Below are 57,671 nucleotides of genomic sequence, written 5' to 3' on the forward strand. Positions count from 1 at the left end.
CCCTGTTGAATACAGAAATCATCTTCTTGATGCCGCCTAACTTTTTTTAAAATGTCCTTTACAAAGGGTACGGATTATTTCTCTACCTTCCTTTTCTTATCTCTATTTGAGATATTTTTATATTTCCACACTTTCTTTCCCTTTTGCAACATAACTCATATCTCCAACTGACTCGACTGTATATGTTCCATCTTGATATAAAATCTTCGTCACACTAGCATTTTCCACTCCAAGTTTTGTTTTATTACTATCTAACATCTCTATTAAGGTAGTAATCAACAGCCCATGAACGACAACTAAAACGTTACCGCCGCCATCTTTAGCTGCTTCTTCACTAATTTTATCTATCTCTGCTTTTATACGAGTAGAAAATAATTCCCAATCTTCCGCCTGTTTCGTAGGATCTGCTGCTCTAATAAGATCAATAACTTCTTGAATAGAAAACTTCATGAGTTCTTCTGGTGATGCAACGCCCGCAGCTTTTCCAACCACATCCCACATATTTTCAAGCTTTTCACCCTCAAAAATACCGAAATTTAATTCTCTTAAATTTTTCCTTTGCTCAAGTTTCAATTTTGATTGCTCACTATATTTTAATACTAAATTAGCAGTTTCAATCGCGCGGCCGCTATCACTACTATACGCACTTGTAAAATGAATATCTTTTAATCCCGTTCCTAAATTAGAGGCAACTTCTACACCTTTTTCTACTAACGGAGAGTCTGCCCAACCTTGCGCGCGATGGTTTGTATTTAATATTGTTTTACCGTGTCTTGTAACATATAACGTAACTACATTCTCATTGCTATTTGTTTCTCGATTCTTCATTCAATTCTCTCCCTTTACATTTCTATATCAATTTTACCACCTTAATTATTCATTGAGCAAAATATATGTAAGTAGCTTCGCTTAATAAAAAACGCTACCTTTCTGTATATCCATACAAAAAGATAGCATCTTTTATGATTACATTTCTTAACCGATACTCCTACTCAGCAAAAGCACTCGAATATTGCACAATTCCTTTTACACCTTCAAGAGCATTTTCTCTTAATTCCATCGCCATAAACACTTCATCTGGCACTTCAAATGGTGCTTTTATATTCCACTCACTTGCTTTCTTAAAACCAAATTTCGGATAGTACTCTGGATGTCCTAATACTACAACTGATCCGTATCCGAGTTCTTTCGCTTTTTCTAGCGCAGCTACAATAAGTTTCCCGCCAATGCCTTTTTTCTGATGGCCCGTAGCAACTGAAACTGGGGCAAGCGCTAATGAATCTACAGAAGCTCCATCCTTTTCTATCTTAATTTTCGATAACATAATATGCCCGACTATTTCCTCGTCTACCGCAACGATAGATAACTCAGGAACAAACGCGTCACATTCTCTAATACGCTTTACAAGTTCATGTTCTGTTTTATCGCTAAATTCTTCATGTAAAAATGCTTGCTGTACAACTTCTTCTGTTTTTCTATACTCATTTTGTTGCTCTTGTCTAATCTTTACCATTTTAACTTATCCTCTATTCTTTCTTATTTCTTTTTGGATTTTACGAAGCGCTTTTTTCGACCCACGCTCAATATCATGCTGCATTTTTCTTTCTTTATAATCGACAAATAGTATATTTAAATCGTATCCCTCTGGGTATAATTCCTTTGCTGCTACTTCTAATGTAATACGTTTTACATTTACTTCAACAAATTCACCGTTATAATAGACAACGACGTTATAGAAATTATCTATTTCCTTATAGATAATACCAAAATCATCATAATCCAATAAATTTACGCGATCCCCAATTTTGTACTCATAATTATTTTCTCTTTTTTCTTGCACAAATTTCGGTTTTCTAATTTTACTTTCATTCACTTTTTCTAAAGCGTATTCTTTATTTCCCATGTACTCTTTCGCTCTTTTCAGTACATGTTCTCTTACGTTCATTTTATTTGCAATCGAAAGTGCATTACTTTCACCTGATTTACCGATCACTAATTTATAAAGTGGTTCTAACGTTTCACTATTAAATTGCATTGCTGCGTTCATAAAATCATCGTGCATTTCTGAGAATCGCTTAATTTCACCGTAATGTGTACTCGCAACTGTAATACATCCCGCAAGATAAAACTCCTCTAAAATAGAAATTGCAAGTGCTGCCCCTTCATTCGGCTCGGTTCCGCTTCCTATTTCATCAAACAATAGAAGCGTATTATTATTTGACACCCTCATAATCTCAGATAAATTTTTCATATGTGATGAAAATGTACTGAGTGCATTTTCGATACTTTGATTATCACCAATATCTACAAATACATTGTCAAAAATAGCAATTTCCGTTTCTTTATCTCCAGCAATATGAAGGCCTGACATTGTCGCTAATGTTAGTAGTCCAATTGTTTTTAATACAATTGTCTTCCCGCCCGCATTCGGTCCTGTAATAATTAAACTTCGGTAGTTTTGACCGATTTCAAAGTGTAACGGTACTACGTTCCCACTTAAAAGCGGATGCTTACAATTTACTAAATGAATGTAGCCATGATCATTTAACTTCGGCTCTATTCCATCGATTGATTTACTAAACTTCGCTTTCGCAAATACCATATCGTATTGACTAATTAATTCCATATTAATTTTTATATGATAAATGTTTTCTGCTACCATTCCTGATAAAGTTGCTAAAATTTGATACTCTTCCATCGCTTCTTCTGCTTTCAAACTTGCGAGTTCCACATTTAACTTTGTAACCGTATGCGGTTCTATAAATACAGTAGAGCCTTTTGCCGAGGCTTCAACTACACTTCCCGCAACTTGATTTTTATAAGAAGATTTAATTGGAATTGTATACCTATCATCCTTCTTACTAATGAAGAACTCCTGAATATACTTCTTATTTGCACTATTATTTAAAAACTTCGTTAAACGTTCTTTTATTTTCCCATCTACTGAATCAATGTTATTTCGAATTCGTTTTAACTCTTTACTAGCGGCAGAATCAATACTATTTCCTTTAATTGAAAAGTTAATTTCCTCTTCAATACTTTTATATTCAGTCATTGAATTTGCATAAGAAGCTAATACTGGCGCAAAAAATTCTTTATCTAACATAAACTTTTTAATCTTTCTACATCCACGTAAAAAGTCTGAAACACTTACTAATTCTTCTGGATCTAAAATCAACCCTTTTTCTAATTTTTGAATTGTACTAGCAATATTTGAAATCCCAAAGAAAGGAACATGCCCTTCTGCATCTAATATAGCTCGCGCTTCAGTTGTTTCATTCAAACGATTTCTCACTACTTTAATACTCGTACTTGGTTCTAATTTATTTAATAATTCCTTACCTAATCCACTTACACAATAAGATTTCACTATATCCTTTAATTCGTTATACTGTAACTTTTCAAAAGTCATCGTATTCATTTTGTTTCTCCTCACTATGATTGATTTCTATCATAAATGAAGATACCTACTCATTAGATTCCAATGAGTTCTACATTATTCAGTTACCATTTTTAAACATTAAAAATATACACAAAAAAGCTGCGGGGATACCGCAGCTTTTACATTTACAAGGCATGAGTAATAACATATGGGGAAATAAACCATAAAAAAACGGATGGCAATCCCCTTATTACACGCTTTATAAAGTATTGTAGGTATCTTCATAGGTATCGAAATAAATCCATGACAAAATTAGGGGTATGGTATACATAAAAATCCCCTGTTCTTATCTGATTTATTTCATTCAATTTTTCCTATTTAGTACCTACCGCACTCACAAAAAGCACCTCTCATTATTTTATATTATGGTCATTGAAATCTAATTTACTGAAATCATCATACTATATGTATAGCAAGAAGTAAAGGTGTCATACTTTAGTCGTACGCACATATGCAGATGTTTCCTCTTGCGATATTAGATACAATATATATAAATCGTTTAACGGAGGGGTTTCTATGACAGACTTTCAAAAACAATTTTTCGCACGATTACATATAGAAGAAAAAGACAAAGTTTCATTTGAAGATTTACCTAACATTATGTACGCGATGGCACAAACTGTCCCATTTGAAAACTTAAATGTTCTCGAAAAGAATTTTAAGGAAATATCAAAAGAAAATCTAAAAGAAAAAATTTTAGTAAACAATCGTGGTGGTCTTTGTTATGAACTCAATCCTACTATGTATCACTTCCTTAAAGACGCTGGATTTGATGTTCATCTCGTTTCAGGAACAGTTTATAACGCTGCAAACTCCATATGGGCTGTTGATTCTGGCCATATCGCAACCGTTTTAACACATCATAATGAACTTTACTTAATTGAAGTAGGATTCGGATCATACTTACCTCTTGCACCTGTTCCTTTCTCAGGTGAAGTCATTCACTCCGTTACAGGAGATTATCGTATTTGTAAAGAAATGACCGAAAAAGGAAACTACATGTTAGAGATGCGTAAAAACAATGAATTTTTGGATCAATCTTCTACTGATGATTGGACGTTAGGCTATGCATTTTATATAGAAGAAGTGGATGAAGAAAAAGCAAATGCAGCACAAAAAATTATCGTTGAACATGAGTGTTCACCATTTAACAAAGTACCTCTTATTGTAAAACTAACTGAAGATGGGCATGCCTCTTTAACGAAGGATAGTCTCACAATAGCGAAAAACGGTAAAAAAACGAAAGAGAAAGTTACAGATGGGCAATATAAAAACCTTTTACATTCAAAATTCGGAATTACATTATAATTTGTTTAGCCTTGCCTTTTAGCAAGGCTTTTTAATTTTCAGCAGGGATTTTTTGCAATTTGTTGTATTTCATAGTTATATAGAAATATAACTACATATTTAGAAAGGAAATGATTATGACAGAACTTAAAGATCGACTACAAGTAGATGATAAAGAAAAATGGGATTTAACGGATATTTACGATACCATTGAAGATTGGGAAAGTGATTTTCATAAAATTGAAGTATTAACGAAAGAACTACACGAGTTTAATGGAAATATTCACGATGGCAATAGTTTATTAGCCTATTTAACAAAGAGTGAAGAAATTTCTAGCATAATATCTTTAATGTTCGCTTATGCACGATTACAATCTGATCTTGATACACGCGATACTGACGCCCAATCTCTTGTCGATAAAGTATCACAATTACACGTGAAAGTAAGTGCGGCTAAATCTTTCTTTTCCCCATTCTTACTTAGCGTAGATGAAAACACATTACACACTTACATAGAAGAAGCTGAAGGCTTACAATATTATAAAGAAGATTTATTTGAATTATACCGTTATAAAAAACACGTATTGAATAAGGACCAAGAAGAGATTTTATCACAAATGGGCGAAGCACTTTCCTCTCCGCAACATACATATGGCATGCTAAATAATGCAGATATACTATTTGGTGAAGTGACTACTAATGATGGAGAAAAAGTTACTTTAACACGAGGAATGTATGCAAAGTTAATAGAAGATGAGAAACGCGAAAAACGTAAAGAAGCCTATAAAGCTTATTACAAACCATACGTTCAATTAAAGAATTCTATCGCTTCTACTTTATCTGCAGCTATTAAAAATAATGTTACTGTTTCTAAGCTAAGAAAATATCCATCAGCGTTAGAGAAATCATTATTTGGCGACATGGTTCCGAAAGAAGTATATGAAAATTTAATTGAAACAACAAAAAAAACATACAATCTTTACATACATATAATGAACTTCGAAAAGAGAAATTAAATGTCGATGAACTAAGACAATATGACTTAAGTGTCGATTTAGTACAAGGTGTAAAACAAGATATTCCATATGATAACGCGTTTGACATCATGATTGAATCACTAGCTCCTTTAGGTGAAGAATATATTGAAACATTAAAAAGCTTTAAAGATAAACGTTATATTGACGTAAGAGAAACGCCAGGAAAACGTTCCGGTGCTTATAACTTTGGTGTATACGGCGTTCATCCATTCATTCTTTTAAATCATCACGATGATTTAAATAGCCTTTTCACCCTTACTCACGAATGTGGGCATGGCATGCATACGCACTACTCACACGGATATCAACCAAGAATTTCTGCACACTATACTATTTTCGTCGCAGAAGTCGCTTCTACAGTAAATGAAGTGCTATTAATTCATCATTTATTAAAAGAAGCAAAAGATGCAAACGTACGTAACCATTTAGTAAACCATTTCATTGAGAAATTTAAAGGCACTTTCTTTACACAAATCATGTTCGCTGAATTTGAAAAAATCACGCATGAAATGGCACAGCAAGGTAAACCATTAAATGCCCAAACCTTTAGCGAGGTTTACGAAAACTTGTTTAGAGAATATAATGGCGACTCCCTCGTATTTGACGAAGAAGTAAAATACGGATGGGCTAGAATACCGCATTTCTATCGTCCATTTTACGTGTACAAATATGCAACTGGATTCGCTTCTGCAATCCAAATTGCCGATAAGTTATTGAGCGGCGATCCAAATGCTCAAAAACATTATATTGAATTCCTTAAAGGCGGAAGTTCCGACTACCCATTAAACTTATTGAAAAAAGCTGGTGTTGATTTAACTACGCCAGAACCTATTGAAAGTGCATTACATCGTTTTAGTGAACTTGTTGAAGAATTTTCAGCATTATAAAAAGCATGCAGAGTATATACTCTGCATGCTTTTTTCATTTCGGTTACTTTATACTAAATGTTGCTGCGTTACGCAATGAATCATGCCACCATACGCAAATAGCTCATTTATATAAATGCCGATAATTCTTCTTCCAGGAAACTGTCCTTCAATGATTTGGAGCCCTAACTTGTCATGTTCATCACCGTATATAGGAACTAATACGACTTCATTTCCGATATAAAAATTCAAATATGAACCCTTACATTCTGCTTCTTTTACCACTTTTCTTGTCACTGGTACTGGTATGAGCTGAAATGGCTTTCCATCTAAATTTCTTGCCTGTCGTAATTCTTGATAATGCTTTTCGTACGCATCTAAAAGGTAGGGCTCCCCTTCTCCGAAAGGATCATATTCATAAAGAATTGTATTTTCATTTACAAAACGTGCTACGCCATCAATATGGTAATCCGTATCTTCATCATAATTATCCTCACCGCGAATGCCAGTTATCCATATAAAATTCGTTACCCCCAAATACTTCGTTAACTCTATTTCAATCTCTTCCTGACTTAGTGTAGGATTTCGGTTTTCATTTATAATAGAAGTTTTTGCCGCCATTAAAGTTCCATTTCCGTTTATCTCTATTCCCCCGCCCTCTAGACAAACACTAGATTTAACTTTTGGAATGCTATACATTTCACTTATTTTCGCCGGAATAACAGCATCCTTTTTATACGGATATTTCTCCCCCCAGCCATTAAATATCCAGTGTGTTAAGCAGAGATTGCCTTTCTTATCCTTTACAAAGATCGGTCCATTATCTCGTATCCACACATCATCCGTTTCTTCAATTAAAAAATCAATTTTATCCATATCCACTTTCGCTTCCGTTAACTTCGATTGGACATGTACTTTTTCTTTCTCATCATATACAACAATATGCACAGTTTCTCCGTAATGAAGCTCCTTTACCATCGTTACCCAAATATCATCTAACTTAGCTCTGTATCCTTCACCTCTATGAGTTCTATCATGAGGCCATTGGAGCCATGTCCCCTCATGTTCCTCCCACTCAGCAGGCATATAAAATAAACTTTTTTTCATACATGTTCACCCCTTCTTCCAATGTAAGTTCAGTCTAAACTTTGACATCGTGTTAAGGTCAACAGGAATATATTCATTTACTTTTAAAAACTTTATAAGGTGATTCTTCACTTCTCCTTGTGATACACTATTTCTCCTTGTAAAACCGTCACCAAAACTTTCGCATTCGGAATCTTATCGACACTCATTTTAGTAATATCGTCATCTAGTAATACCATATCAGCCGATTTCCCTACTTCAATCGAACCCGTGATGTTATCAAGGCCTAATGCTTTAGCTGGCTTAATTGTATAGGCATCAATAGCTGCGTATACATCAGACAAGCCCTTGTCATCAATGCTTAATGCATTCGAAATCGTCACAAGTGGATTCAGTTCGTTTACATCCCAATCACTACTAAGTGATACATTCGCACCAGTTTTCCAAATTCGTCCTAACGGCATAATTCGTTTCATTTGCTGATCTGTAAAATACGTACTTGCCCAGCTTTGTTTAGGATCTTCTGCAAAATCATGCCCTACTTGGAAATCAGCGCTAATACCTAATTTAGCAAAACGATTTATATCACTATCTTCTACCATTTCCACGTGCGTAAGCGTATATGGCTGTTTTGCACCTTCTTTTTTCGCCGCTTCAATCGCATTTAAACTCTCTCTTACTCCGCCATCTCCAATTGTGTGAATGAGTGCACCGTAACCAATTTTGTTAAGCTCAGTTAACCACCATTTCATCTTTTCTTCTGGAATATAGTTCAAGCCATACGGGGTTCCTTTAAACCACTCAAATTTATATTTTTCTAGAGTTTTAGCTGTACTGTTAATGCTAATTCCATCACTATACATTTTCACTTGATTAATAAGCATTCGAGATGATACATCATCACGCTTAATTTTTTTGAAATACTCCATTTGTTCTGCTTCATTTAAATTCGGATATACCCATGGACGAAGTACTACTCGCGTTGTTAACCTTTTTTCATCATTTACTTTATTCCAAACATCTAACCAGCCTCGTTTCCAATACAGACGACCATCACCAACTGTAGTTATACCATTCTTCGCAACTTCATCTAAACCGTCTAACAAACCGTCGTAATTCTTTTCAAAAAGTTTTGGTTGAGAATTCCATGCTTTTTCCATCACAATATCTCCAGCTGTATCATAAAGAATACCAAAAGCTTCTCTTGTCTCTGGATCCCGAATGATTCTTCCACCCTGCGGATCTTTCGTATCTTTATTTATCCCAGCTAACTCGAGTGCTTTTGAGTTAACCCATACAGAATGAGAGGTTCTTTCCATAATTAATACTGGATTATTAGGAAATAACTCATCAAGAACTTGTAATGGCGTTTGTTGTTCTACTTTTTCGTCCATATCTTTTAATAGCTCTTCCAAACTAAATCCTGTTCCACTTACCCATTCGCCATCTTTCACATCTTTTTTACAATCCTTTAAATACGAGCGTTGTTTTTGCAGCGAAGCATCTGGTGAGACACTACAATTCCCTGCTGCTGGTGATTTCGCTTCAAAAATATGATTATGGTTGTCCACAAAACCAGGAAGAATAAAACGTCCTTGTAAATCCACCACTGTCGTATCTTCATTTATAAATCTTTCTACATCTTTGTTTGAACCAACAAATGTAATTTTTCCTTCTTTAACGGCTACAGCCTCTACAATGTCTTGTTTGCCATTTGAAGTATAGATTGTCCCATTTTTAAACACTACATTTTTAGGTAACTCCTTAGGTAAAACAAAACTACCATTCTCACCTTCTCCTGCTCCAGGAGTACACGCTGATACCCATGTCATACTTAGAATCAGACAAATCATCATGATTGTTCTTTTCATATTCTTTCTCCTTTTTATTATGATAAATTACTTACATAAATAGAATAAGGATTGACATAATGTTAATGTCAATCCTTATCTTCAGTCTATTTTCATCACTAAAAAACAAATTTGTGTCACATACTCCTCCACTAAACAATCACATTCAGACCCCTTGATGTAAACCTCATATGGTGAATCCTCTATTACATAACCATTTCTTTCAATCCATTGCTCTAACGCTATATAAGCGTAACCTATATAGTCGTAACTTCCATAATGCATAGTAGTAACAATTTGATGCGGATTTAATTTTTTTATTTCATATTCTTGTACTACATCATTCTCATGCACAACCGGAATTCTTAATTCAATATCGCTCTGATTTGGGATATACTCTTCATCATAAAAGACTGTAGAGGGCGAACCGACTATTTGAAAGTTATTCTTTTGTACTTTTTCATATAAGTCATAAAAATAATCATCCATATCATCTATATTTATTTGCAGTCTTTGAACAATTACTGTTATTTCATTTCTCATTCCCACTAATATATCGTAATTTCTATGGCGAGCGATATTCAGGCCATTATTCACATTTACCATTTCATTCATTTCTGAAATAACCTGTAAATTTTGTTTTACTTCATGAGACAACTCTATAATTTGTGCTTGCATATGTTTCACAAACGAGTCGTGATCTGATGACTGGAGAATGATTTTTATTTTCGGAAGAGGGAACTTATACTCCCTTAACTTTTTTATTTTCAATGCAATTTCTAACTGCCCTTGCTCATAAAATCTATAACCATTTACTGGATTCACATATGCCGGTTTCAATATTTCCTCTTTATCATAATGCCTTAGCATCCGTGTACTCATTTTACAAATCCGAGAAAATTCAGTAATCGTATACATATACATACCCCTTGAATACATTTTCTTTTGTAAACTTTATTATTAAAACCAATCTAAAAACTTTCTAATTGAAGAACCTTCATTCTGATTGTTTAATCTTTTCATTTTTGAAGGTAACAAATGACTCGGACAATACCACGTTAAACAATTCATTGCGCCTCCCATAGTCGAGATTTCTCCTACATGAATTTGAATAACTTGTTTCTCTGTATGTTGTTGAATATATCGTAAAACTTCTTTATCTTTAGCTAGCCCAAACTTAGGGACGTAAAGAGCATCACATGTTTCTAACATATTTATATATAATCCTTTTGCCGATGCTATTTCTTGATCATATTGCCCTTTCTCTGTATATGAGGAAGGAACAACGATAAATTCAGCTTCTGGCATTTGCTCTTGAATTATCTCTTGAACATGATATCTAAATTCATCATCCCCTAAAAAATCACTAATAAACATCGTATGCTCACCAATAAATTTAACCATTCCATCCGCGTGTGCCAGTACATCTCCCTCTTCAGCAGGAATAATTATAACTCGGCTCACATCTAAATCCCACTCTAATTGCTCAATAATTTCCTCTTCTGTCCAATCATCATTATCATCAAATATGCGTTCTGTTAATATAACGGTATCTTTTTTATTCCAAATCAGATTACCACCATCTAATATTAATGGGGATTTCACATATTCAAAGTCATTCTTTTTCAACCATTTGCTAAACTGTTGATCTAAATACCGCCCTTGATCATCTGGCAAATAATTTGGTCGATATTTAAATTTAACAAGATGATTCGTTACAACTGGCGCTACATCTCTTAGCCAAATATCATCATACTCAAAAAAGCTTGTATGAAAGTCTTGTTCTTCAACAGATAAAGAAATAAATTGATCTGTAGCTCCCTTTTTTTCATTTAAATTTTCATTAAAATAAATAAGTTCTTCATAAAACGGTTCATAATATTCATTTGATTCATCTGGTATCGCAGTAAAAATAATTCCTTTTTGTTTTTGTTCCATTTTCTTTCCCTCGCTTTTTTATAATAATGAAGTAGCCAGCTCTTCCTCAACATTTCTTGAATGGATGATAATATTATATATTTATATAAAAAATATAAAACCGTCGTTGAGCTGTAATTTGACTCGTGACACGATTTTAAAAAATTTTTTATAACAACATTCTAAAATTAATAGTTGTACACAATTAACGATTACATGATTTTTCAACCTGATTCATATCCATGACTTCTAACAGACCGTTTTGATTGTATAAATTCAATAAATTCGTTTCTACGCCTATACAAATCCCTTCTAACGGAAGGTCATTTGGATCTTGACCAAAAGGATCTTCAATTTCAACTCCTATCGCTTCAATACCAATAAACGCAAAACTGATAAACATAGTTGCAAGCACTGTAACCCAGCCAAGACTATCAACAAGACCAATCGGTAAAGTCCCGCAAAATATGAGCAATAAGATTTTTATATGCGCAAAATAGGCAAAAGGAATAGGTGTCGTTTTGATACGATCACATCCCCCCACAGCCGTAAGCATATTATTCAAATCCGTTTCCATATTAATTATTGCATTGGGATGAATTTGACCCGTTTTCAAACCTTTTGATAATATAGTTTTTAACATAAGAACGATACTAATCGGTAAATGCATAGACTGCTCCAACATTTCCTTCTCCTTCTCAGAACAAACATTTAATAATTCTTTTATTTCAGATAAATCTTTTTCGTCTCTCAAATGTCCTTTCGCTATCTTCGGAAAAGCAATTAATAAATGTAAAAATTTCAGTTGTTCCTGATCCACCTTTTTCCCCTCGGAATCCCAATAACATAAAAAACTAACTGCTAAATTTCTACTACAAGCACCAATTGTGCCAAACAACTTTCTACCTTCCCAATATCTATCATAGGCAGTGTTAGTACGAAAAACTAATAGTAAACCTAAGGAACCTCCAACAATTATCCAAGGGGTTTGATTCATTTTTATTGTTGCATAATAATAATGAATTACAGTTACTACCGTTGATACACATATATATAATAAAATTTGCGGGAAAATATCTCTTATTACTGTTCCCTTTAATGTAAATATTTGATGTAAACTATTTTGATTATTGTAATGCACCATATTTACAAAAACCTCTTCTCTTATTAACTTTTTATTCTTTAAAATCATGAGAGTATACAATTAAATAATAGAATCATAAATCCTATCATGACGAAACTCGTTAAAATTATTTCTTTCAATACCGTTACTCCTTTTTTCGTCAAAAGATATAACTCTTTTTAAATTCAAATAACAAACATTCACTCTTCTAAATCACGACGCATTATTTTAGAATTTGCAATGAATAAGGCACTAATTAGTACAAGAATCGCACAGGCGTATAACAATGAATCTATCGGACTATCGTGATCAATAATAATAAGACGAACGATAGCTGTTATACCTATATAAATAAAATATCGTAACGGGAAATGAAAATTCATTTGAAAATACTTTATAATCATTACAATAAATTCAAAATATAAAAAGAATACGACGATACTATCAATCAAATGATAACTAGATTCTTCACCATTTATTTTCAGCTCTTGTATAAATTGAATGACTTCTTTCATTAGAAACACACTTAATACAATCCCTAAACAAATCAAAGCTACATTTAAAATGTACTGTAGAACGATAGGGAAAAATAAAAATACTATTTTAAAATTCTTTAACACAGAAACCTTTCTCCTTTTCCATATAAATCGAAAATTGAATACACACTATAATTCATTTATCATTGCATTTATATTTTTTATTGTTATAAATAATAAGGAATGACAAAATAGGCAAAGATAATCTTTCACCTATTTTGTCTATATAGCAGCACAACGTAATTTCAATCCATTACTTCAATGCAATTGGCTGTTGCTGTGTAACACAATGAATCATACCGCCATTTTTATAAAGCTCTCTCACATCAATACCAACTACTTTACGATCTGGGTATAATTTTTGAATCGTATCGTTTGCGATTTTATCATTTGGATCATTATAATTTGGCACCAATACCACTGTATTCCCAATATAATAATTGATATATGACCCTTTATAATCGAGAGTTTTTCCATTTTCTAATACAACTTTTTCTTTACTAAGCGGTAAGTATTCATACTTATATTTCTTTCCTGCAGCATTTTTTGCATCTAATAATGTATCCATATCTTTATTTGATAAACCCCATTCGGCTAGGTCATCTTCTTTCATCGTTACAATGGTAGATTTATTATGGAATTTAGCAAATCCATCAATATGAAAGTCCGTAATATCTAAATTCGGCACTCCATCTAACCAAATAAAGTTTGATACCCCAAGGTCACTTATATATTTTTCAATTTCCTTTTCTGATAAATCAGGATTTCTATTTTTATTCGTTACCGCACTTCGAGTTAATAAAGCAGTCCCATTGCTATCTAATTCAATTGCGCCTCCTTCAAGGACAAATTTCCCCCAATCAATTCTTTCAATCCCTGCTTGTTTACTCACATTTTCACGTATACGAGCATCATTTTTGTACGGCGTTTTCTTTCCCCACCCATTAAATGCTGGATCTAATATTTTTAAATTTTTATTATTGTCATAAACAAAAATCGGTCCACTATCTCGTGCCCATACATCATCAGTAGGAGCGATAAAGAAATCAATTTTATCCATATTCAGTCCTATATCTATTAAAAGTTTATTGATTCGCTCTTTCTCCTCCTCATCGTATGCAACAATATGGACTTTTTCTCCCTCAGTTAAAGCACTTGCCATCTTAACCCAAATCGGTTCAACTTCCTGCTTATACTCTTCACCATATGTGTATTCATGAGGCCATTGTAGCCATGTACCTTCATGTTTATCTTTTTCATCTGGCATCGTATATTTCCCGACGGTTTTCTGTACCTCTACTTTTTCATTCCCTTTCCCTTTAGCATTTTCATTGTTCCCCTCAAAAGAGCATCCACTAATAATCGTTGTAGATAATGTAGCCATTAAGCAAAACTTTACTATTTTTTTCATTTTGTAAACCTCCTGTTCTTGTCTCCAATAATGTAAAGCTTCACATAGTGTTAAGCTCAAGCTTTTTTATCGATGTAAAATTTACCAATTAATCTTCCGCATAAATTCATTACGAATAGATAAAATTCACACAGTAACTTTCCTATATTTAACATCCATATCATTTAACTTCCTATACAAAATTATTCTAATATCACCCTTTCATCATTACTTCTTCAGTAAACTGAACATCCCCAAACAAAAAAATCGGTATTGATAATTACATATCAATACCGATTTTTAAATTATTATTTTCCTTCTATTAAATCACTCGCCATTTTCCTAAACTCTTGATTAAATGTATCATTCATACCATTTTGGACGTTAGAGAATAATATGACAAACGTTTTTTTATCCCAGTTAAAATTATTAAAAGTATTCCAACCCGCTAATACGCCGTGGTTATGATAATAATCTGGATACGTATAGAAACTAAATCCATATCTTCTTGCAGGTGATGCAGTAAACATATCTAATACACTTTGTTTAGATAACAGCTTTCCATCCATTATTGCCTCATCTAATCTTTTCATATCTTCAACAGTTGTATACATTTCACCACACCCATACAACCAGTTCATTTTTAAGCGGGGGGCAGCTATTAATTCATTATCTTTTCTCGTATAACCTTCTGCTAAAAAAATATCTTCTGGGAGAGTCGCCCCCATTCCAGATTCATACATGCCAGCAGAAGTAAAAATATTTTCTTTCACGTATTCAGCGAGCGGTTTATTCGTAATTTTTTCTACAATATATGCAAGCACCATATAATTATAGTCTGTATATTTCCAGCCTGTCCCTGCAGGAAATTGCAATTTTAGCGCTCCAATCCACGTTACTAACTTTAAACGTGACCCTGCATCCACCCTACCTTGTCCTTGATCTGGCAAGCCAGATGTGTGTGTTAATAGATTTCGTAACGTAATGTTTTTATCTGCTGGAAACGATGGGATATACTTATTTACATTGTCTTCAATATTTAATTTCCCTTTTTCTTTTAGCTGCATAATAGATATTGCAACGACCGTTTTCGTAATAGAACCAATACGATATTTCGTTCTTGGCGTTGTTACTACTTTATCTTTCACATTCGCATATCCATAACCTTTTCGTAAAATCACATGATCTTTACTAGCTACAAGAACGCTCCCATTAAATCCTTTATCTTTTAAATATTGATCTAGTTTTCCAGCTACAGCTTCATAGCGTTTTTTCTCAGTTGCATCAACTTCTTGCATATCGTCCTTTTGCTTACTATTTAAATTAGAAAATGCCTTTATATCATATTTCTTACCTTTATTTGCATGTATTAGTGCAACGACACTCCCACAAAAAATAGCAAAAACAAAGAAAACGATTAACCATTTCTTTAGCATAATAGGAACCCTCTTTTATATAGTTTCACTTAACGCGCATCCATTCTATTCTATATCTATTAATTTTTAAATTTTTTATAATACTACCTATTATTCACCTAAATGAACTAGATTCCTTTTTCTCATATTCAGTTTTCGGCTACTCTCTATTGTATTTCTTTCTCGCAAAATTTCCACCATACAATCGGATGCACCCTACTATAATTTCAACATCTTATGTAACATTTGTTACACAAGATAAGAAACGGAGTTGTTAAGATGAAAAACACAGATAAAAACAATCGTTTAGATGATATGACGTTTCATTATCCTACAATAAAATATAGTTATAATTTAATATTAAGTAAAATAGATTATAACTTTAAAAGGAAATGATACTAAAAATTTTCAAACAAAATAAATCATGTAAATAACGATAAAGAAAAACAAATCATTATAGCTAAAATTACAGGCAATGAACTTCATTGAAAATGAATCTCATTTATACTTTGATTATACAACAAATAAAAAAAGAAATGTCGCTCACTCGGCATTTCTTTATATTTTCTTCATAAAAAATTTACATTGCTAACTTTCTTTTATTTTCTTGTTTTTTCTATATAAACTGACTGCCGAGATACTTAACAATACTACTATACATAACCACGCATACGCATACCCTTTCTCATCCACAATATAACCAAATAAAACAGGTGCAACAATAATAGCAATTTGATTTAATGTAAGTGCTACACTCACTGTTATTCCTACAGATTCTTCACTTGCCAATTCAGCAACTTCGGCTATAAAAAGACTAAACCATCCAATTGAAAAGAATCCTAACAATGCACTTACACTATACAAGACTCCACTCATTATTATATGTATATTCATTACTAACAATAAAATCAAGCCGATAGAAGCGCAGACAGCTATAAATAAAGGTATACGCCGATTCCCCTTATACAACACATCACTAATAGCTGCTAATGCAATACGACCAATCATTCCAGAAAAGAACATAACCGAAAATACTGTTCCGGCTACAATAGATGTAATCGATTGTTCCCCTGCTAAAAATTTCATGAAGTGTCCAACTAACACCATTTGTAATGAAATCATGCAAATACCCGTTATATAAATTGGATACAACTCTTTTTTGCATATCACTACTTTTAGCTCCATCCAAAAGGAAATGTTATTATGTCCTTTCCTCGCTTCCTCCTGAACATATGGCTCTTTATAAAACACAAAAAATAATACTCCTCCCATTATACAAATGCATGCGATACTATTGATCGCGTAAGTCATATTATATTGTACTGTAAGAAACGGGATTAACACTCCCGCTAACGCGCCACCAATCGGTATACCCGCTTGCCTTATTCCCATCGCTAACCCACGATTTTCTTTTCGGAACCATTTTAAAATCACTTTACTTCCTCCTGGCTGGGAAACACTATAAAACATTCCTATTAATAAAAGTACAAATAATAACCCATTAAATCCACTTACTATATTAGTTAGTAAAAGCGAACTCCCTAGCAAAAATGAACTGATAGAAATTAATATTTTTTCATTATATTGATCAAGTAGCCGACCGACAAAAAGCATACAAAATAACGGTCCAACATTTACAACACTTACTAATAATCCACTCTCCGTATTCGTAAGTGCATATTCTTCTTTCCAAAATAAAGCGAAAACCCCGACACCATACGTTATAAGTGTCGCTGTTGTTTGAGCAATCGTCGCAACAATTAACATAACCCATTTATAAGTACTATTCACCCTTTCTTCAATCAACATAATAATCCCTCCCCCTTCCATTGTATGAAAGTTCTGATATCATATAAAATAAAGATTCATCATATAATCCATCAAAAAAATTGATACCTTTTCGGAGGGATGATACGTGGACATAAAAGATTTAACTGTATTTTACGAAGTCGCGAAGGAAAATAATATTTCTCACGCAGCGAAAAATTTGAACTATGTGCAATCAGGCGTAACGATGCGTATGAAACAACTAGAAAATGAATTAGGTGTTCCTTTATTTTACAGAAACGGAAAAGGTGTAACTTTAACTTCTAACGGTGAGATTTTATTAACGTACGCCAAACAAATTATCCACTTAATGGATCAATCTATAAAAGCGGTTCAAAGTAATGGAACTGATCCTAAAGGTACTTTAAAAATTGGGTGTACAGAATCTACAACTGCGGTAAGGCTTCCCTCTATATTAACGGCCTACTATGAGAGGTACCCAGAAGTCGAATTGATTTTGGAAACAAATACGACTGAACAACTAATTAAGCTTGTATTAGAGCGAAAACTAGACGGAGCGTTTATAGCTGGCTCTACTCAGCATAATAAACTCCATACAACTGTATTTCATGAAGAAGAATTGGTTCTCATTAGTAAAAAACCTTTATCCTCTCTTACAGGCATAGAAGATATGAATTTACTCGCTTTTAGTCACGGGTGCTATTATAGAAGTTTATTAGAAGACTGGCTTCAAGAAGAAGACATCTCGCCTAAACGAGTATTAGAATTCGGAACAATCGAAGCGATACTTGCATGTGTAAAATCAAATATAGGCGTAGCGATTATGATGAAATCAATTTTAAAGGGACATGAACATGACGTATCATTCAACCCTTTACCAAATAGCTTCAAAAAGGTTCCTACTACTTTCATTACTAGAAACGATATATTTCGCTCAGCTGCATTACAAAAATTTATGGAGATGACTCACAATGCATGAAAAGAAAATACGTGGGATGAAACGAAAAACAAACACTATGATTAAACGCATTGAGGAACATACAAAAATATTCCCATCTACTTTCTATAACGATGAATATTGGTATATGCCTTTACCAGTTTCTCAAGCTTTTATCGAGTCTCATAAAACACCTAGAAAAGTAAAACGATTATGTATACAAACCTTAATAGATCGAGTGAATCATTTAATAAAAATAAAACCGAATGATACACATACATATCGAGTTGTTACTATAATTTCTATAGAAAATTTATGGAGATCGCAAATTATCGTATTTAAAAACGATGACTACTTTCAAAATTTTTTCAATAGAAATAATGAATTTCAAACATGGATCCCTCTTTCAAATGAAATTAATTTTTGGGAAACATGGGGAATTTCAATTCGCCCTACTGCCCAACTGTTTCACTTTCAAGAAGTCATTTATGATGAAGATACAATCGATAAAAAAGAGATTTGGTTTATTGGAGAGTTATCTTAAAAGGGGTACTTTCAAATGAAAAGCTTCCCTTTTTCCACTTATTAAAATCGCTATATAATGAATTTGTCATTTTATTATATAGGAGGTTTTCAAATGGTAATACCTAAATATCCTGATGTCCCTACTCTTACGAAAAAACAAATCGATCAAATTACAGAAATCACTTTTCTAAAAGAAATAACACCACAAAAATGTGATGCAATATTCGTTTTCGGCGGTTCACACCCTGGCAATTGGCAAGCTCCTCTAGAAGCTTATCGACAAGGTTTAGGAAATAAAATTATCGTTACAGGTGGTACTAGTTTACATGGCATGAAACATCCGAGCTGGAATTACGGGGATTTGTCAGATGCAGAAGTAATTGTAAATAAATTACTTGAACATGGCGTACCAAAAGATGCTATCCTATTCGAGAAAAACTCCCTCCATTCTATCGCTAATGTAATGGAAGCGAAAAAGATTTTTGATTTTACAAAGATTAATCAGCTACTATTTGTTTGCAAAAGTTTAGGCGCTGGTCGGCAATATCGAGTATTAAAAAAACATTTACCTAAAACTATTACTTGTATCCCATATACATTTGATACAAGTTTCGATGGTGAGTTTATCATTAATAGATATAATTGGATGGAAAATGAAAAAAGTCGCTCTATGATTTTTGGAGAATACTTGAGAAATGTTTGCTACGGTAGAAAGGGCGGCATTGAGCCACCTGAAAATGAGGTTGAAGGTTTAGAAGAATATGTATCCTATTACTATAATCTAGCATAATAAAAAAAGGTATACCAAAATGTCGGTATACCTTTTCTCCTATTTATTTTTCTTTTAACACACTATGTAATCGATCAGGATAATTTGTAAACATTCCTGTAGCACCCCATTTTATTAACAATCTCATATCTGGTTTCTCATTAATTGTATAAGGATGAATTAGCAGTCCATTATTTCTAGCTTTTTTCATATATGACTCATCAATAATTAATTCTCCGTTATCATTACGTAAGTTTGGTCCAATACCAACTGCATACTTTTTAATTTCTTGAAAATCTTCATTCGTTACATGTTTCGGTTCATGTGTAATAGCAGACCATTCAACAATCTCATTGTTTTCATTTGGATAATACCAAAGCAGTTGAACTAACGGAATATTTTCATTCATACTATGAATCTTTGTTAAACTATCTTTACTAAATGATTGAATCATCACACGGCTAGAAGACATGTTTTGACCTATTAAATTATATTTTTCTAATAAAGCTAATAATTTCTCTTCCATTCCTGGATACACATCTGGTGATTTTGTTTCAATGTAATACTTCATGCTTCTTCCGTACTTTTGGAAAATTTCTTCAAGAGTCGGAACTTTTTGACCAACGTACTCTTGCTTAGCCTTTTCTGGATACGCTTTATTGAACCACGATCCTGCATCTAAACTCTTTATTTCACTTAATGTTTTATCTCGTACTTCACCTGTACCATTTGTCGTGCGATCAACTGCCGTATCATGCATTGCAATCAACTGGCCGTCCTTAGTTAATTGAATATCTAACTCCAAATAATCCGCTTTCATTTTTTTCACTAAATCATAAGAAGCAAAAGTATGCTCAGGTGCATGTCCACTTGCTCCGCGATGTGCAATATTTAAAAACTTATTCTTATTCCACTCATGCTTTCCTTCTGCTTTCGCATGAACAGCTCCCCCAGCAAAGATACTTCCCGTCATAAAGAAGATAACTAAAACGCTAATAATTTTTCTCATCCTTCTAACCCTTCCTACGTTACAAATTTCAACAAGTTAATGAGATTTACACGAAATAGAAGATATACTTTCATCATTTTTATAAGTTTATATTAAAATTCCAATCTTACAAATATAATTCCCCTATGTTATTACTATACTATTTATTTTCCATATCCCCCCTATTCACATGTAACTTCCTATTGATTACATTTCATCAATAAAAAAAGCCATAAATTATTTAGAGGACACTTCTGTATCCTTAAATAAATTTATGGCTTATCTCAAATATCTCCGGCCTCGATTAACTTGTCGAAATTAATCATACCAAACCTATTAATATTTGTGAATATTATTTTTTCAGTAAAGTGAAGCATATAAAACAATATACTTCCATAGCTACTTAAAAACTACATAATAAATTACTCATTACCTTCTCCAGTATTACATCTGGATTTACCACTGCTTTTTCCGAACGCCATCCAATAAAGCCGTCTGGTCTAATTAATACAGTTCCTTCATTTCCTATCCCATATAATTCACGAAAAACATTTTCTTGAGCAATAAAATCTCCGCTTCCCCCTACTCGATATACATTAATATTTATCCCTAATTTAGATGAAACATCATACACAGCTTCAGCCCAAGAACTATTGTCTACTCCAGTAAGTAATACAAAATTGTTACCAAATAAGTCTAATATAGAAGCTTTTTTCCCTTTATACATTCCCCAAAAGTGTGGCGCTCGCGTTCCAGGTCTCCCGTTCAACTCTACGCTATCCATTCTATGTGGAATGACTGATTCATCTATTATTGCATCTGAACTATAATGATACCCAACAGTCACAGCTAAACCGTCCATATTATTCAGACTGCCTTCCTCTCTATTCGCAGCACGAAACAGTAAACTACTCGCATAATCTGTCGTTAATTTTGCAACAGGGTATCTCTCTTCGTGATATGTTTCTAACAATTTTGCTTTTGCCTTTCCTTTTAAAACAGCTGCTAATTTCCAAGCTAGATTGTGTGCATCTTGTATTCCTGTATTGGAACCAAACCCTCCTGTTGGGGGCATAATATGTGCAGAATCACCAACTAACAAAACGCGATTATCTTGAAATTTTGTAGCAGTACTTTCAGCCGCTTTCCACGGTAAAACACTTACTATCTCCGGCTCAACATTTGTGCTTCCAATTGCGGTTTGAATAATTTGTTTACAACGTTCTATAGTGAAATCTTCTGGTCTCTCTCCTTTTAATGGATCGTAGGATACATGGTAAATCCATCTTCTTTCGTTATCAACTGGAATAAGCGCACCAAGAACTTCAGGATGAAGTACCATAGTAAAACCAAATGCATCTCCTTGTATAAATTCACTTAAATCCGCTTCAAAATAAATATTCATATAATAACCACCAATTGTTCCACGACCCTCGGTACTAATCCCTAAGTGCTCACGTATTTTACTTTTTGCCCCATCTGCTGCAATTACATAGTCACAATGTATGACACTTTCTTTTTCTGTTTCACGATTTCGAATCGTTGCGATTACTCCTTGCTCATTTTGTTCATAAGAAACCAATTCATGATAAAAAGATAATTCTCCGCCTAATGTTCTCGCTTCTTGTAACATCATCTCTTCTAAAGTAATTTGATAACAAGCAGTTTGTTTTGATGGACTAATCTCTTTTACTTTTCGAAGTAATTTTTCATCGTTTCCATACTGAGTCACCCTCAATTGTGCGAATTCTTCCTGATTCGCCTCAGCTATTGTATGAACCGCTATTCTTCCGCGGCAATTTTCTAACGCTTTACCCGCTGATCTAATTCTTTGTTCTAAACCTAATTCTCGAAATAACTCCATCGTACGAAAAGTGATTCCACCTGCTTTCGGATGAATGGCAGTAGACGGATGCCTTTCAATAAGCAAGTATTCAATATTATGTTTTGCAAGGAATAACGCAGACGCTAATCCTGATAATCCCCCTCCAACAATTAAAACTGGTACATAATTCAATTCCATATACTTATCCTCCACGTCATTGTTCTGAGCTCAGTGACATAAATATAATCAAAAAAAAAACAAAGATATAGACTTATATTTCATTTTAAATTATCATATAGATAGATTACGCCCCAAATTACTTTTACTTTTTCATACATCTATAATCTGCTTGAATTCTGCATGTATGAAAGAGTAAAACGAAACAACTCACTTCAAAATAATAAAAACATGATAAGCGGTCGTAACCCTATAAATTATATAGGGTTACGACCGCTTAATTTTTTGTGCAATGACTTAACCATCCTCATCTGTAAACAACGTATTATTAAGCCTTTTCTATCTCCTACCATTTTCAACTCATAAAATTTCATTCGTCTCGATTTTCTTTCCCAATATTGCAGCTCATACAACAATCATGTAGCATTACCGTATCGAAGTAATGGTCCATCATCTTAAACCTTTCGACTCATTAGCAGGAGGTAAAGTAATTGAAATGAATAAACAAGAACAATTAAATGTTATAAAAAAAGATTTTATTGATTCTCAAAAAGTATTATTAGCAATTGGCGATGAAACACGTCAAGCTATTTTGTTAGTTCTCATGGAAACGGAATGTCAAACAGGATTACGTGTAGGTGAAATTACGAAACAAACACACCTTTCTCGACCAGCGGTATCACATCACCTTAGAATTTTACGAGAAGCCGGTATTATTTTAATGCGAAAAGAAGGTACAAAAAACTTTTATTATATTGATATACGTACAAAATTAAGTTTATTAAAAAATCTTGTATTAGATATCGAAAAGCTATTGCACAACTTTTATCCCACTTTAACGGGCAGTAAGACCCCCACCTCAGAATTCAGCGAAAGTAAAGAATTTAGATAGGGGATCAACTGCCCGTAAAAGTCCGATTGGTTCAACTAATAATCAGTGGGAGATGAAGAACCCCCACTGATTAAAGTTTCACTTTATTGAAATTTGGAGGTATAAGAAATGAAAGCGATGATAATTGATAAGTACGGAAAAGTCCCAATGCGTATGGCCGAGGTACCTATTCCTGAAATAAATGAGCATGAAGTGCTCGCAGAAATTCATGCAGCTAGTATTAACCCAATTGATTTTAAAATACGCGATGGAAAAGTAAAGGTGTTACTTAAATATGAAATGCCCCTAATCCTTGGGAATGACTTTGCTGGTGTCATCATAAAGGTTGGATCAAAAGTAACTCGTTTTAAAGTCGGCGATGAAATATATGCACGTCCAAGAAAAAATAAGATTGGTACTTTTGCGGAGTATATAGCCATTCATGAAGATGACATAGCTTTAAAACCGAAAAATTTAAGTTTTGAAGAAGCTGCTTCAATTCCACTTGTTGGCTTAACATCCTATCAAGCATTACATGACATTATGCAATTACAAAAAGATCAAAAGATTTTAATTCACGCTGGATCTGGTGGTGTTGGTACTTTCGCAATTCAGTTAGCAAAAATAATGGGCGCTACCGTTACAACAACTGCTAGTGAAGCTGGTTCCGATTTAGTAAAGTCTCTTGGAGCAGATCAAATTATTAATTACAAAACAGAAAAATTTGAAGAAATACTAAAAGATTATGATGCAGTATTTGATACCATTGGTGGTACAACACTTGAAAAATCATTCAATATTATAAAAAGCGGCGGCAACATTGTTTCCGTTTCAGGAATGCCAAACGCTCGTTTCGGTAAAGAATTTGGTTCTGGATTTTTTAAAACATTCTTATTTTCATTAGCAAGTAAAAAACTTACTGCACTTGAAAAAAAGCATAATGCTCAATATTCATTTTTATTTATGAAGCCAAGCGGAGATCAATTACGTACTATCGCAAACTATATTGAAGCCGGAAAAATCAAACCTGTAATCGATCGAGTTTTCCCTTTTGAAGATGCGCAAAAAGCAATGGAATATTCAGAGGCCGGAAAAGCAAAAGGAAAAATAATTGTAAAAATGAAATAATAATAAAGACTCCATTTTCTTCAAATGGAGTTTTTATATTTACTGTTAAATAGACATAGTGCAGTGAAGTCCTTACAATAGATTGCAAGGGGAAATATCATATTATACTTTTAGCTAATTTTACAAAGAATACATACGTACAAATACATAATAAAAAAAATAAACAAGGAGGAGATAAAATGACTAAAAATAATGAAGCTGGTTGGAATTTAGACCATAGTTATACGACTTTACCACAATCATTTTATACAGAAATCCCCCCTACTCCCGTAAGTTCACCGGAGTTAGTTAAGCTAAACCATTCACTTGCGATATCTCTTGGCTTTAATCCTGAAGAATTGAAGAAGGAAGCCGAAATCGCTATTTTCGCTGGTAATGCACTCCCAGAAGGAGCTCGTCCATTAGCACAAGCATATGCCGGTCATCAATTCGGACATTTTAATATGTTAGGCGACGGTCGTGCTCTTTTAATTGGTGAACAAATGACTCCTTCAGGTAAACGTTTTGACATTCAACTGAAAGGTTCTGGTCCTACTCCGTATTCACGCCGCGGTGATGGTCGTGCTGCACTCGGTCCAATGCTACGTGAATATATTATTAGCGAAGCAATGTATGCACTTGATATTCCAACTACCCGCAGTTTAGCAGTTGTCACAACAGGCGAACCAACATATCGTGAAACAAAGTTACCTGGAGCTATTTTAACTAGAGTAGCAAGCAGCCATATACGCGTCGGCACATTTCAATATGCTGCAGCTCGCGGTTCTATCGAGGATCTTCAATCACTAGCTGACTATACAATAAAAAGGCATTATCCAGAAATTGAAGATCATGAAAACCGATATACTGCATTGCTACAAGAGGTCATTAAAAGACAAGCAAGTCTTATCGCAAAATGGCAACTTGTTGGATTTATTCACGGCGTAATGAACACTGACAATATAACGATTAGCGGTGAAACGATTGATTACGGCCCTTGTGCATTTATGGACAATTACGACCAAGGAACTGTATTTAGCTCCATTGATACACAAGGTCGCTACGCATATGGAAATCAACCATATATGGCCGCATGGGATCTCGCGCGACTAGCTGAATCCTTAATACCAATCCTACACGAAGATGAAGAAGAAGCATTAAAGATTGCTCAAGACGAAATTTCAAAATTTAGCGTACAGTATGAAAACCAGTGGTTCCTTGGAATGAAAAAGAAATTAGGACTATTTAGCAACGAAGAACAAGATCAATCACTTATTGAGCAACTTTTAAAAATGATGGAGAAATTTAAAGCGGATTACACAAATACATTCCGTTCATTAACTCTTAATACGTTAGAAAATACCCCTCTATTCGATAGCCCTGAATTTAAAGAATGGTACAAACTGTGGCAATCTCGATTAGAAAAACAAGATGAATCGAAAGAAAATGCCTACGAAATGATGAAAAATAATAACCCATCAATCATCCCAAGAAACCATCGCGTAGAAGAAGCACTAGAAGCCGCTGTCACAAATGGCGACTATAGCGTAATGAAAAAACTTCTTGAAGCTCTAGCAAATCCTTATGCATATTCTACAGATCAAGAAGAATACTGCCTTCCACCTGCGCCTACGAATCGCCCTTATCGTACTTTTTGTGGGACTTGATTGTTTAATCTGTAAAAAGGTGTGTTCATATAAATTGTGTGAACGCACCCTTTTTTATATTTTCACCTCTCAACTAGAAATTTAAAATGCCCCCTCCCCCGACACCTTTTCTTTACTCCAAAACAAATTAATACTATTCCAATCGGCTTACTGAAAAGTTTGTTAAACAAATATTGAGAAATAAAAATCGCATTTCTAAATATTGTTATTTTTGATACTATATTTTATAAGAATATTCAAAAAGCGAGGGGATTTCATGAACGTTCAACTACAAGGTAATGAACAAATTACGAAATTATTTAATGATTGGTATAGAGTAATATTGAAACATCAAACTATTCAAGCAACAAAGATTAAAAATGATATTGAGGATAAAATCTCTAGTTCTGAAAAAGATACTAATCTACTATTGTATTATTCACTTTTTAATTTTAGATATGAAGTTTTAACGGATGGTTTAAATATTACTAAAGATGCTTTTAATAAAATTGATATTTATCCAGTACCCGAAAATAATTGTCTTGCTTATTATTATCACTTCTTTAAAGCCATTCATAGCACCATTCTTGCAGACTATAATGAAGCTAAAAATCACTTCGAGAAAGCTGAAAAACTTTTAAAATATGTACCTGAAGAATTAGAACTTGCTGAATTCAATTATCGTATCGCCTCTTTTTATTACCAAATATACAACCCATTATTAGCAATCAACTATATACAAAAAGCTAAAAAAGTTTTCTCTACACACTCAGGATATGAAGTTAATTTAGCTGCATGTGACAATGTTTTCGGGCTATCTTGTCTAGATTTAAGACAATATGAACAAGCTGAAGAAAGTTTTAACTCCGCTATCGATATTCTTAAAAAGAAAGGCGAAAAATCATTACTTTTACGTACAAGAAATAATATTGGTTTACTGTACGCAAATCAAAATCTTTCTTCTTTAGCAATTCGTCATCTATCCGAAGTTACTGAAAGTATGCCGAATCATTTTAAAGCTCTTTATCTGCAAGCAGATGAATATTTGAAATTAGGTGAAAAAGAATCTGCATCTCAATTTATTGAAAGAGGTTTATCCGTCTGTAACAAACTAGAAATTAAAGAATATCAATATCGATTTAAAATCTTAGACGAGCTTTGTAAAGAATCAAATACAATTGAAATAGAAAAAGTAGTTTTAGCAGGAGTTTCTTATTTCGAAACAGAAGAGTTATGGGAATGCATCGAAGAGTATACAGAAAGAATAGCAAATAAGTTTTATGCAGAAGAAAATCACTTCAAAGCAAGTAAATATTTTTATTTAAGCAATCAAGCACGTAAAAAATCATTAGCTAAAGGGGCGTTAAAATAATGAAAAAAATTGGTTTAGCACTATCGGCAGTAGCATTGACATTAATTTTGAGTTTTGGATTTAGTCATAATTCCAAAGATGTAGCCTTAAATAAAGGCGATACATGGTCTCCAGCATACGGGCTTAAACAAGCATAACAAAAATTCGTGCTAATTATTAGCACGAATTTTTAATTTATATAAATTAAACGCACATATCCTTTATATAATCGTTAATCGTTAATCTTTCATCAACCCTGCAATCCCCCTACTCCCCTCACTACCAACTTTCTCAAGTTCCTCCACAACTAATTTCCGTCTCTCTACAGAATGATTTTGACTTAACTTCTCTTTTCCTTCTATTTTATTTATCTTTACTTTGAACCCAACTATCCCCTTACTTAATCCTCCCATATAATTCGGGTCTACATCATTAAGTGAGTAGGTGCTCTCCGGATCTTCATACTTATGTACTAACTCTTGAAGAGAGTCTATTAATTCCTGTTCATCTTCAACAATTTCTAATTCACCATATACATGCACTGCAACGTAATTCCATGTTGGTACTGCATTGTTTGTTTCATACCATGACGGAGAGATGTAACTATGTGGTCCTTGAAATATAGCTAGTACTTGCTGAGTCCCAATATCTTTCCACTGTTCATTCGGCTGTGCGAAGTGACCATGTAAAGTAAGGGTCTCCCTATTTAATAACAACGGTAAGTGCGATGCATATGGTTCCCCGTTATGTTGAGAAAATAATGTCGCAAAGCTATTTTGTTCCATTATCTCATACTTCATTTCTTCATCTTGTATTGCGAAATATTTTGGTATATACATAAGTTCCCTCTTTTCCGATCTTTTATTTCTCATTATATTTAAGTATCGTAGCATTCAACAGGGCCAGTTTGTATTTGTTTTATAATGGCAGCGTTCTATTTCAAAAGAATAGGCAGCATGTATTCCATGCCGTCTTACCTTCACTATAACCCGCTCTATTTTTCGATTCTCTTGCTAATTCTTTCTTTAAACGTCCATATTCAACAGCAACACCTTCATGTTCACGAAGATAATCCCGAAACGCTATATGTCTTCTTAGCTCTTCACTTTCTTTATCACACACATACAAATGATGTTCCATCCAATCTGTACTTTCTCCGTCCCACGGAACGAAAGCGTCCTTTCTGCCAAACGCCTCTCTCCCTTTGTAGCTCCATTCTGCCTGATGATAGTATCCTATCGCTTCAAGCTTTGTTACTACTTTAGGAAAAAACCCATAATCTTCTATTATGATATCAATATCTAATATTGGTTTTGCTGCAAGTCCTTTAATAGATGTACTCCCAACATGTTCAATGGATAAAATACTGTCTTCCATTACATCGTTAATGAGAGTTTGTAACTTATTAAATTCACTTTCCCATTTGATGTTATACTCTTCGATAGTAATTCTCTGTTTCAAAGTATCCCTCTCCTCAAAAGCAACTATAACCTCTGAATATGAGTATCCTTAAAATCCGTCTCATATTTCAATCCATATCCAAACATTCGATCCATTCCAATATGTGCGGTCCATATTAAACCAATCATAATAACTATATCTATCTTAAAATAAGCACCTATGATAACAATTAATATCGATATGATATATGTGTGAAATAAATTATAAATGTTAGCCCCAACATGATTATTTATACCATACGCTAACATTGATAAATCCGGAGCTAAAAGGAACAGAAAAAATATTATCCAACTAAATTCATATAATGAATACGCATAAATCGCAGCTATGAAAACAACTAGCCCTTCAAAATGTACAATACGTTTTTGCATTCTTTATCATTCCTATTTTTCTATATTTACCGATAAAGTTTCATCACTGAAAGTATCCTTTGCATTTTTTGACCAGATGGTTGCTAAAATCGGTCCTGCAATGTTATGCCATACTGCTGCTAACACACTTGGGAGGGCGGCAGCTGGTCCAAAATGTGCTGTTGCTAGCGCAACACCTAAACCTGAATTTTGCATTCCTACTTCTATTGAAATAGCTCTTCTTGTCCCTTCGTCTAGTCTAAGTATGAATGCTGTTATATATCCGAGTAAAAAACCGAAAGCATTATGGAGCATAACGGCAATAAAGATAAGAAGGCCTGAAGAAGTAATACTACTTACATTCGCTGAAACAACTGCAGAAACAATAATGATAATTGCTACAACCGATATGAAAGGGATAACGGTCATTCCTTTCGTAACAGTTTTAGGGAATAACTTCTTCACTACTAATCCTAAAATAATAGGTATGATAATAACTTGTACGATAGAAAGAAACATAGACATAGGATTAACCGGCATCCATTGTCCTGCAAGTAATAATAAAATAAGAGGTGTAGCAATTGGTGCTAGTAACGTTGATAATGACGTCATTGCAATAGACAACGCTAAGTTCCCTTTTGCTAAATAAACCATAACATTTGATGCGGTGCCACCCGGTACTGAACCGAGCAACACTAATCCAGCTGCTAATTCGGCTGGCAGATTCATAACGTAGGCTAGTACGTATGCGACAAGTGGCATAATAATAAACTGAGCACATACACCGATAATAACTGGTAATGGTTTTGTAGCTATGATTTTGAAATCAACAGCCTTCAATGTTAATCCCATCCCAAACATGACAACCCCAAGTAAAATCGTTATGTAACTAGTTAACCCCAGAAATGGAGCAGGAATAAAATATGCAATAGCTGCAATACAAATAACCCAAAATGCAAAATACTTTCCAGCTATATTACTTATCGCCTCTAGTACTTTCACCCAATCAGCCCCTATCCTTTAATTGAAACACCTTATTCGGATTCAAAATATTTTGCGGGTCAAGAGCTCTCTTTATTTTTTCCATTACGAATAATGCCGCCCCATGTTCTTCTTCTTGATACTTCCTTTTTCCGACTCCGACGCCATGTTCTCCTGTACACGTTCCCCCTCGTTTAAGAGCATACAAAACGATACTTTCATTTATTTCATCTGCTTTTTCCACTTCTTCTTTATCGTTTGGATCAACCATTAAGAGCACGTGGAAATTCCCGTCTCCTACATGACCAAGAATACCACCAACAAGCCCAACCTTATCTAATGTATCTTTCGCATGTTGAATTGCCCCAGCCAATTCTGAAATTGGTACACATACGTCTGTACTCATAAGCTTTTTACCAGGATAGCTATGAACGTAAGCGTATGCTAGGTTATGCCGTGCATCCCATAATTTATTTCTCGCTGCAGTTTCCGTTTCAAAAGCAACTTCTTTACATTTATGATCAAAAACAATTTCTTTCGTAAACTCAACATCTTGCTTTAACCCTGCTTCATTACCGTGAAACTCTAAAAACAATGTAGGTTCTTCTCTGTAACTTGTTTCACTGTAATGATTGACTTGTTTCATAGATAGTTCATCAACGAGTTCAATTCTCGCAATCGGAATACCCGCTTGCAATATGTTAATAACAGCTTCTACTGCATCATTTATAGTTGGAAACGATGCTCTCGCGGCCATAACATGCTCTGGTATGCCGTATACTTTTAATGTTAACTCTGTAAAGCATCCAAGCGTACCTTCTGATCCTACGAAAACACCATTTAAATGGTAACCTGATGACGACTTCGCAGCTAAATTCCCAGTATGTATTACTTCCCCATCAGCAAGAACGACTTCTAAATCACGAACTTGATCACGCATTACTCCATACTTAACCGCTGTCGTTCCGCTTGCATTTGTAGCAGCCATTCCCCCTAACGTTGCATCTGCTCCTGGATCCACACTAAAAAACAATCCGTATTTCTTCAATTCTTTATTGAGCTGAGAACGAGTCACTCCTGGCTGTACTTTCACCAGAAAATCTTTCTCTCTTATTTCAAGAATTTTGTTCATTAATGAAAAATCAACCGTAATTCCTTTTTCATAAGGAATTACATGTCCTTCTAAACTAGAACCTACCCCAAACGGAACGACGGGTGTCCCGTGCTCACTCGCTATTTTCATTATCGTGCTAACCTCTTCGGTCGTTTTCGGAAAAACTACTACATCAGGTAAACTACTAGCATGATAAGATTCATCTTTACTATGTAACTCTCTTACTGTTGTATTGATTACTACTCGATCTTCGGGAAGTACACCCTTTAATTCATTTACTAAACGCTCTACCGTTATTTCCATCTTACACTCTCCTACTTTCTATAAATTTGAATTACAAAATATGTTAACTGTTTTATACATAATAATCCGAAAAATTAAATAATTCAAGTTTTACATATACGAAATTCATTTCTTACTTTCGAATAAAAAAAGAACTTGCAACAATTACTGCAAGTTCTTTTCTATAAAACTATATTTTAAATGACTTCTTTATTAACAACATAAACCAAATTAAAGTAAATGCCATCAGCGAATGAGAAAACCCAACAATATAAGTTAACCCTTTAAAGTCCGCTCCATTTAACTGAAGAAGACCTCTTGCTGCCAATGAACCTAACATTAATATTAATGCGATATTATGTACAACAAACCACTTATTAAAACTTTTCGCTTCATGAAACGCGAATACTTTTGCTAATCCTAAAGCAATTAAAAAGAAGAAAAAGCCGGGTACAAGTGTATGTGTATGTAAAAGGTTTAACAAAGTAGATCCTACAATCCCTTTATACTTTCCATACTCCCTAGCGAAAATCCCTGATAATAAACCGATAATCAAATACGTAAACGATGCATTATATAATTTCTTCATTATATACCTCCTTGAGTAGAATGTGTAGTGTGTCATATTTAGTAATAATGATAGTTATATAGTAAAAACTCCTAGTCACCTAGGAGTCATTGTATAAGCATCTCACTCTTTACAATCAATTCTAATTATAAAATATCCCTTTATGCAAAACAAACGAACTTTATGTGAACAATCCTGGATCTTATAAAATATGTTGCGATTTTGTATTACACAATCCATACTAATGATTATAAATGTTAAAGGTGGTGCAGTAGATTGTGATAGTTCTTGAAACGGAACGACTCGTTCTTCGCTGGTTTCATCTAAAAGATGCTCCATTTATTCTCGAGTTAGTAAACGATCCTGCATGGATTCAGTATATCGGTGATAAAAGGATTAAAAACTTAGAAGATGCAAAAAAATACATCTTAAACGGCCCCGTTGATATGTATAATAAAATGGGCTTCGGCCTTTACTTAGTAGAACGAAAAGAAGATCTCACTCCGCTCGGTATGTGTGGCCTTATTAAAAGAGATTCATTAGAAGATGTTGATATCGGCTTTGCCTTTTTAGAGAAATTCCGTTCGAAAGGATATGGCTACGAGTCAGCTTCTGCTGTAATCGAATACGGAGTACAAAAACTAGGTCTGAAACGAATTGTAGCCATTACTACTACTGATAACATCCAGTCAGGAAAGCTTTTAGAAAAAGTAGGATTGAAGTTCGAAGAGATCATTTCGAACTCAGGGGAAGATTTAAAATTATTCGGCTATAACGCGTAAAAAGATTTTGAAAGAAAAACCCTTGATTTATCTACGCTAAGCAGAAAATCAAGGGTTTTATTTATGTTCTAAGAGGCGTAATAATCCAATAGAATGCTCTTCAATATGTAAATCTGTTTCGTGATGTAGTAAACCATCAATGACATGAACGGCATCCCTAGCATTCGGATTAATCACTTTTGTATGAAAGCTAGAGAATTGATCACTCATAAAGCGATAAAGTGAAACTTTAATTAGTGGGGGTTTTCTTCATCTCCCACTGATTATTAGCCTTCACTAATCGGACTTTAATGGTAGCACCTTTACCTGTTCCGTACTGTGGATTTGCGTCTGCATGTAAAGATGAAACCTCCATTTGCATGCCCATCCCATCTGAAGACGAAGTGGTACCATCTCCCCAATAAGAAGCTAAATCTAGTTGGTGCTGGTAATTTACTAATGTTGCTTGTGCCTTATTCATTGAATCTTCACCACTCGTTTTTTATCGGACTTCTTTTTATACTTTTATTTTCTTTATGAGTTATTAGAAAAATAATTGTCTATATAAGTCTTTATTTTTTCAAAATCCTTTTCCATAAATAAGTTTGCTGGTACTTCAATTATTGGAAGATTATTTTCATTATCAAAAGGTGGACACGGTTTGGGAACTACCAAATAGTCAACTGAGTTTTTATCCCTAATATAATTAATCGAAACATCATAATACTCAGAAAAATATTCCTTCAAATCATCGTGATTCCTTAAAAATGGTAGAGAAAATATTGAACCATAATTTATACCAGCGTCGACAATTAATACAAAGCATATTTTTTTCATGATACACCCTCCTAGTATAATAAGTTTTAAGTTAATAACTGTTCCTTGAAAATTAAATAGTTTTTATCTTCAAGAGCTACATCAAAAAAATAATGTAAGGGTAAAATGTAGTCTTGGATACCAGGGGTTTCCCAAAATAATGGAAGTGCAGAAATGGATCCATCGGGAATATGCTTACTCCTCCTGTAGTTCGAGCACGTTAAAAGACTGCGACCTAGACCAAAATGCACTGCATACGCACAAGCTGTATTGGTTTCCTTTTTCTTTATATTCAATTAAATTATATCATTATTTTACATAAATTTACAGACTTTGTTTTTTATTTTATTGGTAAACTTATGCTTAGCGTATAATTTCCGCGTTTCGTCGGCAGGCCCCCTTATATGGAATCTTGTACAATACCGTATTGAAATTAAATATGCCTAAATGGACTGCACATATGGTAGCTACGTTATTTTCTCTTGGTAGTGCCTATCAAGCTTTTGTAAATTTTTTTGTATAACACGCAACAAAAAGGTCGCCACTTACGGCGACCTTTTTACTATTTCACTTCTACCGTATAATTCCCTGTTCCCCCGCCATACTGATACACATGTAAATAATATTTCCCTGGATACGTGTAGTAACTTCCTACTAACTTATTTCCTTCTTGCTGGGCATACGTAACGTAATTATTTAAATCTGCTTCCGAATAAAGAACCCAGTTTACTCCAATATTATTTTCCTTCGTTACATTAATTTGCAGGTTTTTCGCCGTTTCCACATTTATTTCAAAGTAATCACTCGTATCACCGTTTCCTAAACTAGCACGTAAAACTTGATTGAATTGCAGTTTATTTGCTGTCTGGAATGAGTTATTCGGCTCTTTTTCTACACTATTATCTTCTTTCTTTTGAATCGTTACATTCGTTGTAGCAGTATTCGTTAATCCTTTGTCATCTGTTACTGTTAATTTTGCCGTATATGTTCCTTCTTTTGTGTATACATGAGTCGGATTTTGTTCATTACTTACAGTACCATCACCAAACTCCCATTTATAAGCAACAATTTTTCCATCTTCATCTTTCGATCCATCGCTTTTAAACGAAATTGCTGCATTTACATTTCCGCTATATGGGCCGTTTATAACCGCAACTGGCGCTTTATTCACAGCACCTTCTTCTGTATTAATCCCATGGAATACAACATCATACTCAAATTGTCCTGCTGCATTCACACGGTAATTTACGAAATAAGCTGTTACTGTTTTATAGCCTGTCCATTCTTTCGCACTTAAACGTTTTAACGTATCATTTACGTTTTGTGTAATTGTCTTCCAGTCTTCATATTCTCCTTTTGCAGTCGTACCTGTATATGTTCCTTGTAGTGTAAATGTATGAAAGAACTGTGATTTGTTTTTCTTAACTGATACATTACTTAATTTTGCTTCTGCTGTAATTTCTGCTGCAATATCTGAAACTGGTTTCGGTGCGTGCGTCGCTAAATAATCATCTGATACTAATGGAACATTATATTTCTCACGGTTATCTACTAACATTTGCATATAGTCTTGATACTCTTTATTTAAATTCGCATCTTTACTTAAAGCAGAGCGGTATGCATCATATGCTGTTACATCATTTTTCCTAATAAGATCATGAATTTTGTCAAACATATCATATCTCTTATTGTACATGTACGATTGTAAAGCGAAGGAATAATTATAGAAATCCCACGTTCCATATTTTGCGTTTAACGTTCTCTCTGCTGTATAACGTTCTGCTGGATTTGAAGATATGCCTCCTATAATACTCTTTCTCGGTACAACATTATCTGTTCTCGTTGCACCTGCAAAAAACTCCGCATTCCCTTCTTCAAACCAAGATAATCTCTCATTCTCATACATCTTCCCTTGTCCCCAAAGTCCTGGCACTTCATATCTACCTTGTAAATAATGCGTGAACTCATGTCGGAACAATTCTTCCAAACTATAAATGCTTTCTTCTGGCGTACGTTCATAAGTAAAGAACGTACCTGTTCCTTCTATATAAAGACCGCCGTTATTCGTTTCATACCCGTATAATTGACGGTTAAATTGATATTCAGCTGGGCTATTATAAATAACCATCGTTAATACATCATCAGGATTGCCTTTTTCTAACGGCTGGTCACTTTCAACCGTACGATGGAATTGTGCCTTCACTTCTTTTGCCGCCCAATATAGACGTTTTACTTTTTCCTCAGTCACCTTATCTCCAGCTTTTAACACAATTGCTCCATCATCGAACGTATACGTTTTCGGTAAATATTTTTTCTTACCATCTTCTCTTATTTGATCTAGATCAACCACTTTACCATTCGCATCTTTCCCGCCATAATTCGTCGCAATTTGCTCAGCAGCTACGAAATATTGCTCACCTAAATACGGATAGATTTTCATGGCATCTGTTACAACTTGTAATCCTTTCGTTTCTGTACTATGGAACGTACCAAGTCTACCTGTATAATAAATACCATTATTAATTAACCAACCATTTTTCGCTGTCACCGTTCCAATTAAGGCAAAACGACTTAATTCATTAATATAGCTATCAATTTTTTGATACCATATTGTATCTTTCGGTGCTTTTCTCGTATCGTACAAATACGATTGAATATCGTAATCAACACCTTGCATAATATCGTAAATCGCATTTCCAGCTGAAAGATTATCTACCAATGTAGAAAAATTATCATTATATTGTTTAAAAATCTTTGCAGCTGATGTGATCGTTTCCACATCACTTGAAGCATTTCCAATTAATTTTCCATATGATGAGACAACTCTATTTTGTTCTAATGTACCGAGTTTAAAATTCGGGTTATTCGCAATCGTTTTTAGTGCAGGTAAGCATTTATCATGATAGCTTCGCTCATTTAGTTTACTTAATTCTGTATGATAAAATCCTAAATAAAAACCAGATCGTAACACCTCTACTAAAGTCTCAATCCCTTTTGAATCATCTTTCGTATAAGCTTGTCCTTGCTGGTTCAATTTATCAATAATTGCCTGCATTCTACTATCATTTTGATAGAATGCAAGACTATCCTTATTAAACTGAAATAGCCCAGTAATTTGCTCCCAATCAATTGTTACAAGTAAGTCCACTAACTGCTGATTGCTCAATTGATTTAATTCAGCAATTGTATACGTTTTCGCTACAGCTAATTGCTTACTTTCCTTTTTCACTTCAGGCGGTCTTTGTGACAAATCAGCAAATTGTAGCCTTTTCTCAAAAGACTTATTTTCCAACACTTTTGATGAATGAGCTAATTCTTGCACTGGTAATTGTAAACCAATCGGCTCCATTTTGAGCACATTCCGATATGAAACTTGCTCTCCCTTTGTACCTTCTGCCAATGCGTCCCCTTGAAAACTCCCTAACATTAAACTAGCAAAACTTACCCCTACTAACACTTTTTTTGAATAGCCTTTCATGCTCTCCCCTACCTTACATTTTTTAGTGTACCGCACCATTATTTTACTATTTTTACTTTTTATACTGTATTGAGAAAAAATAAGGTAACGTTCACACATGTATCCATACCATGCAAAATTAACACTTGACTTTATGTGCGTTTTATATCAAAAAAAGATAGATAATAGCGAAATTCCCGCTACATCTATCCTCGTTTTCAAAACTATGATTTTAACTTTATGAATGTAACTTCTGGTAATGTTTGCATATGCTGAATAAACTCATTCTTTTCTTCTGACGATATGTTTTTCAGTTGCATCCCTACCTTATAAACAATTTCTATCCCTTGCTGTGAAGCTTCCACTTCATATGAAAGTATTGGAATGCCTTTCATATGAAGTGTTTCTAATATTTGTTGTACTGCTTCACGTTTATTTATACACATTTGCACCATTATATTTTGCGGAAATAAAAATTGCACCTTAAAAATACGACTTACAATCTCTAAACCAATTAAAACGAGAATCGTCGCTCCAATTCCTACTACATACATACCAGCACCAATTGCTAATCCAATTCCTGCTGTAGCCCATAAACCAGCTGCTGTCGTTAATCCTTTCACCGCCTGCTTTTGAATAATAATTGTACCTGCACCTAAAAAACCTACTCCACTAACAACTTGCGCTGCAATACGACTCGGATCTAGTGCCATATGATCTTCATTCATAATATCTGAAAAAGCATATTTCGAAACGACCATTATTAAAGCACTTCCTACCGCTACTAGGAAATGTGTTTTTAAGCCCGCTTCTTTTGATCGAATTTCCCTTTCAATACCGATTATTGCTCCTAACAAACCAGCAACACCGATTCGTATAATGAAATCAATATTTACACTCACGAGCCCTTCCCCCTTTCATTCATTATAGATAGATAAAATAAAAATTATCACACACATCCATGTATCGATATGAAGGAATTTTACTAAAATACACTTAATACCTAGGCCATTTTATGTTAATATTTTAAATATTAACATAAAATAAATAAATTCTAATTTTAAACATCCACTCATTTTCTTGAAAAAACAAAGGTGGATAACATGAAATGAGGTTGAGAAAATTAAGAAAACGTTTTCATTTCATGTCGTGATTTTTTTATACATACTACATAAATAAAGGAGCTTACTCACAATGAACGTCTCTTTGCTTACACCTACTACCGATTTACAAGACGAATACTTAGATTTTTATAACGAATGGAAAGATAGCGGTGAAACGATGATTCCGTGGGTTATTTCAAAAGACCCTTCTAACTTCCCCGCTATGGTGCAAGAACTACTCGATGCACATAACGGAGTAAACCTTCCTGAATCTTGGGTACCAGACTCTACATATTGGCTCGTTACAGATAATAATAGAATTGTAGGAACTGTTAATATACGCCATAGTTTAACCGAACACTTATTTAACGCTGGCGGTCATATCGGTTATGGCATTCGCCCTTCTGAAAGAAGAAAAGGTTATGCTACGAAATTACTAGCATTATCACTGGAAAAAGCGAAGCAATTAAACATCACGAAAGCACTGATCGTTTGCGATGAAGTAAATACTGCTTCAGAAAAAACAATTTTACATAACGGCGGGCTTCGTGATGAGGATTTCATTGAGGAAGATGGGAATGTAGTAAGACGTTTTTGGATTGAGCTATGATGAAGTCCTCCAATGAAAATAATCTTGTTATAGAGAAGTATAGTAAAAATAATGAGCTACAAGTAAAACAACTTATTGATTTATACAATGAAGAATCGTACGTATTTCACTTATTACGAGATAATAAAACAAAATGTGCGTATGTTGCCTACTATAAAAAAGATGTAGTAGGCATCTTTTTCACCTGGGGCAGTAACTTCCATCCATACTGCACATACTTTCGAATATATACGAATCCTTTCTATGCAGAGCTACACATTGAAGAATTTTTATTAAACGAGATTCAAAAGCGAGAAAACTTTAAACTCCCATTACAAACCTCTATATGGGAAACATCAGCTCATTTAAAAACGTTTTTTGAAGAACATAATTTTACGGAAATTCGAAGAACATATATGCCGATATTAGACTTACAAAAAATAGTTTCTATCGATATAGTCCCTAATTCAAATTATCATGTACAAACTTTATCGAACATCGTATCAAATAATAATTTATTAGAAAAACTAGCCTACTTAGTAAAAGAAAATTATGAGCAAACCCACCTAGCAAATCCCGTTGCCTCATTCCCACTACAAACTTGGCAAGAGATGATTTTAGCTGATGACGTACTACTAGATGGGAGCTTTCTCATTATAAATGAAGAGCATCAAATTATGGCATACTCTTTCCTCCATACATCAGAAAAGGATAATACGGTAGAACTAGGATGGTGCGGAACTCACACGAAAGACGATTTATCCTTACTGAAACTGCTCGTTTTCGAACAATTTATGTATGCAAATAAACACGGCTATTCTTTCATTCAAGGTGAATTCGATTCAACAAGTATATATGCAATGGAGATATTAAAATCCGTTCCTTTCAATCCTTGTGCTACCTGGATTACGTATCAAAAAGAAGTCGGAAGGTAATTATACACCTTCCGACTTCTTTTATGCTGTTTCTATTTCGAACTGTACTGTAATACCACTCGGGTCTACTACAGTAAATCCAGTTAAAATCTCATTTATTCCATGCTGTTTTTCTATTAATCTTTCTTTTACTTCATCTAAGGCTTCTTTATGCGGCAGTACTATCGTATACACTTTTAATCCAGTTGCATGTGTCGGTGGGTACGGATTATTTACTCCGTTCCACGTATTTGCCCCTATATGGTGATGATATCCTCCTGCAGAAATGAATAAACAGTCATCTTCGCGTTGTTGCACTTCAAACCCTATTGTATCTACATAAAATTCATTTGACTCCTCTACATCAGCAATTCGTAAATGCACGTGTCCAACGACCGTATTAGCAGGTAATCCATCAAACTCATAATCAACAAGCGTTGCTAGGTCTTTTAAATCCAGCGGGGTACTTCCTCCTGGCCCTTCTCCCCATTGATCACGCGGACGATCCGCATAAATTTCAATACCATTTCCCTCTAAGTCTTGTAAATAAAACGCTTCGCTATACGTATGATCACTTGCACTATTAAACCTTGAAATTGGTAAAATTTCATTTGAATATGTATAACGTCCCTCTTGCTCAGTCGGACTATCAATTACATTCTTATTACGAATCACACCAAATAATGCCGAAGCAAATGCCTCACGAGTCGGAACTAAAAAGGCTACATGATATATACCAGTCGTACGCGGCTCTTGCAGTACCCCGTCCTCTAACTTTTCAAGAACAAGTAATGTATTCTTTCCACCTTTTCCAGATAAATATGCTTTATTCCCCTCTTGCTTAATTACTTCTAAGCCTACAACATTCTCATAAAAGGCAATTTGACGTTCTAAATCTATCACCTTAAATTCAACATGACCAATACGTGTTTTCGGATGAATTTGTACCATGAATAACTCCATCTCCTTATCCCAATATTCTTCCATTACATATAACCGTTACTATGAAGGATACAACTAAAATCATCCTATGTAAATAAGAAAAGTCAGAATTTACAATTATTTTTATATTCATAATAAAAAGTCACCTCTTCTAACTTTCAGAAAAGGTGACTTTACAAAAATAGTCTGTTCTAATTCTTATCGCATTTTATGTACTTCAGCAACTAACTTTCCGCCCTGAATGCCCATATAAAGCTTCACAGGTGCATCATTCGTATTTTCAAACACTAAGTCTAAGTATGGATATGCAATTGTAGCATCTCTTCCTTGTGGAACGTAACCTACCGTTTTAGAATGTGTTGTTCTCTCTACCATTTTCAAACCAGCTTGATCTGCCGCATTGTATAATGTTGATGATGTTTGACAAACACCACCGCCATATCCATCTACTAATTTACCATCTACAATTTCTTTTCCTAATTGATATCCTTTATCTGGCGTTGTATCACCAATTAATGCATTGAAAGAGAAACGGTCTCCTTTTGCTAATACAACTCCATTTATGCTCGCTGCTGACAAACGAATATTTTCAATACGGCCACCTGTTGAGCCACCTAAATTCGTTTCATATCTACCAATTACCGTACCACTTCCTTGCGCATCACTTAATGTTGCAGTAGGCTTCTTCTCAACAATAGGTAATTGATAGGAAGAATCCCACATACCTACGTTTAATAATTTATCTACTAATTCTTTTTCCATTAATTCATAAGAAGGTTTCCCTTCTTGCCAACTTCCATCAGATCCTAGACGTGAAGGGACCATCTTTTTGTCAACATTTTTCCCAACTTCCCTAGCAACCTTCTCAACTGATTTTTTAAATTTCGCTTCATCTTCAAAATAACCTAGACTCGACAAATCTAACTTTTTTACTTCCGTACCTGTACGCCCATCTACTAAACTAATAGAATCCTGTACTTCTGCTTTAGCCTCTACCGTGTGGCCACCAATATCACTTACTAATGCAACATCACTTACTTTTGTACCACAGCCACTCACTACAGCTACACATAAAACCCCAACTAATATACCCTTTACTTTACGGAACAATATACTCTCCCCTTTTCCCCAATACTACTTTTATGTATTATTTCATTTTTATGTATGTTTTGTTACAATCATTTTACAATATATTTATAAATTGTTACAAGTTATTTTTTACTCTATATAAATTACTCTTTTCTTTTCCAAATGTCTATATATATTTACATAAAAGTTTGAGTTTGATAGAATTGTAACCTTTACGTAACCTCTCCCTATTATCCAGTATATACCATAAAACGAACGAAATACAAATGTAAAACTCCATATTCGTATTTATAAAAAACATCCTGTGAACATAAATAGGTATTTGCCGTGCCACACTCCGCTTTTACACATACATTATGGTGAATTAACCTATTTTAAAGAAATGGAGGATGTTTTTATGTACCCCTACAATCCATACGATCCATATAACCAAACTGGTTATCAACCTCAATATGATTTACAAGCACAATACCAACAATATATAGATCCAGTAGAACAAGTTAATCCATATGATCAAACTCGACAATTCCAACTTCCAATCTCTTTTCCTGGTGCTGGAAACCGTCAATTAGAAAGACGAGTAAATGAGCTTGAACAAAGAGTACGTCAATTAGAAAACACGGTTGAACGTCATACACGTAGATTAAACCGCTTAAACCAACGTTTACGTACAGTAGAAAACAGACTGAACATTCCATTTTCAGCATTAGAAGACGGATTTTAATTTCGGAAATAAAAAATATATGAAGGAAGGGGGCTTCCCCTTCCTTATATAAATTGACGAAAGTTTTTTCCATCTCTATACTGATAAGAGTTAATGAAATGAAACAAGGTGATAAATATGGATTTTGAAATAAATTATCTTTCCTTTTATGTTGTACAAGTAGAAGGAAAAGGTGAAGCTGTTGATAAACGCTACAAACATTTTCAAACATTAGACGCTGAAGAGTATGAAGATAGCTCCTTAAAAGAATTTTTGAATGGAGAATTATTAAAAATTTCAAAGAGAAAAGTAGAACGTCATGCGAAAACAGAGCAAGCTCCGACAAAGATCGGTCGCTTTATTGTAGAAGAAGGGCACGAACTTGATTCAAATCCTCATTACAACTTATTTAATCGCATGCGCTTTGCAGAAACGAAGGAAAACTTCAAAGATATGAGCGAACCTCTCGTTTATACATATCTTGACACAAGTGCTGTACGCGGTGGTGTATTTTTAATTGCGCAAGCTAAACTACGCAAATACTTTGATGATCCATTCGTCTTCGTTATGAAATGTGACTTCGAGCCAAAAGTCGCTTCCATTTCCGATGAATCCACACTAATTCGTAACGTTGAAATGGCCATCACAACAAAAAATATGAAATCTATCCAATATCCGTACATGCCCGAAGAAGGTATGGTCGAAGTGGGCGAGCTAAAGATTCACCAAGCATCACACGCCCGTTACTTTGAAGACTTCTTAAAATTCGTCGAATACGAACGCTCTATGCCTGAAATTATGAAAACACAAGTAATGGACATGGTATATGACCAAATTGAAGATGTATTTGAAGAAGGTACGGAAGAACGCGAACAGTTCGACCAAGCAATGGAAGTATGGGCTGCCAGTCCGAAACGCGAAATTATGGAACAATTTTCAACCGAAGAAGTAATGGAAGCTACCGCTCAAATCGTCGAGCATGCGCCTGAAGTGGAATTGAAGCTAAAAGCAGATCATATCTCTGTGAAAGCCCTACTTGCTGATTTCGGGGATCAAATACATATCGCAAAGGTAAATGACCGATACGTATTAATGATTGAGGCTGATACACTTACATTTGAGAAAGGCTTCTCTCCAATTGAGTTTCTGAAGCCAGACGAGTTGCAAGACGTAATTGAACGGATTGAGAATAAGCAGCAGTATTCTTATGATCCGAACGGGATTGAATAAATTCTTCTATTTAACTGTTTTTACTGGGCGCTTTTAATAAGCGCTCTTTTATTTGGGGCATAGTTTTCATTTATATTAAAAACCGATTCTACTAAGAATCGGTTTTTCTGCTTTATAACAAAATATGTTTATTTTTGATTCAAGAAGACATTTGTTGCAGTATTAAGTATATCGCTTCCTTGTTGTACAAGCTCATTTCCATTAAAAGTATCTTCTTCAATATTTTTAGTGGACCGAGTTCTTTTAGTCACTATGTATGTTGTTCAAGTGAAAATTTCACTTCACTACCTCAAACTTATTGTACTCGTAAAAGGATAACTGAAAACGATATTCCGGATGCTCTCTCACCCAATCGTAGGCCTCTTCTAAAATTTCCATTTTATTTTGTAAGTCATTAAGTTCACTACATTCGTTCCTTTTCTGTTTACACAGAGGACAGAATCCATTCACTATTTCAGCACTCGTCGCCCTAATCGTTTTCCTTTCTAAATCAACTACTAGACGAAGAATAAGAGAATGTTCTTCTTTTGTAGTCACCGTCATTTCAGCAATCCCATCCTCATTCCAAAAGACTCCGTTTAATTCCATCTGTACGGTAACATCGTTAATATCCAAGTCTATCACTATCACACCTCCCATATATATATATAAGACTCTTAGCTTACTCTTCTATTTTAATCTTTAATACACCACGATTTAAAGATATATTAAGCCTTTTCCAATTCTTCTTCTGTGCTATGAAAGGAAGTGTAATTACCGCTAATAGCGTGGTAAATATTATCCCAAAAACTAAAACTGTTACAATGTTAAAGATTGCTTCCATTCAACTTTACCCTCTTTCATTTCTATGGGCTCTAATTTTATGAATATATTAAAAAATTTCTTACCACACCTTAAATTTCAAAGTAGCACAATAAATCAATTCCTATTTATATGAATACTTTATTCATCCATCAATACAATGACAGTAAATTTATGTAGCTAGAAATAGAGAAGAATGTCATTTAACCTCTGCATTCTTCTCCATCTCAGCCAAATACCTAATCTGCCTTTCCGCTTTTCGAACCGCCGTACGAAAATGTTTTTTCAGAAGTTCTATTGTTGGTTCACTTATATAATATCTTTCCGTTATACTTTCCCACGTGTCGCTACTTTCAAATGTACTCCAAACGAAAGGACGCTCAGTATTTTTTCTCATTTCTTTAAATACCCATTTTCGCATCTTTTTTTTCGCTTTTTCTGTTAGTTTTCCGTTCTCTACTAGTTCAAGTTCACCATGCCTTTTATACCTTTTAGTAATATCTCTCTCGCTATATGCTTTAAGAAGTATGTTCGCTGTATTCTCAGCATCCGCTAAAGCACGGTGCTGCTTCCCTTCCCATATTAAACCGAGCTGTTCTACTGCAGATTGTAAACTTGGTGTATGCTCAAACAATTCTTCATACGCTTGAAAAACAAATTTTTGTAAATCAATTCTTCTTTCTTTTTCCATACAAGGGCATTCTACAGCATGTAACGTACAATCATGAGATAGAAATCGATAATCTTCTTTTCCCCATGTAACAAATATAGAATCTTCTCCGATAAACTGAATAAATCTCTCTATAATTTGTGGAAATTTCTCTACATTCATTAAATCTTTCTTTGTAATTCCCGTTAATTTTGTCGTATGACGAGTAAGTCGTGCACCGGGTTTTACTAACTCCGAAAATTCTCCAATTATCTTCATTGTACTTGCTTCTATTTTTACAGCTCCGATATCAACTATCTCTGACGGATCTTCTGATTTATATGGCCTAAAATTTCTCTCTATATCAAACACAATAAAATGTGTAGCGTTTTTCAATTTATTTACCTCTTTCTACATTCCTTTTCACACACATACTTTATTTTCAGTATTTATTTATTCATACACTTTATGCATGTAATACTTCATCTAAAAAACGAAAATTCAATCTCATTATGCTATGTACATAGGAGGTTCTTCAATTAAAACGCAAAAAAAAAGAAGGGCAAGCCCTTCTTTCTTCCACAATTACTTCTTGTTAACGTTTGTAGCTTGAGGTCCACGGTTACCTTGTTCTACTTCGAAAGTAACTTCTTGACCTTCTTCTAAAGTTTTGAAACCTTCGCCTTGGATAGCTGAGAAATGAACGAATACGTCTTCTCCGCCTTCAACTTCGATGAATCCGAAACCTTTTTCTGAGTTAAACCATTTTACTTTACCGTTTTGCATGTAAAAAATCCTCCTACAATGTACCTATATGTACATATTCATTTTCAACCACTTTACAAAAATAAGTCAGACATTAAAAAAACTGCAACTCTGAGGAGATTTAACATTGCTATCCTCCTCGGAAGTTACAGCTCATTTAAATCTCTATATTATTAAAAGTAAAATGGTTTAAATATAATATATCATATCAATATAATAAAAGCAAAGTTTTTTTGCTATACAATTTTTTTCTTCCACTGCATCGCTTTTGATTCACCTGATCCCGCTATAAAATAGGCTTCTTTTTGGTTCACAATGCGCCAGCCATGCCCTTTAACTGAATCACATACTGTTACAATTCCTTCTTCTAAAAGTACACGACAAACAGTACTAATCCCAGCCTTATTTTGCGTTGACGTTGTATATAACACATGTTGATCTACACTTAAGTCTAAATAGCTACTTGCTTTTTGCTCACTTTGACATGTGTGCCAATATGGTTTTTCACTCTCAATACTTTCATTTATTTTACAAAAAGAAATATTCCCGCTAATGCCTTTGCATGATCCACTGGCTGCTACTAAATAAGAGTTGTGTAAAGTCAACGCTGAGATCATTTGATTCATCACGATTTTAATCCTCTTTAATTTAAGTGTCTCCAAATTAAAGAGCCAAACACCACCATATTTAGCATGTATTTTCGTACCGATAAATAAGTAATGTTTATATAAAAACAACGATCGAATAGATGGTGCTCCGCCACCATATTCAAGAAATGGATGAATGGTTTCCCATGTCGAACCAAAATCATTCGAATGATACAACGTTTTATCTCCATGAGCAATGACAGTTCCTTCTATATTACTACATACATTCCAACTCGTTGCCTTTGTTGGAAAACGTTGAACCGTCCAATTCTCTCCACCATTCATACTACGAATAAAAATTCCTTCGTCACCTACACCATACACTACATTATCTTCGCTATGTAAATCCCTAATTCGTTTTTGAAAACCATTTAAAATTTGTTTCCATTCTCCGTCTTGTTCAATAAATAAACCATTATATGTAGTAGCTAACATAAGCTTTCCATCTCTTAACTTTGTAATAGCGGTCGCACTTAACATTGTCTCCACGTTGACACTCCCATTCTTAGAACTTCTCAGCAAATGCAATTGCAAAATTACTGCATTTTTCAACATCCTCTTCATCTTCTGGAGCTAGTTCGATTTTCAACCCTTCTTGTACAAGCTCTGCACCGCGCTCTACAAGTCTTTCTTCAAATATCGTTACCGCTTCACAAAATAGTTCATACGCCGTATCACCTGATCCGAATACCGCTACTTTCTTCCCTGATAAATCTATATTTTCTAAGTCATCATGGAAATCTTCCGCTTCAAATGGTAATTCCCCATCTCCCCACGTATAAGATCCTAAAATGATTCCATCATAAGCTAATAATTCTTCAGCATCCATGCCTTCCATTTCTTGCAATGCTACTTCATGATCAAAAGCATCTAAACTAACTTTAATTAAATCAGCAATACTCTCTGTATTTCCTGACATACTTGCATAAGCTATTAAAATTTTCGCCACTTTGGCATCCCCCTCTTACAATAAATGATTCTCATTCTCATTATATTAATAATGAGAATCAATTTCAATTGTATTTTTTATTTTTATTTATTCCATATAAAAAGCACAGATGACTATACAATCATCTGTGCTTTTTATTACTTTTTAAAAATACCAAACGGCTTTCCAACTGGTAAAACAACTTTACCAAAGTGTGTGTTTAACACTGCTGCTGCTGAACCATAGAAAGATAATAATGAAATAAGAAGTTCAGAATATGCTGCTAAATTATGCATTGCATGCGGCATAACACCTAAAGTACTTAATGAAAGACCGATAAATAAGAAATCAATAAGGACGAAAATCATAAATAATACTTTATGTGTTTCCATTGCACCAATTGTCATAAAGATTGCGAAAATTAAATATCCGATAAAGGCTACACCAAGCTGTTTTGAATCTGCAGCTTGTGCTAATTTTTCGCCAAATACTCCAAGTTGAATTAACCAAGTCATTCCAACACCTAGCCAAAATAGACCGTATGCACCGAATGCTGTTGTACCGAATGTATTGTTATGCTTTGCATCGTGAATGCAAGCAAAGATTTGTGCAAATCCTCCTAAAAAGATTGCCCATGGTAATACTAGTGAAACGCCATCTGTTAAGCCTAACTTTTGAGATGATGCTACAAGTGTTACCATCGCTAATCCAAATAGACCAATTCCAGATGGATCTGCTGTTGTCATTTTCACATGATGTGTAGTTGTTTGATTGCTCATATAAACCTCCTGATTATAAACATACTCGAATACAATACTTAAATCAGAAGACTATGTCAATGGTTTTTTTTGTATGTTGTCAGACCTTATATTTTATAATGATTGAATATATTTCCGACCACTTCATACGGTTTTATATTCACTTTTTCCAACTCATATATCGGCAACCATAACGGAATATAAATCCCTCTATCTTTCATTTCGAATTCTTCAGCTTTACCACTTCCAAAAACTCCACCTACAATATCGGCATTAAAATAATACTCCGTACCCTTATACTCCATCTTTGCAATTAGATGCTCCACTTTTATATGTACCCCTAATTCTTCAAAAATTTCTCGCTTTGTTGCTTCTTCAGGTGTTTCTCCTTCTTCAATTCCTCCACCTGGAAAAACATAGTACGTTTCATCTTCTCGGATACGTTTTATAAGAGCAATTTTCCCTTCCTGCACAATGATAGCTGCGCCGCGATTTCTTGTCATTTTATTACCTCAATACCGATCGCAACTGTTCCCCACTTTTGTTCTTGTTCTTTCGTATATATTTTGTATGTACTTTCTAACATTTCCTCTAAACTATCATTTTCACAATCCAATAATTTTTTATCAATTTGTTCGTACATTGCTTGAAAGTTTTTATATCGTTTTATCTCCGTTACTTTTACAACCATCGTTGCTGCTGTCGTAAGGTTCGTAAATACAATATGATCGCCTTGTTTTATGAGTTGACGCTTTTTATCGTATAAGCGCACTTCATACACTTTTTTTCCTGATTGAATTGACTGAAAAGGTTTATTATATAATCCCATTTCATATCTCATACATTCCACTCCCATTTATTTATTTTACCTATTAACACTGGTCACCTTACTACACCTTGCATATAATATTCCACGCTTATTTCTTGATTGAGAAAGAAGGTTGAAGAATCATGTTATATTTAAATCAAAAACCTGAATATAGTAAGTATGATATCGGTGATTATACTTATAGTAAAGTAGGTCCAACTATTTTTTCTTGGAATGATGAAACGAAATTAAAAATAGGTAAGTTTTGTTCATTAGGAGAAGAAGTTGTTTTCATACTTGGCGGAGAACATCGCGCGGACTGGATAACGACTTATCCATTTAACGCTCTTTTCAGCGAAGGAGCCCATATTACTGGTCACCCCTCTTCAAAAGGTGATATTGTAGTCGGCAATGATGTATGGATTGGTTATCAATCCTGCATTTTATCTGGTGTTACGATTGGTAACGGTGCCATTATTGGCGCAAAGAGTGTTGTTACAAAGGATGTACCGCCATATGCAATTGTAGCTGGTAATCCTGCAAAATTTGTTCGATATCGTTTCCCACAAGAAACAATTGACAAACTAGAAAATATCTCATGGTGGGACTGGGACATTTCTGTTATAAAAGGAGCTATTCCATTTCTACTCTCCGACAAAATTGATGAATTTTTCAGCTCACCCGAAAAAGAATCTACTTGATTCATATAGAAAGAGCATCCTTCTCTTACAGGATGCTCTTTCTGCATTTATTTTCTCTTTATTTGCAAGTGATCACACGGAGAACATTGAAAAGAACTTTTCCCTAAACAATTAAGATTCGTTTCGCAAATTTGTTCTATCGTTGGAACAAATGGAATAACAACTATATTACTTTCTACTATTTGTGTAACAGGTGGTAACACTGTGCCTACTTGATGTTCGAAACGAATACTTGCTTGATTTATATAATTCCCCGAACCACTTGGGGCACTCTGAACTACTACTTGGAACGAAACTGTTCGTGCTTCACCTGGATTTAAATTCCCTATAAGAAATCCTGATACCGGGCTTACATTTGGTACTGGTGTATTATCAACCGTTACACTTCCAAGTACAAATCGAACACTACTATCTAACATATCTTGAAAACGAATATTTTGTATGACAGTATCCCCCGTATTTGTAATAACTGTCGTAAACGTAATGACATCTCCAATCGTTGCTGCCTGTAAATCTGCCGTTTTTACGACTGTCGTTGAGACATTTTGAGGAATAAACGGGATAACAACTGTATTGCTATCACCTTCCACTACTACTGGTAACTCATTCGGATTTACAATTGCGAGCCCATTTGCTATAGCAGTATTTGTGACTAAATTATTTATTTGCCCTCCTGTTATGACAACTTGGAAATTAATAATTGCCGCATCATTTGGCTGAAAATCACCTAATGGAATACCGGTATTTGGATTAGCAAATGGAAGAGCTACATCGTTTACCGTTACCGTGCCATTTATAAATAACGTATTTGGATCAATGATATCCGTTAACACAATGTTGGTCACAGGAACTGTACTATCATTTATAACGGCAATTCCGTAAGTGACAACATCCCCTACCATCGCTACTTCAAAGTTTGCTCCTTTTGCAACAAATAAGATTGCAGTATTTACCGTTACAATAACTGTATTGCTCGTGTCCATCACTGTAACTGGAGGCTCTCCTGGTACTAAAATATATTCTGCTAACGCTCCAGCAACGTTTACTACTGTTCCACCATCCGGAAAACTTGTAATCGTAGCTTTATATGTTACAAGTGCCGTCTCACCAACTGGAATATCTGGTATCGTAAATCCAATTTGCGGATTTATCCCCGGTTGCAGAATCCTATTTATCGTTACACTATTTGGAACGAAATCAGCTTCCTGAGATAGCACATCGATAAATTGAACATTCATTGCATCAGCAGTACCAGTATTTAATATACGAACCGTATACGTTACCGTTTCTCCTACGCCAACAATTGAATGGTCTACTTCTTTTAGCATATCTAAGCTACCTCTATTTACCGGCGTAACCGTCGTATTACTTGAATTTGTAATTGTAGACGGAGGTTCTCCTGGAATCAATTCGAAATCACCCGTTACTCTTGCTGTATTCATAATACTACTAGAAGGCGGAACTGCGATTACATTTACTTCAAATGTAATTAATACGCTATCCCCTACAGCAAGATCCGGTAATGAAAAGCCTACAAATGGATCTAAACCTACTTGCGGAATCCCATTTATTTGTACACTTCCAGGAACGAATTCTAAACTAGGTGATGGAACATCGATAAACTGAACATTCGTTGCTGTTACCGTTCCCGTATTTGTAACTTGCACACTATACGTTAACGTATCTCCTAATCGTGTCGCTTCTTTATTTACAGATTTTATAACGCTGAATCGTCCTCTATTCACTCTAGTTATCGTCGTATTACTCGGCTCTGTTACTACAACTGGTGGTTCTCCTGGCACTAAAGTAAAGCTTCCTGTTATATTTGCAACGTTCGTAATTGTTCCTGATGACGGGATGTTTGTAACTGTCGCTTGAAACGTCACGATAACCGTTTCACCAACTGGTATATCTCCAACTCCAAAGCCAGTAATTGGATTTAAGTTTGGTTGCAGGACTCCATTTATCGTTACACTATTTGGTACAAATGACGCCCCTGCTGAAATGGTATCAACAAACTGAACAGCATTAGCTGTTACTGTTCCAGTATTTGTTATTTGAACCGTATACGTTAATATATCTCCAACGAGAGTAGCAACCCTATTTACTTGTTTAATAACATTAAATTGCCCTCTATTTACAGTTGTAAGTGTTGTATTGCTCGGCTCTGTTACTATAACTGGTGGTTCTCCTGGTACTAATACAAAACTTCCAGTTACATTTGCCGTATTGGCAATTGTTCCGTTTGATGGCGCACTAACAACGGTTACTTGGAAGATGACTTCTACACTTTCACCTGGGTTTATATCTGGAAGCGGGAATCCATTATTCGGATTGAATCCAGGTTGTAACACACCGTCTATCGTTACACTGTTCGGCACGAATGCTATAGAAGAAGGTAGTACATCACTATATTGAACATTCGTTGCTGGCACTGTCCCTGTATTTTGAACTACTGTTGTATATGTGATTGTATCACCTACTGCAACAACCGGCTGACTTACTGATTTTAAAACATTCAAACCAGGCTCATTGATTTCTGTTAATGTCGTATTACTTGTCGTCGTCTCCGTAATCGGTGGTTCTGTTTCACTTACAGCAAATGTAGCTGTAACGTCTACAAAGTTAACAATCGTACCACCTTCTGGTATGCTTGTAACCACTTCCTGATATGTGACAACTACAAAATCATCTACAGGTATATTTGGAACTGTAAAACCAATGAAAGGATCGAACCCTGGTGCCAGTACCCCGTTTATGCTCACACTTCCTGGTACAAATGCTACACCAGCAGAAGTCGTATCGATAAATTGAACATTGGTCGCTGGCACTGTTCCGAAATTAAATATCAATACATCATACGTTAATATTTCTCCTACAGTGGCTACTTCTTTATCTACTAGTTTTAACGGAAAAATAGACGCTATATTAATTGTCGTAACGACTAAATTCGTTAATATCGTTTCTGTAATCGGTGGTTCCTGCGGATTTGGTTGTGAAGTAAATGTAACATCTGCATCATTTAAGATGACTTCATTATCTGGAATTTCCGTAATGGTCACTTGGAACGTGACCTCAATACTTCCACCAGCGATTAATAATGGCGTAACTGTAAATCCTATTTCTGGATTTACACCAAATTGCTGCACTCCACCTATCGTTACACTACCTTCTACAAACGTTGTTCCTTCTGGTATGACATCTTGGAAGAACACATCTGTAACTGGTATAATTCCTACGTTTGAAATGAGCACGGTATACGTTAATACATCTCCAACCGCTCCAGTTGCAACGTCAACTGTTTTTGTTGCTGTTACTTCACCAGGAGGAGGTAATGGTATTGTAACTACCGTTGTATTACTTGAGTTCGTTGTTGTTACAGGTGGCTGTAAAGGATTTAATAAGAAAGTGGCTGTAGCAGATGCTGTATTTAATACTGCTCCACGTGTAGATGGTGCAACCACAGTAACTTGGAACGTTACGGTCAATGATGTTCCAGCTGCAATATTAGGAAGCGGGAATCCAGCATTTGGATCAAATCCAGGTTGTGGTGTTCCATTTATCGTTACACTATTTGCTACAAATGTTGTTTCTGGAGCAATTGGATCAATGAAAGAAACGTTCGTTGCTGTTACTGTACCATTATTACGAATGACAACAGAATACGTGTAAGTTTCTCCAAGTGCTGCTTGTTGTACAGATGAAGTTTTTTGTATATTTAACTGTGCTGTGTTTACTTGCGTCACAACGAAATTACTATTTGTAACAGTCGTTATTGGAGGGTTTGCTGGGTTTATAAGAAAACTGGCAGTAACGTTAGATTGGTTTCTTATATTTCCACCGCTCGGAACACTCGTCACGGTAACTTGAAACGTAACCGTGGCCGTTTGCCCGACCGGAATATTTGGTACTGGGAATCCTGCCATAGGATCTGCGCCTTGCTGAACGACTCCATTTATCGTCACACTATTTGCTACAAACGCAGTACCGGACGGAATTGGATCTTGAAAAATAATATTCGTTGCAGGAACAGTTCCTGTATTTTGAATAAGAATCGTATACGTTAACGTATCCCCTACTCCTGCTTGTGGTGTATTTACACTCTTCATTATATTAAGTGATCCTACATTCACTCGCGTCACAACAATATTACTAATCGTTACAATTGTAATTGGTGGCTGGAGAGGACTTACTTGGAAATCAGCAGTTACATTCGCATTATTCGGAAGAACTCTATTTGGTGGTACACTCGTGATTGTTACTTGGAAAGTAACTGTTACCATCCCTCCTACTGGAATATTAGCAAGTGGAAATCCAGTTGTCGGGTTTAAACCTGGTTGAGGTGTCCCATTTATTGTTACACTATTCGCTACAAAAGTGGTTCCAACTGGAATCGGGTCAAGGAACGATACATTAGTTGCTGCTACTGTCCCACTATTTTGTATACGTACTGTATACGTTAACGTATCTCCTACACCAGCTTCAGTAGCGCTTACACTTTTTATTACATTTAATCCTGAAGAATTTACGACCGTCATAACAGTATTACTTGGTTCTGTTACAGTAATCGGTGGCTCTGTTGGATTTACAAGGAAATCTCCTGTAACATTCGCACTGTTTACAACATTATTTCCAAGTGGAACTTCATCAATTAATACTTCAAATGTAACAATTACACTCGCACCAGCGGGCAAATTATTTAATGGGAATCCGAATTCTGGATCTGCCCCTTCTTGTAAGATCCCATTCACAAAGACACTGTTTTCAATAAATAATGTACCTTGTGTAATTGAATCTTGGAAAAATACATTTGTAGCTGGTACACTACCTGCGTTTATGACTTCTATTGTATATACTAAAATATCCCCTACCGTTGCAACATCCGTATTTACTGATTTCACAACTTCAAAGTTACCTGATTGTACAGTTGTATTCACAATGTTACTCGGAACATTGATTGTTACGGGTGGTTCACTCGGATTCACTTGAAAACTTGCTGTTACATTTGCTTGATTTAAAATATCTTCATTTTCTGGATCCTGTATAATTAATACATCAAATGTGACTACAACGGTTTGAGCCGCAGGAATATTCGGAAGAGAAAATCCTGTATTCGGATTCAATCCACTTTGCGGTACTCCATTAATTGTTACAGAATTTGCAACAAATGAAACAGCGGAAGAAATAGCGTCTTGGAAAAATACATTTGTTAACGAAACGTTTCCTGTATTTTGAACGGCAATTGTGTACGTTAAAGTGTCCCCTACTGCGGCTTGCGTTGTATTCACTTCTTTTATTACATTTAAACCGCCTGTATTAACTTGTGTCACAACTGTATTCGTTTGTCTATTAATCGTTATTGGTGGCTGATTTGGAATAACGACGAAATTAGCAGTTACATTTCCGCGATTCGCAATCGTGCCTCCTGATGGCGTCGATGTAACTCGTACTTGAAATGTAACAGTCCTACTTCCGCCGGGAGATATATTAGCTACTGTAAACCCAGTCGCTGGATTTGCTCCAGGTTGTGAAATCCCATCCACAGTCACACTATTTGCGATAAATGTCGTTCCAATTGGGATTGGATCTTGAAAAATAACGTTCGCTGCAAGTACATTTCCTGTATTTTGAATTGTAACCGTGTACGTAAGAACGTCGTTAACCGTTGCAAAAGCTTTATCCACTGTTTTTCTCGTTGTTATATCAGCTATATTAATTGTCGTAACTACAGTATTACTTGTCGCTTGCCCAGAAACTGGTTGTTGACCAGGCACTGGAGTAAAGGTAAATGTTGCACTTGCACGGTTCGGAATTGGATTGACAAGAGGGTTCGATGTTACTCGAACTTGAAAGCGCACTACGGTCGTTTGCGAAGCATTAATACTGCCTAGATTAATACTACTTGCTGGATTCGCTCCTGGACGTGCTACTCCGTTTACCGTAACGCTGTTTGCTACAAATGTTGTTCCTGCAGGAATACTATCAACAAAAATAACATTGTTTGCAGTAACGTTTCCATTATTCGTCACATTAACCGTGTACGTTAATACATCATTAAGCGTTGCCGTCTGTAGATCTACAGATTTTTGCATACTTATAGTTGCTTGATTCACTGTCGTTTGTACTGTATTCGAAGAAGACATACTAGTAATAAGTGGACTACCGACGAAAGGACGGAATTGATATGATACCATTGCACGATTTGGAATAGGATTGGGGTTCGGAAACGATGTTATTCGCACTTGAAAGGTAACAATTCTTTGCGTATTATTTGGGATTGTACCTAAATTAATTCCAGTAGCAGGGTTCGCATTCGGCTGTGTTACCCCTCCTACCGTTACACTACCTGCAACAAACGTCGTTCCGCTCGGAATACTATCACGTAATACAACGTTTTCTGCACTTCCTGTTCCTGTATTTGGGACCGTAATCGTATAAGTGAGAGTATCCCCTACCCCTGCGACTGTTCTATTGACCGATTTAACAGGATTAATAATTGGACCTGTTGCATCAATTTGAACACCAAAACCAGCTGCAGCGTATCCATCTCCATTTGTAACAAATCGAACAGTTGCTGACGTTTGATTGTTTACTAAAGATGCGGAGGCATCTACATTCGTAATATCCCACCCCTGTCTTCGGACAGCCAAAGCTACCCCTAACGGCTGATTTAAATCTCCAAATGTACCGCTCGTATCTAAATTTCCGCTGTCATTACAAATTTGAGACTGGAAGAAATTATTTGCAGGGTTTCTCGGCCCGAATAATGCAACTGTAGCACTCGCATTCGGTCCAAAGCGAAGTTGATCTCCAGAAATGTTAGAATCACCTTCTTGAGCAGTTACAAGTACCCTTCCTGTTACAGCTCCTGTAGCTGGCGTAGCAAATCCGGAAATAGTAGCATCAACTGGTGGTGATGAAGCATCAATAATTTCTTGACCTGCATATACTGACAAATTTCGAAGTGGTAAACTTGCATTTTGATACACAACCTCAAGCGTCCAGCCCGCTGAACGGCTAATTGTTGGGTCAGCTGAAGTTCTTGCAGCTGGCACGGCACCTGTAGTATATGTGCCTGCTCCACCTGCACTAACAAGATTCGTTACATTGGCAGAGCGAGCATAATAAAACTGGTTTCCTACTGAACCTTGCTGCGCGGTAGCAGGATCTGGCGTAACAGAAAACGTCCCTGCTGGCGTTGTAAATGTAATGTTATCATTTAAAAATGGTAAAACATCTTCCGTATCAGTCCGGAAAGTACCAGCCCAAACTAATTCTGCATATAACACACTGCTTCCCGCTGGAAGATTTAAAATTGCAC

General features: G+C 34.9%; 50 protein-coding genes and 3 pseudogenes (1 of these 53 running past the window's edge). 17 read left to right on the plus strand and 36 right to left on the minus strand.

All coding sequences use genetic code 11. The annotated features are described in order from the left end of the window. Positions 1-117: 117 nt before the first annotated feature. From PDQ33_RS05515 to PDQ33_RS05525, 3 genes are all read right to left on the minus strand, one after another. Complete coding sequence (locus PDQ33_RS05515; RefSeq protein ID WP_061659194.1) at positions 118-828, minus strand: histidine phosphatase family protein; 711 nt, start codon at positions 826-828, stop codon at positions 118-120. A gap of 160 nt (positions 829-988) precedes the next feature. Next, the gene (locus PDQ33_RS05520; protein ID WP_061131723.1) at positions 989-1,513 is read right to left on the minus strand and encodes a GNAT family N-acetyltransferase; all 525 of its coding nucleotides are present in this window, start codon (positions 1,511-1,513) and stop codon (positions 989-991) included. Positions 1,514-1,519: 6 nt separating this feature from the next. Then, positions 1,520-3,421 carry an endonuclease MutS2 gene (locus PDQ33_RS05525; RefSeq protein ID WP_270755019.1) on the minus strand — a complete coding sequence of 634 codons (1,902 nt, stop codon included), beginning with the start codon at positions 3,419-3,421 and terminating at the stop codon, positions 1,520-1,522. A 537-nt stretch (positions 3,422-3,958) separates the two neighbouring features. Between PDQ33_RS05525 and PDQ33_RS05530 the strand changes: the two genes are divergently transcribed. Next, positions 3,959-4,750, plus strand: a complete 792-nt coding sequence (locus PDQ33_RS05530; RefSeq protein WP_061131721.1) for an arylamine N-acetyltransferase family protein — start codon at positions 3,959-3,961, stop codon at positions 4,748-4,750. A gap of 116 nt (positions 4,751-4,866) precedes the next feature. Then, positions 4,867-6,653: pseudogene (gene pepF / locus PDQ33_RS05535) on the plus strand (oligoendopeptidase F). A gap of 48 nt (positions 6,654-6,701) precedes the next feature. Here the strand turns inward: pepF and PDQ33_RS05540 are convergent. The 8 genes from PDQ33_RS05540 to PDQ33_RS05575 all read right to left on the minus strand — a co-directional run bounded on the left by PDQ33_RS05540 (position 6,702) and on the right by PDQ33_RS05575 (position 15,970). Beyond that, positions 6,702-7,739, minus strand: a complete 1,038-nt coding sequence (locus tag PDQ33_RS05540; protein WP_061131719.1) for an agmatine deiminase family protein — start codon at positions 7,737-7,739, stop codon at positions 6,702-6,704. Positions 7,740-7,846: 107 nt separating this feature from the next. Continuing rightward, a complete protein-coding gene (locus PDQ33_RS05545; protein WP_061131718.1) occupies positions 7,847-9,589 on the minus strand; it encodes an amidohydrolase in 1,743 nt (580 codons plus the stop codon). Positions 9,590-9,670: 81 nt separating this feature from the next. Continuing rightward, entirely contained in the window at positions 9,671-10,486 is an 816-nt protein-coding gene (locus tag PDQ33_RS05550) for a MerR family transcriptional regulator (protein WP_001992969.1), read from the minus strand. 42 nt (positions 10,487-10,528) lie between these two features. Continuing rightward, positions 10,529-11,506, minus strand: coding sequence for an agmatine deiminase family protein (locus PDQ33_RS05555; protein ID WP_001992981.1), 978 nt, complete (start codon positions 11,504-11,506; stop codon positions 10,529-10,531). A 184-nt stretch (positions 11,507-11,690) separates the two neighbouring features. Further along, on the minus strand, positions 11,691-12,629 hold the full coding sequence (locus PDQ33_RS05560) for a bestrophin family protein (protein ID WP_043897020.1): 939 nt from the start codon (positions 12,627-12,629) through the stop codon (positions 11,691-11,693). A 179-nt stretch (positions 12,630-12,808) separates the two neighbouring features. Then, on the minus strand, positions 12,809-13,228 hold the full coding sequence (gene psiE / locus PDQ33_RS05565) for a phosphate-starvation-inducible protein PsiE (RefSeq protein ID WP_000916565.1): 420 nt from the start codon (positions 13,226-13,228) through the stop codon (positions 12,809-12,811). Positions 13,229-13,397: 169 nt separating this feature from the next. Beyond that, entirely contained in the window at positions 13,398-14,555 is a 1,158-nt protein-coding gene (locus PDQ33_RS05570) for an agmatine deiminase family protein (protein ID WP_061131716.1), read from the minus strand. A 287-nt stretch (positions 14,556-14,842) separates the two neighbouring features. Next, positions 14,843-15,970, minus strand: a complete 1,128-nt coding sequence (locus tag PDQ33_RS05575) for a serine hydrolase domain-containing protein (RefSeq protein WP_061131715.1) — start codon at positions 15,968-15,970, stop codon at positions 14,843-14,845. Positions 15,971-16,228: 258 nt separating this feature from the next. Here PDQ33_RS05575 and PDQ33_RS05580 point away from each other — a divergent pair. Continuing rightward, positions 16,229-16,438 (plus strand): annotated as a pseudogene (locus PDQ33_RS05580) (hypothetical protein). A 99-nt stretch (positions 16,439-16,537) separates the two neighbouring features. On the opposite strand, the gene PDQ33_RS05585 reads toward PDQ33_RS05580, so the two are convergent. Further along, a complete protein-coding gene (locus PDQ33_RS05585; protein WP_270755023.1) occupies positions 16,538-17,758 on the minus strand; it encodes an MFS transporter in 1,221 nt (406 codons plus the stop codon). Between the two features lie 106 nt (positions 17,759-17,864). Here PDQ33_RS05585 and PDQ33_RS05590 point away from each other — a divergent pair, with 106 nt between their 5' ends. The 3 genes from PDQ33_RS05590 (at position 17,865) to PDQ33_RS05600 (ending at position 19,989) form a co-directional block, all read left to right on the plus strand. Next, a complete protein-coding gene (locus PDQ33_RS05590; protein WP_270755024.1) occupies positions 17,865-18,716 on the plus strand; it encodes a LysR family transcriptional regulator in 852 nt (283 codons plus the stop codon). Continuing rightward, the gene (locus tag PDQ33_RS05595) at positions 18,709-19,218 is read left to right on the plus strand and encodes a DUF3916 domain-containing protein (RefSeq protein WP_061131712.1); all 510 of its coding nucleotides are present in this window, start codon (positions 18,709-18,711) and stop codon (positions 19,216-19,218) included. The genes PDQ33_RS05590 and PDQ33_RS05595 overlap by 8 nt, the downstream gene beginning before the upstream one ends. 93 nt (positions 19,219-19,311) lie before the next feature. Further along, complete coding sequence (locus PDQ33_RS05600) at positions 19,312-19,989, plus strand: YdcF family protein (RefSeq protein ID WP_061131711.1); 678 nt, start codon at positions 19,312-19,314, stop codon at positions 19,987-19,989. Between the two features lie 43 nt (positions 19,990-20,032). On the opposite strand, the gene PDQ33_RS05605 is transcribed toward PDQ33_RS05600, so the two are convergent. Then, complete coding sequence (locus tag PDQ33_RS05605) at positions 20,033-20,977, minus strand: glycerophosphodiester phosphodiesterase (RefSeq protein ID WP_061131710.1); 945 nt, start codon at positions 20,975-20,977, stop codon at positions 20,033-20,035. A 382-nt stretch (positions 20,978-21,359) separates the two neighbouring features. After that, a complete protein-coding gene (locus tag PDQ33_RS05610) occupies positions 21,360-22,979 on the minus strand; it encodes an FAD-dependent oxidoreductase (protein ID WP_139339227.1) in 1,620 nt (539 codons plus the stop codon). 475 nt (positions 22,980-23,454) lie between these two features. Between PDQ33_RS05610 and PDQ33_RS05615 the strand changes: the two genes are divergently transcribed. The 5 genes from PDQ33_RS05615 (at position 23,455) to PDQ33_RS05635 (ending at position 28,091) form a co-directional block, all read left to right on the plus strand. Beyond that, on the plus strand, positions 23,455-23,850 hold the full coding sequence (locus PDQ33_RS05615) for an ArsR/SmtB family transcription factor (protein WP_001041183.1): 396 nt from the start codon (positions 23,455-23,457) through the stop codon (positions 23,848-23,850). A gap of 108 nt (positions 23,851-23,958) precedes the next feature. Then, a complete protein-coding gene (locus PDQ33_RS05620; RefSeq protein ID WP_270755026.1) occupies positions 23,959-24,957 on the plus strand; it encodes an NADP-dependent oxidoreductase in 999 nt (332 codons plus the stop codon). Between the two features lie 179 nt (positions 24,958-25,136). Next, positions 25,137-26,603, plus strand: coding sequence for a protein adenylyltransferase SelO (locus tag PDQ33_RS05625; protein WP_270755027.1), 1,467 nt, complete (start codon positions 25,137-25,139; stop codon positions 26,601-26,603). Positions 26,604-26,859: 256 nt separating this feature from the next. Next, positions 26,860-27,954 carry a response regulator aspartate phosphatase gene (locus PDQ33_RS05630; RefSeq protein ID WP_061131706.1) on the plus strand — a complete coding sequence of 365 codons (1,095 nt, stop codon included), beginning with the start codon at positions 26,860-26,862 and terminating at the stop codon, positions 27,952-27,954. Further along, positions 27,954-28,091: a Phr family secreted Rap phosphatase inhibitor gene (locus PDQ33_RS05635; protein ID WP_071741755.1), complete on the plus strand. Its 138-nt coding sequence runs from the start codon at positions 27,954-27,956 to the stop codon at positions 28,089-28,091. Before PDQ33_RS05630 ends, PDQ33_RS05635 begins: the two co-directional genes overlap by 1 nt. An 81-nt stretch (positions 28,092-28,172) precedes the next feature. Here the strand turns inward: PDQ33_RS05635 and PDQ33_RS05640 are convergent, their stop codons facing one another. The 6 genes from PDQ33_RS05640 to PDQ33_RS05665 all read right to left on the minus strand — a co-directional run bounded on the left by PDQ33_RS05640 (position 28,173) and on the right by PDQ33_RS05665 (position 32,710). After that, on the minus strand, positions 28,173-28,772 hold the full coding sequence (locus tag PDQ33_RS05640) for an FMN-binding negative transcriptional regulator (RefSeq protein WP_270755032.1): 600 nt from the start codon (positions 28,770-28,772) through the stop codon (positions 28,173-28,175). 100 nt (positions 28,773-28,872) lie between these two features. Beyond that, positions 28,873-29,394, minus strand: a complete 522-nt coding sequence (locus PDQ33_RS05645; protein WP_270755033.1) for a GrpB family protein — start codon at positions 29,392-29,394, stop codon at positions 28,873-28,875. Positions 29,395-29,417: 23 nt separating this feature from the next. Further along, positions 29,418-29,765: a DUF4260 domain-containing protein gene (locus tag PDQ33_RS05650; RefSeq protein WP_001172036.1), complete on the minus strand. Its 348-nt coding sequence runs from the start codon at positions 29,763-29,765 to the stop codon at positions 29,418-29,420. Between the two features lie 12 nt (positions 29,766-29,777). Further along, positions 29,778-30,746, minus strand: coding sequence for a bile acid:sodium symporter family protein (locus tag PDQ33_RS05655; protein ID WP_061131704.1), 969 nt, complete (start codon positions 30,744-30,746; stop codon positions 29,778-29,780). A gap of 4 nt (positions 30,747-30,750) precedes the next feature. Beyond that, the gene (locus PDQ33_RS05660; protein WP_061131703.1) at positions 30,751-32,142 is read right to left on the minus strand and encodes an FAD-binding oxidoreductase; all 1,392 of its coding nucleotides are present in this window, start codon (positions 32,140-32,142) and stop codon (positions 30,751-30,753) included. 169 nt (positions 32,143-32,311) lie between these two features. After that, entirely contained in the window at positions 32,312-32,710 is a 399-nt protein-coding gene (locus PDQ33_RS05665) for a DUF2871 family protein (RefSeq protein ID WP_270755036.1), read from the minus strand. Positions 32,711-32,967: 257 nt separating this feature from the next. Between PDQ33_RS05665 and PDQ33_RS05670 the strand changes: the two genes are divergently transcribed. Beyond that, on the plus strand, positions 32,968-33,471 hold the full coding sequence (locus PDQ33_RS05670; protein ID WP_000636234.1) for a GNAT family N-acetyltransferase: 504 nt from the start codon (positions 32,968-32,970) through the stop codon (positions 33,469-33,471). A 93-nt stretch (positions 33,472-33,564) separates the two neighbouring features. On the opposite strand, the pseudogene PDQ33_RS05675 reads toward PDQ33_RS05670, so the two are convergent. From PDQ33_RS05675 to PDQ33_RS05695, 4 genes and pseudogenes are all read right to left on the minus strand, one after another. Next, positions 33,565-33,940 (minus strand): annotated as a pseudogene (locus PDQ33_RS05675) (Tn3 family transposase); the annotation flags it as partial. A gap of 44 nt (positions 33,941-33,984) precedes the next feature. Beyond that, entirely contained in the window at positions 33,985-34,287 is a 303-nt protein-coding gene (locus PDQ33_RS05680) for a hypothetical protein (RefSeq protein WP_000717602.1), read from the minus strand. 541 nt (positions 34,288-34,828) lie between these two features. Further along, on the minus strand, positions 34,829-37,744 hold the full coding sequence (gene colA, locus PDQ33_RS05690) for a collagenase ColA (RefSeq protein WP_061131702.1): 2,916 nt from the start codon (positions 37,742-37,744) through the stop codon (positions 34,829-34,831). A 203-nt stretch (positions 37,745-37,947) separates the two neighbouring features. Further along, complete coding sequence (locus PDQ33_RS05695) at positions 37,948-38,625, minus strand: MgtC/SapB family protein (protein WP_000115697.1); 678 nt, start codon at positions 38,623-38,625, stop codon at positions 37,948-37,950. Between the two features lie 292 nt (positions 38,626-38,917). On the opposite strand from PDQ33_RS05695, the gene PDQ33_RS05700 reads away from it, so the two are divergent. Both PDQ33_RS05700 and PDQ33_RS05705 read left to right on the plus strand, forming a co-directional pair. Continuing rightward, positions 38,918-39,436, plus strand: coding sequence for a GNAT family N-acetyltransferase (locus PDQ33_RS05700; RefSeq protein ID WP_061131701.1), 519 nt, complete (start codon positions 38,918-38,920; stop codon positions 39,434-39,436). Next, the gene (locus PDQ33_RS05705; protein ID WP_000978258.1) at positions 39,433-40,350 is read left to right on the plus strand and encodes a hypothetical protein; all 918 of its coding nucleotides are present in this window, start codon (positions 39,433-39,435) and stop codon (positions 40,348-40,350) included. The genes PDQ33_RS05700 and PDQ33_RS05705 overlap by 4 nt, the downstream gene beginning before the upstream one ends. 21 nt (positions 40,351-40,371) lie before the next feature. Here the strand turns inward: PDQ33_RS05705 and PDQ33_RS05710 are convergent, their stop codons facing one another. Both PDQ33_RS05710 and PDQ33_RS05715 read right to left on the minus strand, forming a co-directional pair. After that, positions 40,372-41,280 (minus strand): VOC family protein, encoded by a 909-nt coding sequence (locus tag PDQ33_RS05710; protein WP_061131700.1) that lies wholly within the window; start codon positions 41,278-41,280, stop codon positions 40,372-40,374. 189 nt (positions 41,281-41,469) lie between these two features. After that, complete coding sequence (locus PDQ33_RS05715) at positions 41,470-42,381, minus strand: VanW family protein (protein WP_000488988.1); 912 nt, start codon at positions 42,379-42,381, stop codon at positions 41,470-41,472. 361 nt (positions 42,382-42,742) lie between these two features. Here PDQ33_RS05715 and PDQ33_RS05720 point away from each other — a divergent pair, with 361 nt between their 5' ends. Further along, entirely contained in the window at positions 42,743-43,084 is a 342-nt protein-coding gene (locus PDQ33_RS05720; RefSeq protein ID WP_001997954.1) for a hypothetical protein, read from the plus strand. A 117-nt stretch (positions 43,085-43,201) separates the two neighbouring features. Beyond that, a complete protein-coding gene (locus PDQ33_RS05725; protein ID WP_270755038.1) occupies positions 43,202-44,293 on the plus strand; it encodes a DUF3900 domain-containing protein in 1,092 nt (363 codons plus the stop codon). Between the two features lie 276 nt (positions 44,294-44,569). Here the strand turns inward: PDQ33_RS05725 and PDQ33_RS05730 are convergent, their stop codons facing one another. The 9 genes from PDQ33_RS05730 to PDQ33_RS05770 all read right to left on the minus strand — a co-directional run bounded on the left by PDQ33_RS05730 (position 44,570) and on the right by PDQ33_RS05770 (position 49,682). Then, a complete protein-coding gene (locus tag PDQ33_RS05730; protein WP_000566120.1) occupies positions 44,570-44,917 on the minus strand; it encodes a hypothetical protein in 348 nt (115 codons plus the stop codon). Between the two features lie 37 nt (positions 44,918-44,954). Then, positions 44,955-45,116 (minus strand): hypothetical protein, encoded by a 162-nt coding sequence (locus PDQ33_RS05735; RefSeq protein ID WP_000387292.1) that lies wholly within the window; start codon positions 45,114-45,116, stop codon positions 44,955-44,957. A 177-nt stretch (positions 45,117-45,293) separates the two neighbouring features. Beyond that, positions 45,294-46,139: an exonuclease gene (locus PDQ33_RS05740; protein WP_076874971.1), complete on the minus strand. Its 846-nt coding sequence runs from the start codon at positions 46,137-46,139 to the stop codon at positions 45,294-45,296. A 189-nt stretch (positions 46,140-46,328) separates the two neighbouring features. Next, positions 46,329-46,529: a cold shock-like protein CspB gene (gene cspB, locus PDQ33_RS05745; protein ID WP_001179150.1), complete on the minus strand. Its 201-nt coding sequence runs from the start codon at positions 46,527-46,529 to the stop codon at positions 46,329-46,331. Positions 46,530-46,744: 215 nt separating this feature from the next. After that, positions 46,745-47,644 carry a WD40/YVTN/BNR-like repeat-containing protein gene (locus tag PDQ33_RS05750; protein ID WP_270392974.1) on the minus strand — a complete coding sequence of 300 codons (900 nt, stop codon included), beginning with the start codon at positions 47,642-47,644 and terminating at the stop codon, positions 46,745-46,747. A gap of 16 nt (positions 47,645-47,660) precedes the next feature. Then, positions 47,661-48,104: a flavodoxin gene (locus PDQ33_RS05755; protein ID WP_061131698.1), complete on the minus strand. Its 444-nt coding sequence runs from the start codon at positions 48,102-48,104 to the stop codon at positions 47,661-47,663. A gap of 137 nt (positions 48,105-48,241) precedes the next feature. Then, complete coding sequence (locus PDQ33_RS05760) at positions 48,242-48,862, minus strand: acetate uptake transporter (RefSeq protein WP_270755040.1); 621 nt, start codon at positions 48,860-48,862, stop codon at positions 48,242-48,244. 86 nt (positions 48,863-48,948) lie between these two features. After that, entirely contained in the window at positions 48,949-49,344 is a 396-nt protein-coding gene (locus PDQ33_RS05765; protein WP_061131697.1) for an NUDIX hydrolase, read from the minus strand. Continuing rightward, the gene (locus PDQ33_RS05770; RefSeq protein ID WP_061131696.1) at positions 49,341-49,682 is read right to left on the minus strand and encodes an ASCH domain-containing protein; all 342 of its coding nucleotides are present in this window, start codon (positions 49,680-49,682) and stop codon (positions 49,341-49,343) included. The genes PDQ33_RS05765 and PDQ33_RS05770 overlap by 4 nt, the downstream gene beginning before the upstream one ends. Positions 49,683-49,792: 110 nt before the next feature. On the opposite strand from PDQ33_RS05770, the gene PDQ33_RS05775 reads away from it, so the two are divergent. Further along, positions 49,793-50,350 carry a CatB-related O-acetyltransferase gene (locus PDQ33_RS05775; RefSeq protein ID WP_000966320.1) on the plus strand — a complete coding sequence of 186 codons (558 nt, stop codon included), beginning with the start codon at positions 49,793-49,795 and terminating at the stop codon, positions 50,348-50,350. Between the two features lie 47 nt (positions 50,351-50,397). On the opposite strand, the gene PDQ33_RS05780 is transcribed toward PDQ33_RS05775, so the two are convergent. Further along, positions 50,398-57,671, minus strand: the 3' portion of a protein-coding gene (locus tag PDQ33_RS05780; protein ID WP_270755042.1) for a DUF7507 domain-containing protein. The gene runs 199 nt beyond the window's last position; the window shows 7,274 of its 7,473 coding nt (coding positions 200-7,473); the start codon falls outside the window, past its right edge — the gene reads right to left on this strand; it ends in the stop codon at positions 50,398-50,400.

Source organism: Bacillus cereus group sp. Bc031 (assembly GCF_027716265.1).
GTDB lineage: Bacteria > Bacillota > Bacilli > Bacillales > Bacillaceae_G > Bacillus_A > Bacillus_A paranthracis.

Bases quoted from the DNA above. Each gene is read 5' to 3' on its own strand.
- PDQ33_RS05515 (WP_061659194.1), bottom strand. From the start codon at position 828: ATGAAGAATCGAGAAACAAATAGCAATGAGAATGTAGTTACGTTATAT.
- PDQ33_RS05520 (WP_061131723.1), bottom strand. From the start codon at position 1,513: ATGGTAAAGATTAGACAAGAGCAACAAAATGAGTATAGAAAAACAGAA.
- PDQ33_RS05525 (WP_270755019.1), bottom strand. From the start codon at position 3,421: ATGAATACGATGACTTTTGAAAAGTTACAGTATAACGAATTAAAGGAT.
- PDQ33_RS05530 (WP_061131721.1), top strand. From the start codon at position 3,959: ATGACAGACTTTCAAAAACAATTTTTCGCACGATTACATATAGAAGAA.
- PDQ33_RS05540 (WP_061131719.1), bottom strand. From the start codon at position 7,739: ATGAAAAAAAGTTTATTTTATATGCCTGCTGAGTGGGAGGAACATGAG.
- PDQ33_RS05545 (WP_061131718.1), bottom strand. From the start codon at position 9,589: ATGAAAAGAACAATCATGATGATTTGTCTGATTCTAAGTATGACATGG.
- PDQ33_RS05550 (WP_001992969.1), bottom strand. From the start codon at position 10,486: ATGTATACGATTACTGAATTTTCTCGGATTTGTAAAATGAGTACACGG.
- PDQ33_RS05555 (WP_001992981.1), bottom strand. From the start codon at position 11,506: ATGGAACAAAAACAAAAAGGAATTATTTTTACTGCGATACCAGATGAA.
- PDQ33_RS05560 (WP_043897020.1), bottom strand. From the start codon at position 12,629: ATGGTGCATTACAATAATCAAAATAGTTTACATCAAATATTTACATTA.
- PDQ33_RS05570 (WP_061131716.1), bottom strand. From the start codon at position 14,555: ATGAAAAAAATAGTAAAGTTTTGCTTAATGGCTACATTATCTACAACG.
- PDQ33_RS05575 (WP_061131715.1), bottom strand. From the start codon at position 15,970: ATGCTAAAGAAATGGTTAATCGTTTTCTTTGTTTTTGCTATTTTTTGT.
- PDQ33_RS05585 (WP_270755023.1), bottom strand. From the start codon at position 17,758: ATGTTGATTGAAGAAAGGGTGAATAGTACTTATAAATGGGTTATGTTA.
- PDQ33_RS05595 (WP_061131712.1), top strand. From the start codon at position 18,709: ATGCATGAAAAGAAAATACGTGGGATGAAACGAAAAACAAACACTATG.
- PDQ33_RS05600 (WP_061131711.1), top strand. From the start codon at position 19,312: ATGGTAATACCTAAATATCCTGATGTCCCTACTCTTACGAAAAAACAA.
- PDQ33_RS05605 (WP_061131710.1), bottom strand. From the start codon at position 20,977: ATGAGAAAAATTATTAGCGTTTTAGTTATCTTCTTTATGACGGGAAGT.
- PDQ33_RS05610 (WP_139339227.1), bottom strand. From the start codon at position 22,979: ATGGAATTGAATTATGTACCAGTTTTAATTGTTGGAGGGGGATTATCA.
- PDQ33_RS05615 (WP_001041183.1), top strand. From the start codon at position 23,455: ATGAATAAACAAGAACAATTAAATGTTATAAAAAAAGATTTTATTGAT.
- PDQ33_RS05620 (WP_270755026.1), top strand. From the start codon at position 23,959: ATGAAAGCGATGATAATTGATAAGTACGGAAAAGTCCCAATGCGTATG.
- PDQ33_RS05625 (WP_270755027.1), top strand. From the start codon at position 25,137: ATGACTAAAAATAATGAAGCTGGTTGGAATTTAGACCATAGTTATACG.
- PDQ33_RS05630 (WP_061131706.1), top strand. From the start codon at position 26,860: ATGAACGTTCAACTACAAGGTAATGAACAAATTACGAAATTATTTAAT.
- PDQ33_RS05635 (WP_071741755.1), top strand. From the start codon at position 27,954: ATGAAAAAAATTGGTTTAGCACTATCGGCAGTAGCATTGACATTAATT.
- PDQ33_RS05640 (WP_270755032.1), bottom strand. From the start codon at position 28,772: ATGTATATACCAAAATATTTCGCAATACAAGATGAAGAAATGAAGTAT.
- PDQ33_RS05650 (WP_001172036.1), bottom strand. From the start codon at position 29,765: ATGCAAAAACGTATTGTACATTTTGAAGGGCTAGTTGTTTTCATAGCT.
- PDQ33_RS05660 (WP_061131703.1), bottom strand. From the start codon at position 32,142: ATGGAAATAACGGTAGAGCGTTTAGTAAATGAATTAAAGGGTGTACTT.
- PDQ33_RS05665 (WP_270755036.1), bottom strand. From the start codon at position 32,710: ATGAAGAAATTATATAATGCATCGTTTACGTATTTGATTATCGGTTTA.
- PDQ33_RS05680 (WP_000717602.1), bottom strand. From the start codon at position 34,287: ATGAAAAAAATATGCTTTGTATTAATTGTCGACGCTGGTATAAATTAT.
- colA (WP_061131702.1), bottom strand. From the start codon at position 37,744: ATGAAAGGCTATTCAAAAAAAGTGTTAGTAGGGGTAAGTTTTGCTAGT.
- PDQ33_RS05700 (WP_061131701.1), top strand. From the start codon at position 38,918: ATGAACGTCTCTTTGCTTACACCTACTACCGATTTACAAGACGAATAC.
- PDQ33_RS05705 (WP_000978258.1), top strand. From the start codon at position 39,433: ATGATGAAGTCCTCCAATGAAAATAATCTTGTTATAGAGAAGTATAGT.
- PDQ33_RS05710 (WP_061131700.1), bottom strand. From the start codon at position 41,280: ATGGTACAAATTCATCCGAAAACACGTATTGGTCATGTTGAATTTAAG.
- PDQ33_RS05720 (WP_001997954.1), top strand. From the start codon at position 42,743: ATGGAGGATGTTTTTATGTACCCCTACAATCCATACGATCCATATAAC.
- PDQ33_RS05725 (WP_270755038.1), top strand. From the start codon at position 43,202: ATGGATTTTGAAATAAATTATCTTTCCTTTTATGTTGTACAAGTAGAA.
- PDQ33_RS05735 (WP_000387292.1), bottom strand. From the start codon at position 45,116: ATGGAAGCAATCTTTAACATTGTAACAGTTTTAGTTTTTGGGATAATA.
- cspB (WP_001179150.1), bottom strand. From the start codon at position 46,529: ATGCAAAACGGTAAAGTAAAATGGTTTAACTCAGAAAAAGGTTTCGGA.
- PDQ33_RS05760 (WP_270755040.1), bottom strand. From the start codon at position 48,862: ATGAGCAATCAAACAACTACACATCATGTGAAAATGACAACAGCAGAT.
- PDQ33_RS05765 (WP_061131697.1), bottom strand. From the start codon at position 49,344: ATGACAAGAAATCGCGGCGCAGCTATCATTGTGCAGGAAGGGAAAATT.
- PDQ33_RS05770 (WP_061131696.1), bottom strand. From the start codon at position 49,682: ATGAGATATGAAATGGGATTATATAATAAACCTTTTCAGTCAATTCAA.
- PDQ33_RS05775 (WP_000966320.1), top strand. From the start codon at position 49,793: ATGTTATATTTAAATCAAAAACCTGAATATAGTAAGTATGATATCGGT.